The sequence below is a fragment of the Providencia sp. PROV201 genome (genome assembly GCF_028479545.1).
Classification (GTDB): Bacteria; Pseudomonadota; Gammaproteobacteria; order Enterobacterales; family Enterobacteriaceae; genus Providencia; species Providencia huaxiensis.
The window spans coordinates 115,344-173,014 of sequence record NZ_JAMPNW010000004.1; the positions used below are offsets into that span (position 1 = coordinate 115,344).

The window sequence follows — 57,671 nt, forward strand, 5'->3', positions numbered from 1 at the left end:
ATAACCAATTACTGTGATTACAAGTAGAAAAATGCGTATTTATCGCACTTTTTTGCACTAAATTTTTTGATACGTGAAATTTTGTAATGAATAAAGTGGGCTTTTATCGAGGCTATAGCGTAAATCTAGGTAAGAATGGCTGAAAATAAGGTGAGATTCGCGTAATATTCATAGGTAATAATATCAAGAGGATAAAATAATGCGCAAATTATTATTGGCAGCAGCGATGTCACCATTATTCGTAGGTACTGCACATGCAGTTTCAGTCAGTGCACAAGCAGGTGAACATTTTACTGAGCTGTCTGCGGGGTTAGGTAACCAAAATGCAGGGTTAGCATTTAATGGTTCTTGGGCTCGTAGTGACCATGATGGACAAACGGGAAGTATTGGTGCCACATTTGGCTTACCTGTAGGGCCTTTCTCTGCATTCGTTGGTGGTAAGGGGTTATATTTATCTCCCGATCATAATAGTAGCGGTGCTGCATTAGCTGTTGGTGGTGGGTTAAATTGGCAGGCACTGCCTTCACTGAATATTTACGGTGAAGCTTACGGTGCTCCAGAACAACTGACTTCTGGCAGCAAATCGTATGTCGAAGCTAAAGCTGGTGCGCGCTATACGGTATTCAAGCCTTTATCTATTGATGCAGGATATCGCTTGATTGAAATGAAAGGGACGCATGGTAATAGTAGCGATAAACTTGCCGATGGCTGGTATGTTGGTGCAGGGCTATCTTTCTAAGTTGTTGTGATATATCTACAGTTCCTAGTCGTTGCATGGCTAGGAGCTGGCTGTGATGCCTTTAGTCCAACAGAAAATAACTCAAAGAGGTATCCACCAGAAACTAACCTTGTTTAGTATTATTTAAAGACATGAGTATTTCGCGGCTTAGTCCAGTGCATTCAACGATAATATCCAAACTAATACCATTCTTAAGAAGGTGGCGTGCCATTGTTATTTGGGCTTCTTGGCGACCTTCCACTCTGCCTTCTTGGCGGCCTTTGTTCTGTAAACGCAGTGCGATATTCATAATAGCTCCCTTATGTTTTTCTGTTTTTTCGCTCAATGCCTGAATGATATGTTCGAAATTAGCAGAATCTAAAGCAATGAACAGATAATTGATAATAGTAATGATGTCATTATCGCTATTATAGTGTTTATTGAGTGCTTGCGCCAAGAGCGGGAGTACCTGTTGAAATTCATCCCGTAAGTGCTTATGTTTCATTGCTAATTCCATTACTGCAATCTTTCGATGATTAACTAATTCATTATCATCTATGATAGTTATATCGACTAAAGGAAATGGTTGAGTGTAAAGATTATTAGCGATATCAGGGAAAGGGAAACAGTCAGTCCAAAGTTGGGTATAAGGATAAGGCGAACGACCGCCATGGTAGAAAAGGATAGGGACGACAAGGGGCAATTTCTTATTTCCTTGTTGCATATGCTGATTCATGGCTAAAAAAGCATAATGCATCAGACGCCATGCCATCAGTCTATCGGGCGTTGATTGGTGTTCAACTAAAAGGTAGAGGTATCCTTTTCCTTGCGTTGTTTCTACTGAATATAGCACATCTGATAATCGCGAGCGGAGTTGCTCATCAATAAATGAGGAATTTGTAAGTGATAACGTATTGAAGTCACACAATGATTTTATTTGTGCAGGCAAATAGATATCAAAAAAATCTCGTGCATTTTCGATATTCGTCATGATGCCTTTAAAAGCCGCATCATGAATGTTGGATACTTGTTTTTTCTTCACCTAATTCACCTCATGAAGACCGCAATATGGCGAAGATACGGTAAAATGATTAGGTTGTCTGTTCAGAATTATTTTCTGACAAGTGTCGAAATAACAGAACGAAGTTTTTTAAATGTAATGAATAATAGATTAAATTTAGATAATTAATTTGGTTTTCAAGGGGGGAAGCCCCCAATCTTGATAAATCAATGCTTGGGGACTGGTCGTATACTTAATATGGCAGATATTTAGCCAACGTTTGGTAAAAAACCGGCAACAATCGAAAATTGGATAGCAATTACAGCGATACCACATACCAACACGAGGGCTAAAATAGGTGTACCGCCTTTAACTTGATACCCACCTTGAGTTTCTAATTTGCGAACACGGAATGTTAGTAGTGCAGGAATAATCAGCGCTAAGACCGAGAGTGCAACAGCGGCATACGTTAATGCTTGTACGAAACTACTGAAAAATAGGGCGGCCAATAATGGCGGAACAAAAGTCAGCAAGCTGGTTTGTACACGACCAATAAAATGATTGCTCCGTTTGAATAAATCAGCGAGGTAATCAAATAAACCCAATGCAACGCCTAAGAAGGATGTGGCTAACGCTAAATCCATAAACAAGCTAACGGCAATATTGACTCGAGGCGTAGCGACAACATCGCGAATGGCTGTGAGTAACCCATTAAGGCCTGATTCCTGAGCTAGGATCCCGATAAAAGTCTGTGATGGAATAGAACCTAATGTTGCGATTTGCCATAGAATATAAGCGACTAAAGGAATTGCACTTCCGGTAATGAAAATCATGCGTAACTTGCGCACATCCCCATTCATATAGTTAACTAAACTAGGCACGCTGCCATGGAAACCAAAAGAAGTAAAAATAACGGGAACGGCAGCAAGGATAAGGCCTTTTTCAATTGGCATAGTGCTTAAATTCACGGCTTCAGCATGCGGCATCATCACAACTAACATGATCACCAAAAAAATTGTTTTGGCCGTGAATAAAATTCGGTTAATAAAATCGACTGAATGCGTACCAATACAGACAATTGCACCACCAATAATGGTAAATGCAATAATGGCAGTATCGGTTGAAATTTTAATTCCCCACCATGAAGATAGGCTATCTGAAATTAATACGCCCGCTCCACCGATATAAGCAGTTGTTAGCGCGTACATTAATAGCAGCATACTCAGTCCGGTTACTATCTGTCCAACAGGCCCAAGATATTTTTTAGCAACAGAGCCTAAACCCATATTCGCAGGGTTATGTTGATACACCTCGACTAATAGTAATGAGGTATAACTCATTAACATCCATAATCCAACAAGCAAGCAGACGATGCTTGTGAAACCGACTCCCGCAGCGGCAAGTGGCATTGCCAACATCCCTGCACCTATTGTTGTCCCTGCAACGATTAACACACTGCCAAGCGTACGATTCTTCACAAGTTCCTCTAATTGAATTTGAATAATTAACAAGTGATGCAGATTATGCGATCGCAAGTTCGCTGTCAAATGTAAATTACAGAAGGTGTAATCTTTTATTTACACCTCTAATCAGGTAGGTAGGAAATGAAAGACAATAGCAGCGTTAATAAAGTAAAGAAAAAATGATGATTTAAAGTGGCTAAAGGTAAATTTATATGGGGTAAGTTGTTAAAAATGGTGTGGTAATTGATTGATTTTTATGAAAGTGGTAGGTAACTGGGTAGTATGTCAGTTACTTAATATAAATTATGTGATGAGGTCAAAATAAAAGCATAAAAAATAAAAGTAAATTGATTTTGAAGTTATCATAAATCAAATTAATGCTTGAAAATCATCCCGATAATATATGTAAACATATATATAAAGGATGGAACTATGGACTTTATGATTCAACTCGCCATTATCCTTGTTTGCTTATTCTATGGGGCAAAAAAAGGGGGAATGGCACTCGGGCTATTAGGTGGTGTTGGCCTAGTTATCTTAGTTTTTGGCTTTGGTTTACCGCCTGGAAAACCGCCTGTTGATGTTATGCTTGTTATCATTGCTGTTGTTGCCGCATCAGCAACGTTGCAAGCATCAGGCGGTTTGGATGTCATGCTACAAATTGCAGAACGACTACTGCGGAAAAACCCTAAGTACATTTCTATTGTGGCACCTTTTGTGACATGTATCTTAACCATTTTGTGTGGTACAGGGCATGTGGTGTATACAATTTTACCTATCATTTACGATGCAGCGATTAAAAATAATATTCGCCCTGAAAGGCCAATGGCTGCGAGTAGTATTGGCGCACAAATGGGGATTATCGCCAGTCCAGTTTCAGTGGCCGTTGTTTCATTAGTAGCAATGCTAAATGGTGTGACAATCAATGGCCAGTCACTTGAATTCCTTGATTTATTGGCAATTACTATCCCATCGACATTAATTGGTATTTTAGCGATTGGTATTTTTAGTTGGTTTAGAGGTAAAGATCTCGATAAAGACCCTGTATTCCAAGAGTTTATTTCAGTGCCTGAAAACCATGATTACGTCTATGGTGACAGTGTGACACTGTTGAATACAAAATTACCGAAAATTAACTGGGTCGCGATGTGGATTTTTTTAGCCTCTATCGCAGTTGTGGCATTACTTGGTGCATTCTCAGAGCTAAGACCTCTAGTTAATGGTAAGCCGTTATCTATGGTTTTAGTCATTCAGATGTTTATGTTATTAGCTGGTGCGCTAATAATCATTATCTGTAAGACCAACCCAGGGCAAATTTCAAAGAACGAAGTATTCCGTTCAGGGATGATAGCGATTGTCGCAGTGTATGGTATTGCGTGGATGGCAGAAACCATGTTCGGTGCTCACATGGATGAAATTAAAGGAACGTTAGGTTCTTTAGTAAAAGATTTCCCTTGGGCTTATGCCGTCATCTTATTATTAGTCTCTAAGTTTGTTAATTCACAGGCAGCCGCATTGGCCGCTGTCGTCCCCATTGCGTTAGGGATTGGTGTTGACCCGGCTTATATTATCGCTTCCGCACCTGCGTGCTATGGGTATTACATTTTACCAACTTACCCAAGTGACCTTGCGGCAATTCAGTTTGACCGTTCAGGTACTACACGAATTGGTAAGTTTGTTATTAACCACAGCTTCATTCTTCCTGGATTAATCGGGGTGGGTGTATCCTGTGTGTTTGGCTGGATATTTGCAGCGATGTACGGTTATTTATAAGGTTTAACCCTCGGTTTATCACAACGATTGTAAGACAGTTTTATCGGTAGTCTTACAATCGTTCATCATAAGACCTATTACCTTGTAATAGCGTTAGTGGCCACAATGATTGCCATGTTTTATCAATAAATGTCTTATAAAAGCATACTAAATAAGTACGCTAAATTCACAGTGAGTTCAGGGTTCAATATATCGCTTAAATAGCCTATACAATAAGAAAGTTATATTACGATTGGAACTACCATTGTGCTCGCTATTATTTCGTATCTGTTTGATTACTTGAATGATTGATTTTAACCAATACTCATTCATGACTATGAGCTAATCTCAGATTAAGACTAACTATTATTCGTTGTAATTAACTTAAACTATAAAAATAACGTAAGTAAACTTTTTGGGATAAACATGAAAAAATTTGCATATATGTTGCTGTTTACATCTGCTTGGGCATTTGCTAATACTGACGATTCAAGCACAATTAAAAGTAGCGTAAAATCAATAACATCTTCAATAACAAGCTCAAGTAAAGATGCGTTGTCAGGGTTAAAAGAAGGGATTGACGAGGGGAGGACATCTGGAAGTAGTGTTGATGGCGCAATTATAATTTACGATATAGAAAACCTAAATAAATATATTGATGTAAAGGTATTAACATCTGAAAAAGTGGCGGACAACGAGTATTTATTAACACTATCCGTTAAAAATAAGTCTGACTCAGCGGCTCGTTTAACAAACCTTGAAGATAAAAATAACCTTTATATCTTAGATAAAGATGGCTTTACATCCTATTTATCGGGCAAGCAAGAGGATATCAGTGTTCCCAAAAATGCAGCATCCAAGGTTAGGCTTAAATTTTTAGAGGTTGAAGATGAGCCTTCTATTTTAAGGCTTTATGATCTGGATATAAAAATACCAGCAATAAAATAATGTCTATGCATATTGTCGATTTTTCTATTATTAAAGTGACTTAGCCGCATTGTGGGGCTAAGTCAGATGCTTTGAAGTCAGGTTTTATACTTTTTGTTGCAGGGATTTGTTGCAGGGATCTTGAATTCCATCATTCATTAAGTTAATGATTAACCAATTTCAATATCAGAAAGCGGGTGGCAACAACAAGGCAGGATCTCTCCATCTTGCACAAATGCAATCGGCTTTTGCTTGTAGCCCACTTTCCCTTGCAATAATGTCACACGGCATGAACCACAGTAGCCTTCTCGGCATTGGTACTCTACAGGAATACGGCTGTCTTCTAAGGCTTCCAGCAAACACGAATGAACTTCGGTATGGTAGGGGACTTGAACACCCTGCGTTAACCGCAGGGTGATTTTATGGCTTGCCATGCTTATAGTTCAAAGCCGCTCAAATCGTCGGTATCGACTTGAGAGTCAATTTGCCCGACTAAATAAGAACTGACTTCAACCTCTTGAGGTGCAACTTGTACGTTATCAGACACCAACCATGCGTTGATCCATGGAATTGGGTTTGAACGTGCTTCAAATGGCAATTTTAGACCGACTGCTTGCATGCGGATATTCGTAATATATTCAACATATTGGCATAGAATATCTTTATTTAAACCAATCATCGAGCCTTCGCTGAATAGGTAGTCAGCCCACTCTTTTTCTTGCTCTGCTGCTTGAACGAACAAGTCATAACATTCTTGCTCGCACTCTGCTGCGATTTCGGCCATTTCTGGGTCATCTTGCCCTGAGCGTAACAGGTTCAACATGTGTTGCGTACCCGTTAAGTGCAACGCTTCATCACGTGCAATCAGTTTGATGATTTTTGCGTTTCCTTCCATCAGTTCGCGTTCAGCAAACGCAAACGAACAGGCAAAACTAACATAGAAACGAATGGCTTCAAGCGCATTAACGCTCATTAGGCACAGGTACAGTTGCTTCTTCAATTGACGTAGAGAAACAGTGACTTGTTTGCCATTGCAAGTATGTGTGCCTTCACCAAACATATGGTAGTAATTGGTCATTTCGATAAGATCATCGTAAAAACCCGAAATATCTTTAGCACGTTTTAAAATTTCTTCATTTTCAACAATATCGTCAAAAATAATAGCAGGGTCATTCACGATATTACGAATAATATGTGTATACGAACGTGAGTGGATAGTTTCAGAAAACGCCCACGTTTCAACCCAAGTTTCCAGTTCAGGAATCGAAATCAGTGGCAATAACGCCACGTTAGGGCTGCGGCCCTGAATAGAATCCAGCAGCGTTTGGTATTTCAGATTACTGATAAAAATATGTTTTTCGTGATCTGGCAGCGCATTGTAGTCAATACGGTCGCGCGACACGTCAACTTCTTCAGGGCGCCAGAAAAACGACAATTGTTTTTCAATCAGCTTTTCAAAAATAGGGTACTTTTGCTGATCATAGCGCGCCACGTTAACGGGTTGGCCGAAAAACATCGGCTCCAACATTTGGTCATTCTTTTTCTGTGAAAACGTTGTATATGTATGTGACATAACAATTCCTATTAAATTTTACACGCGCCGCCTTCGCAATCGGAATCCGCTGACTCAACAACTTCTTCCAGATCGCCTTGAACATCTTCCGCCCCATCGCGGGTGTTATGGTAGTAAAGTGTTTTCACACCAAACTTATAGGCGAGCAATAAATCTTTTAGCAATTGGTTCATTGGTACTTTGCCGTTCTCAAAACGAGTCGGGTCATAGTTTGTGTTAGCAGAAATCGACTGGTCGATAAATTTCTGCATGATACCAACGAGTTGTAAATAGCCACTATTTGAAGGCATTTGCCATAGCAGCTCATAAGCGCCTTTCAGACTTTCGTAATCAGGCACTACTTGGCGCAAGATACCATCTTTAGAGGCTTTAATACTGATATAACCACGTGGTGGTTCAATACCATTGGTTGCGTTAGAAATCTGTGATGATGTTTCTGAAGGCATCAATGCAGACAGCGTCGAGTTACGCAGACCGTGTTGTTTAATTTCTTGGCGTAATGCTTCCCAATCATAATGCAACGGCTCATTCGTTAACTTATCGAGCTCTTTTTTATAGGTATCGATAGGTAAAACGCCTTGTGCATAGGTTGTTTCGTTAAACCATGGGCACGCACCTTGCTCTTTCGCTAACTCATTCGAGGCTTTCAATAGATAATATTGAATAGCTTCAAATGTTTTGTGCGTTAAGTTATTCGCGCTACCATCTGAATAACGAACACCGTGCTTCGCGAGATAATAAGCGTAGTTAATCACGCCAATACCGAGTGTACGACGTCCCATTGAGCCTTGTTTAGCTGCAATGATTGGGTAATCTTGGTAATCAAGCAGCGCATCGAGTGCACGAACAGCTAATATTGCCAGCTCTTCTAATTCATCGAGGCTATCAATCGCACCTAAGTTAAACGCTGATAACGTACACAGTGCAATTTCACCGTTTTCGTCATTAATGTTATTTAATGGTTTGGTTGGCAGCGCAATTTCTAAACATAAATTAGACTGACGAACAGGGGCAACCTGTGGGTCAAATGGGCTATGTGTATTACAGTGGTCAACGTTTTGAATATAAATACGGCCTGTAGACGCACGCTCTTGCATCATTAATGAAAATAGCTCAACCGCTTTAACACTTGATTTGCGAATATTTTCATCTTTTTCGTATTTCACATATAAACGTTCAAATTCGTCTTGATCTGCGAAAAAGGCGTCATAAAGACCTGGAACGTCGGATGGGCTGAATAATGTAATGTCTTGGTTTTTAATCAAACGTTCGTACATTAACTTGTTTAGTTGCACACCATAATCCATATGGCGAACACGGTTACCTTCAACCCCACGGTTATTTTTCAGTACCAATAAGCTTTCAACTTCAAGGTGCCAAATCGGGTAGAACAAGGTTGCTGCACCACCACGAACACCACCTTGCGAACAAGACTTAACCGCAGTTTGGAAGTGCTTATAGAACGGAATACAGCCAGTATGGAACGCTTCACCGCCACGAATTGGGCTGCCTAATGCACGAATGCGACCCGCATTTACCCCAATCCCTGCACGTTGTGAGACATATTTCACAATTGCGCTTGAAGTTGCATTGATAGAATCTAAGCTGTCGCCACACTCAATCAGTACACAGGAACTGAATTGACGTGTAGGGGTACGTACCCCCGCCATAATAGGCGTAGGTAATGAAATTTTGAATGTTGAAACTGCGTCATAGAAACGGCGAATATAATCAAGACGCGTCTCTCTTGGGTAGTGTGAAAACAGGCAAGCAGCGACTAAAATGTATAAAAACTGTGCGCTTTCATAGATTTCACCGGTAACGCGGTTTTGAACTAAATATTTCCCTTCAAGCTGTTTTACCGCAGCATAGGAAAAATTCATATCACGCCAATGGTCTATAAAGCTATCCATTTGCTCGAACTCTGCTTCAGAGTAGTCTTCCAGCAAATGCTTGTCATATTTCCCCATTTCAACGAGGTGTTTAACATGCTTATATAATGTAGGCGGTTCAAACTGACCATAGGCTTTCTTGCGTAAGTTAAAAATAGCAAGACGAGCAGCGAGGTATTGGTAATCAGGTGTATCACCCGTAATTAAATCGGCTGCTGCTTTGATCATCGTTTCGTGAATGTCAGAAGTTCTGATCCCATCATAAAACTGAATCTGTGAACGTAACTCCACTTGAGAAACGGATACGTTACTTAGGCCTTCGGCAGCCCAGGTGATTACCTTGTGGATTTTATCGAGATCAATGCGTTCTTTATGTCCATCACGCTTTGTGACTAACAGACTCTGGTTCATGAGCAAGTACACCTTGGTTGAACTACAAATAGTTTAAAATAAACATAAAAAAGCTCATGGTGTAATGCCATGAGACTAGTTGTGTTATGTTTTGTTGTACCACTATATGTAGTAGTTTGTTTAGAATACCATAACAAGATAATGTTAATATGTGATTTTATCAAGTGAACAAATTAGCGAGTTCTTGTGGATAACTGGTTGGATAAGAAAAATGATCATGTCGGTAAGCTGCATGGTAAAAGGCATTAATAAAAAAAATGCTTCCGACATGAGGATTAAAATAAATTTTGTAAAATGCGATCGTTTGCTGCTTTCTTAAACGTACTGCTTGTGATTTATTCTTTTCACGACTAGGTGATTATTCACTGACTGTATGCAACATATAATTTACATCAACATTTGGCCCAAGCCAGAACTTATCCGTTAATGGGTTATAGTGTAACCCTATGATATGTTTATCTTTCAATGGTGTTCCATCAATCCAGCTAATCAATTCAGAAGGGCGAATAAATTTATTCGCATCATGGGTGCCTTTTGGAACCATTTTCATCACATATTCAGCAGCAACCACTGCCATCAACCATGCCTTTTTGTTGCGATTAATGGTAGAAAAAATAACATGCCCGCCAGGTTTCACTAATTTAGCGCAAGCTCTAACGACAGATTGAGGATCAGGAACATGTTCAAGCATCTCCATGCAGGTCACAACATCATAGGCTTGTGGGTGCTTGTCTGCGTGTTGTTCAACGGTTTCTTGTACATATTCAACCGGAATGCCGGACTCAAGAGAATGCAAGCGAGCAACCATTAATGGATCTGCCCCCATATCAAGGCCAGTCACTTCCGCGCCTTCGCGCGCCATACTTTCGGACAAAATGCCACCACCACAGCCAACATCAAGAATTTTTTTACCGAAAACGCCGTCTACACGCTGCATAATATAACCTAAGCGTAATGGGTTGATGCGGTGTAGTGGGGCGAACTCCCCTTCTAAGTCCCACCAACGTGAAGCAATGGACTCAAATTTTTCAATTTCTTGCTTATCGACGTTGAGGTAAGTTGGGGTTTGGGTGTCATTCATACAAAGAAGCTCCTATTTTTAACCTATAACCCGAAGGCCTATTAACGATAGTGATATTTAAACTATGTTAAGTCGGGGGGAAATAGTGGCCCGATAAGAATTGATGGCTAAAATATAAACAATAATGTAATTATTGCCGTGATTAATTGATAAACCGTCAAGTTTCGGACACATAAACTTAATTTTCCGCTATTATACATAGCTTGGAAGACAAATACCCGTCTCTTATTTTTATTAAATTGGCGAATTGTGGTATAGTTCTACTCTTTGAATCCGAAGTTATGAGGGACAGTGGTTCCATGAGCGAGATTGCCAGAGAAATCACACCAGTTAATATCGAAGAAGAGCTTAAAAGTTCGTATTTGGATTATGCAATGTCCGTTATTGTCGGCCGTGCACTTCCAGATGTTCGAGATGGACTGAAGCCAGTACACCGCAGAGTATTGTATGCGATGAATGTATTGGGAAATGATTGGAATAAACCCTATAAAAAATCTGCCCGTATTGTTGGGGACGTCATCGGTAAATACCATCCACATGGTGATATCGCTGTTTACGAGACAATCGTTCGTCTTGCTCAGCCTTTCTCAATGCGTTACATGCTGGTTGATGGTCAGGGAAACTTCGGTTCTGTTGACGGAGACTCCGCAGCGGCAATGCGTTATACGGAAATCCGTATGGCGAAAATTGCCCATGAACTACTTGCTGACCTTGAAAAAGAAACCGTTGATTTCGTTCCTAACTATGACGGAACAGAGCACATTCCTGAAGTTATGCCAACGAAAATCCCAAACCTTTTGGTTAATGGGTCGTCAGGTATTGCTGTTGGGATGGCAACCAATATCCCACCTCACAATTTAGGGGAGGTGATTAATGGTTGTCTTGCCTATATAGAAGACGAAGACATCAGCATTGATGGTTTAATGGAACACATTCCAGGGCCTGATTTCCCAACCGCAGCTATTATTAATGGCCGTCGTGGGATTATTGATGCGTATCGCACAGGGCGTGGCAAGGTCTATATCCGTGCAAGCGCTGAAGTGGAAGTCGATGAGAAAAATGGTCGCGAAACCATTATTGTCAGCGAAATCCCTTATCAAGTGAATAAAGCTCGCTTGATTGAAAAAATTGCTGAGTTAGTTAAAGACAAGCGTGTTGAAGGTATCAGTGCATTGCGTGACGAGTCTGATAAAGACGGTATGCGTATTGTTATTGAAATCAAACGCGATGCGGTGGGTGAAGTTGTACTGAACAACTTATATTCCTTGACCCAATTGCAAGTTTCTTTTGGTATCAATATGGTAGCTCTACACCAAGGGCAGCCGAAAATACTGAATTTAAAAGATATCATTGCTGCTTTTGTGCGTCACCGCCGTGAAGTCGTCACTCGTCGTACGATTTTCGAATTACGCAAAGCGCGTGATCGTGCTCATATCCTTGAAGCACTGGCAATTGCTCTTGCCAATATTGACCCAATTATTGAACTGATCCGTAAAGCACCAACGCCAGCAGAAGCGAAAGCAGGGTTGATTGCACGTTCTTGGGATCTGGGCAATGTCGCTGCAATGTTAGAGCGTGCGGGTGATGATGCCGCTCGTCCTGAGTGGTTAGAGCCCCAGTTTGGTGTTCATGAAGGGCAATATTTCCTGACTGAGCAACAAGCTCAAGCTATTTTGGATTTACGTCTCCAAAAATTAACGGGTCTTGAGCATGAAAAATTACTGGAAGAGTACCGTGAGCTTCTAGTACAAATTGAAGCATTACTGTTTATTTTGCGTAGTCCTGAACGTTTGATGGAAGTGATCCGCGAAGAATTAGAAATTATTCGTGATACTTATAACGACCCTCGTCGTACAGAAATTACTGAAAATACTGCAGATATCAATATTGAAGACTTGATCAACCAAGAAGATGTGGTGGTGACATTATCGCATCAAGGTTATGTGAAATATCAGCCTCTGTCTGATTACGAAGCACAGCGCCGTGGTGGTAAAGGTAAATCTGCAGCACGAACTAAAGACGAAGACTTTATTGACCGCCTTTTGGTGGCCAATACGCATGACACCATTTTGTGCTTCTCAAGCCGTGGCCGCTTGTATTGGATGAAAGTTTACCAATTACCAGAGGCTAGCCGTGGTGCTCGTGGTCGCCCAATCGTTAACTTATTGCCACTTGAACAAGATGAGCGAATTACAGCTATCTTGCCAGTGCGTGAGTACGAAGAGGGTTACAATGTCTTTATGGCAACTGCGAGTGGTACCGTTAAGAAAACACCTTTACAAGAATTCAGCCGTCCAAGAAGCGCAGGTATCATTGCGGTTAACTTGAATGACGGTGATGAGCTGATCGGTGTTGATTTAACTGATGGTTCAAACGAAGTTATGCTGTTTTCAGCTCAAGGTAAAGTTGTGCGCTTCGCTGAAGATGCCGTCCGTCCAATGGGACGTACCGCTACAGGGGTGCGTGGTATTAAATTAATGGATAACGACAAAGTCGTTTCTTTGATTATTCCACGTGGTGAAGGGCATATCTTAACGGTGACAGAAAACGGATACGGTAAACGTACTGAAGAAGCTGAGTACCCAACTAAGTCTCGTGCAACTCAAGGGGTTATCTCCATTAAAGTGAGTGAGCGAAACGGGCATGTAATTGGCGCGATTCAGGTTGATGAAACTGACCAAATCATGATGATCACAGACGCAGGGACATTAGTGCGTACACGCGTGTCTGAAGTGAGCGTCGTTGGCCGTAATACTCAAGGTGTTACCTTGATTAGAACTGCTGAAGATGAAAAAGTTGTTGGTTTGCAGCGCGTTGCTGAAACGGATGATGATGAAAACATTGATGATGAAAATGCAAATGAAAACACTGAAGAAAATGGTGTTGATGATGCAAGTATCGACGATCAAGAGTAATCACGACGTTTAATTTAATGAACGGGCAGCATAATTAGCTGCCCGTTTTAGTTTCTAGCCTAAATGTCTTTGTTTTATTACTTTTCATGTTTGTCGCTTTTTTATCATATAATCGAGTATAATTAGCAGTCATAGTATCGAATGTACAGGAAAGCGCTTGAGATATTTACCCTCGTTTAAAACATCACTTAGACTTTCTCGGGATTTATTTCGTATCCTCGGCTTGATGTTGTGGGGCATGGGCGTTTTTATCACTCTATTTTTCCTTTACTCGCAGTTTAATGAATACAAATCTGATATCCGTCAACAGTTCTATTCCGGGCATGAAAATATACAAGCGTATATTCAACAAACGGGAGCGACGCTGAATTCGATTCAATCGATGACTGAGCTATATAGAGTAAAGTTGCAAGAATCGACAGATGAAAATAATCTTCCAAGTAAGTTTCTGGAATTACCGAACGCATCTAATTACTCTTTCTATAAATTAACATCGAATACAGATTGTGATTATTTTAGGGATAGAGCGGAAAATTATTTGCAGGCTTTTGAGCAATTAAATTATTTTTGGAAAGATAGTATTGCTGCCCCTCAAGCTTTAAATCATGTCTTTTTAGTTGGTTCGAAAAGTTATTGTCTGGTGGATTACCCTATTCGATCTACTATATCGGATATCGAAATACTAAAAAAAGTCAGCTACGAAAGCGTACGGACTTACCAAGGTTTAAGGCTACAAGGCAAAGAGCGTAAATTATTTACCATTATGCATGGTGTACAGCCAGATTATGGGCAGCTTTACTTAATTCAGGCAATCAAGCACGACAATATGCTGCCTGCATTTATTGGGTTAGAGCGTACAATTAATTTGAATCAATTTAACATACGCCGAAATAAAGCTATCGAAATATTGATAATTAACGATTATAACCAACCTGTTTTATATTCTCCTATAGATATCAATCCTAAAGGCTCAGCGCTGCTCAATATTTCTGAGCCTTCATTTTTTGGTTTTAACTCAGATTATTCAAAATTAATTTTCAAAAAACGGTTAGCACCTTCTCAAATTACCGTCATTTTTTCAATTGCGACGTCTGAAATATTAGCGAGTTTAGAAAATGCTATCTTTTACGGTATTGTCCTAAATATTTTTACAGGGGGATTGATTTTCTTTTTAATTTGGTTACTTGAACGGAAAATGCTTGAACCTGCAGAAAACACCGCGATACGGCTCGAGGAACATGAGCAATTCAACCATAAAATTGTAGCATCAGCACCTGTTGGTATCATTATTTTAAGATTGACTGATGGCGGTAATATTCTCAGTAATGAATTAGCCCATGACTATTTTCGGTTATTAAATGATGATGATAAACAGCGAATATTGACAATCATCCGCCAGAAAACGAGCAATTATATCGATGTAGTGACAACCAACGGCACACACTTGCAAATTAGCTTTGTAAACTCACGATATCAAAATGAAGATGTCGCTATTTGTGTATTAATTGACATCAGCATTCGTGTGAAAATGGAAAAATCACTGCAGGATGTAGCCGATGCAGCTGAACAAGCTAACCATGCTAAATCAATGTTTTTGGCGACTGTTAGCCATGAATTAAGAACACCATTATATGGAATTATTGGTAATATAGAGTTACTACAACGTTATGAATTATCAGAGAAAGCAACACGCTTAGTTTCAACTATGGATAATTCATCATCGCTTTTATTACAGATTATTAGTGATATTTTAGACTTTTCAAAAATTGAATCTAAACAATTGAAAATAGAAAGCAAATTGTTTCATTGTCGAGAAGTTTTTGCGTTTGTATTAGCGAACTACTTGCCATTAGTGACTAAGAAAAAAATATCATTATATTCCTATATTGAACCCAGCATCCCAGATCTCATTTTGAATGATCCAGTTCGTTTACAACAAGTGATTTCTAATATTGTAAATAATAGTATTAAGTTTACGGAATCAGGTTTTGTGTTGCTTTATGTTTGGAAAGATGAAAACTATTTAAAGATAGAAATCCGTGATTCAGGGATTGGAATGACCCAGGCAGTGGTTATGCAGTTATTTGATCCATTTTTTCAAGTTTATGGGCAAAATAATTTGGGTCATAAAGGAACAGGCCTAGGTTTAGCTATTTGTGAAAAACTGGTTAACCTCATGGATGGTGATATTGAAGTAACTTCACAGATTGGACTTGGTAGCTCATTTACTATTCGTATTCCTTTATATGGGCAAGAATATACAAAGAAAAATATTCCAGAATATCGTGCACATTATCGCATTGCTATTTCGTGTCGAAATGAATTTTTAATGAATTTTCTTTTGCGTCTGTTAGGTCATGAGCAATTTTCAGTTGTTAGCCATAGCACAATAGATAAAACACAAAGATATGATTTGCTAATAACCGATTATGAGCATGTTGAGGAGATAGCCTACGAACATCATATCCAGCTATCAAGTGGTTATGCAGGCGAGCTCCATGAAGTAAAACAGAATCAATGGATTTATAATACATATCAATTAGATAAATTACCCATGTTAATTGATAAAGCCATCATGAAAACAAGTGAACAATCACAAAAAAATAGTATGGCAAATCAACCATTAGTCGTTGACCATTCGTTAGGTGAATGTCATGTATTGATTGTTGATGATCATCCAATTAACCGAGTATTATTGAGTGAGCAATTAGCGACAATCGGCTTTACTACTGGCACGGCGATAGACGGGCTAGATGCATTGAAATATTTAGATAATCATCATGTTGATATTATTTTAACAGATGTAAATATGCCAAATATGGATGGTTACCAGCTGGCCAAAGAACTGCGACGTTTAGCGTTCAACTTACCGATTATCGCATTAACCGCTAATGCAATGGCAGAAGAAAAGCAACGTTGTATTAATGCAGGGATGAATGATTGTTTATCAAAACCGACAACAATTGCAATTTTACGTGAGACCTTGACTCGCTATTGTTAAGTGTAGCTAAAAAATAGATACAAAAATAAAAACCCATAGTTGGGTTTTTATTGGTGTACTTTTGTAGTCGAAATGAAATTACTCTGAAGGCGAGTTATCAATGCTGACGGAAGAAAGGTAATTCAGTAGCGCTATATCATTTTCAACGCCTAATTTCAGCATGGCTGATTTTTTCTGGCTACTTATTGTTTTTATACTGCGGTTAAGTTTTTTTGCAATTTCAGTGACCAGAAAACCTTCAGCAAACAAACGTAGCACTTCACTTTCTTTTGGTGATAAACGTTTGTCGCCATAGCCGCTTGCATTGACTTTTTCCAGCAGCTTGCTCACGCTTTCGGGTGTGAATTTTTTACCTTTTTGTAAAGCCGCTAACGCTTTAGGTAAATCAGCAGGTGCGCCTTGTTTGAGCACAATCCCTTCAATATCCAGCTCTAAAATTGCGCTAAGAATGGCCGGGTTATTGTTCATTGTGAGAACAATGATTGATAGGTCAGGATAATGCCGTTTGATGTATTTGATTAAAGTAATACCATCACCATATTTATCACCTGGCATTGATAAATCAGTAACTAGCACATCCGCATTTAAACGCGCTAAGTTATTAATCAAAGAAGTTGAGTCCTCAAATTCCCCTACGATATTCACCCATTCAATTTGTTCAAGTGATTTCCTGATGCCGAAAAGAACGATAGGGTGATCATCGGCAACAATGACATTTAGGTTATTCATATTATTGGTTACCTTCTGGCATTAGTTTTTTGACTGAATTATCCAGCATGCTAATGCAATTTTTTATTTCCAATCCGTTTTCATCTGCTATGTAACGCTCCAAATCTTCACAAAGCTTATGAAGATAAGTAAATTCGAGCATAGCAAAAACTCCTTTTAAACGATGTGCAGTGTTTTTCAATTCGGTCAAATCCTCAACACTTTCACTATTATACAGTTTATTAATATCTATCGGTACTGTTGTGATGAACAAATCTCGATATCCACTATTTGCTAGCGCTAATTGATAACTTAAAATTGCATTTTCTATTGATTCATTCGAGGTCTGTGAAAGCACTTGAGTATCAACATGGTGTGAAATCAAATTATCAGAATGGCCATGTTCATCGTCTGCGTTTTCGATCAGTAATGAGATAGCATCAATTAATTCATCAGCAAAATTATAGTTAGCTTCGATGTAATGAGGTTGTAATTGATTGATTCCAGATAGGAAACCATTTACTTTAACAATGTTTTCAAAACATTCCTCGTTATTATCAGTTATTAAGAGATCCCAGTTGGTATGAGGGGAGCTCTCACTTAAATCCAAATATTCCGCGCCATAATTTGTTAATGTGCTCCTCACAATCCGTGAAATATCAGCATTATGTATATTTAAACGAATACAAATATCCTCCAATAATGCAGGGTACTCTTTGGCAAGCATCTCTTTGGCTGCTGGAAGCGTAACTTCATAATGAGTACCGATTGCATCACTTGAGCGAATAGAAAAAACACCATTCATTTTTTTTACCAGTAACTTACATAAATAAAACGTTATACCTGAACGTGTAAAGTTAGAGGCGTTCAAAATTTGCCCAGTAAAGGGGCTTTGCAAATTACTCAGTTCTTGGTTACTTACTCCAGTTCCACTGTCTTTAATATTTAATAAGATTGTATTTTTACTGGGGTTATAAGATAGCGTGAATGAAATTTTTCCAAAAGAGGTTGTTGCAATAGAATAATCCCAAATTAGTTGCATTAATTGCTTTAAATAATCAGGATTTGCCACGATAAGCGAATCTGGATTAACGTTATTATGAAAATAAAGCGCTAACCCTTTGTTATTACACTGGGATAGATTTTGCTTCAAAAATTGGCTAACCAGGTTACTGATAGAAACATTCTCAGTTTTTATAGGTTCAGCTTGGGATTCTAGCTGATTTAATAAGCTAATATTTTTAAACCAACGATTGATATAGAAAAGCTGACTTTCAATTTTTAAAATAAACTCACGGTTATTTATATTAGCCATTTCGGATAATTTAGTTAGTTGCTTATCCACTTTAATAAGTGAAGGTAATATTTCACTGTACATATTCTCAAATACGACTTTACGCATGTGAATATTTTTTTTGTATTCGCGATTGGCTAATTCTTGGCGTTTTTGGGTCAACGCCTCTTTATCTTTGTCCATAATAATAAAGAGGGCAGTGTTAGATTTTGACATGTTATCGACAAGTATAACTTCATATACAATATTCTCGATAGAAACTTGAATCACATCATGGTTTTCAATCGCCATTTCTTTAATGTGAACAAGGTCCATAGAAGGTAATAATTGGTTAGCAATGTCATTGCTCAGGATCTTTTTGTTGGTGTTAAAGTCATAAACTAAAATACCGTATGAAATATGACTGATAATATCGCTAGTCAGTGAGGCATTAAAACTCAGCTCTTGCAACATATTGGTATTTGGTGAAATAAGGCGCTTACGAATAAAGAGCATGATCAGTAAAGCGAATAAGATCATAATAAGCATGCCTGTCATTAGCCATAAGTTATAACTAACCACATTAAAAATAATACTTTTTAATGAAACATGGTAATAAAGCTGATATCCAGTCCCATCAATAGGATGGGAGAAAATGAGGTTGGTTCCAGACCAAGTTGAATGAGATTCATTGCTGCCCGTGCTTGAAGGGCGTGCATTAATTGTAAAAAAATTCCCATTTAAACTTGGTGGAATAAGTGAGTTGATAGAAATATCAAAGGATATGACGCTAGTTAACTGCCCCGGTGAATTGAACATTAACCGATAAGTATAGTAAAAAAGGTTATCGGGGGAGTATTTTTGGATATTTGAAATTATTTCCCGTCGATCTAACAATGTTGATTGAGTCAACATATCAGCACGCTTTTCTTCAGCCGTTAATGTGAGATAACTTTCTTTAAAACGGAGCTCAGGTTTAAGGATTGAATGGGTGGTCACTAAGACTAAGGTATTGTCTAAGCCATTGAGATAATACATGGAGTTATATTCATTACGGGCTCCCCACACAATCTCCATATAATTTGCAAGTTTAGACGCTAAAGCATTATTACTTTGCTTATTATTACCAAATACAATGGCATCAATGGATTGGTTTGCACTACTTAGCCAAAAAATATCATGGCGGATCCCAGTCACTGCGAGGTTATCGGTGGGTGGCACTGAAGATTTGTCATTGGCAATTTTGTAGATATGGCTTGCTTGATAACGATAATCTTCGATTTGATACGCTAACCGACTTGCCATGCTGTTCAAGCTAGTTTGACGGCTTTGAACCAATGCTTGATAGTAATTAAAGAGTGATAAAAAAAGCATCACAATTAGCAACAGAATAAATGCTGCGAAAATACGAAAAAGCGTGTTTGGTTTTAATAATGATTGTTTGTACATACTGTAGCAAGTCGTCCCATCGGCAATAGTATTATTAGGTTAAAAATCATACGCCTAGAGAAAGGATAGACACCGATTTTGCACAGATACTACCATTTTTATTGGAAAATAGAGAACAATTGAGTGAAGATTAGCCAAACGAAGTAAAAAAATCAATTTTTTTACTTTCAGGGGTAGACAAGTTGGTGGGATTCCTCCATAATCGCGCCCCATGGAGAGATGGCCGAGCGGTCGAAGGCAGCGGTCTTGAAAACCGCCGATGGGTAACCATCCTAGAGTTCGAATCTCTATCTCTCCGCCATATTAGCCGGCTTAGCTCAGTTGGTAGAGCAACTGACTTGTAATCAGTAGGTCACCAGTTCGACTCCGGTAGCCGGCACCAAATAAGAACCCGTTACATTTAATAGATGTAGCGGGCTTTTTCTTTGTATTTATGTACATAATGACAATGCCTTAAGCAGTGGTTGTGCCATATTGGTGTCATCGTGTGACATTAGCTCGTCGACCTTCATGGCATGTTCAGTGAGGCGATTCGCTGCTGCATGAACAAATACAAAGCGCTGGTGTTTTCCTATTTAGAGTTTCAATACCATGTATGTGGTATTATTTAGGGCAACACCTATCGCTTTTTCTCCTTTTGCATTTTCAGGGGCGATCCAGGCTACTTTCCTTCCTTAACTATTGGCGGTCACTTGAATTGACTGCTAATAAACATAGCTACTAAATTGACAAAACTAGCAAAATAATCCGTAAAATGACAAAAATACACATTAATAATGAGATTAATTAAGCCATATATGTGATAATTTTGACCATTCATAACTGTTTAGGTGATTACGTTTTTAGCTTAACTGGCATATAGTTCTGATTAAAGGTAAATAAAGTTACAGAGCTATTCATTCATTGGCTACACTGAAAATTAAATATTACTTAACTGCTTGGAAAAGGTTATCCGACTGTTATCTACTCAAATGGAAGATACATTGTAAGGGTATTCAGATAGTTGTGGGCGAAAGCCCATCTTGTTGTAGTAATCATGTTGAATTTAAAAGACTAAATATTGTCTAAAATAGCGTGCATTCTGCAAAGGCGAAGTATTGGGAGATATAATGTACGCCAAAAACCCATTTTCACTGAAATTGGTCCATCCGAAGTACTTAGTAACATGGGTGGGGGTTTTTATCTTATTTTTATTGGTTCAATTACCTTATAAATGGCAAATGTGGCTTGGTGCTTTTCTAGGCAGTAATTCACGGTATTTTATTAAGAGAAGAGTGTCGATAATTAAGCGAAATTTAGAGTTGTGTTTTCCGAATAAAAACAAAAATGAAATAGATACTCTGGTAAATGACAACCTAAAATCTTTAGGCATCGCATTATTTGAAACGGGGATCGCCTGGTTCTGGAGCGATAAAAACGTAAAAAAATTATTTCAAGTAAAAGGAATGTCTAATTATTTAGATGCTATTGGGAAAAATAAAGGCGTAATTATCGTTGGAGTCCATTTTATGTCACTTGAGCTAGGTGGTCGGATTATGGGCCTTTGTTTCCCTGTAAATGCCATGTATCGACCTCATAATAATAAAGCGATGGAATATATTCAGACAAAGGGGCGGTGCCGTTCTGGCAAAGGAATGATTGATCGTAAAAATTTAAAATTTATGGTTCAAGAATTGAAAAGTGGCAAGTCCATCTGGTTTGCACCTGACCAAGATTTTGGAAGAAAAGGCACGATATTTGCGCCATTTTTTTCTGTCAAAAATAGCTCTACATCAAAGGGGACATCAATACTTGCTCAATTATCTAAATCACCGACGCTCACAGTAACATTATTGAGAAATAAGAGTGGGGTTAACTATGATTTAGTATTGGGCAAAGAAATACTAGGATATCCAAGCTCTGATGAATTACAGGATGCAACAATGATTAACGCTGTTTTAGAGGCCGAAATAATGAAAGCCCCTGAGCAGTATCTTTGGGCTCATCGACGGTTTAAAACCCGGCCTGAAGGTGAAGTGTCACTTTATCGCTAGTTTTATCTTTAGTGTCAGATGCCATAGAGGGTTGAAAAGGAACTTGTAAGCTTTCTATTGATAACCATTTTTATCTTATAGTGTTTTCTAACTCATAATATAAAACGAGATAAACATATATTTATCTCGTTTTATCAAAGAATTATGTTGTTTTTAGTATAAGGCTTTTCGTTATAACCAGCTGTGTAGCATAAAATATGATAATGAAAATATAAAAATTACCATTAGGTGTTGGAGCACCTTTAAAAACAAAAGAAATCTTCTTATTTGATTCATTGTTTCCTGCTTGGCTAATAAAAACGGCTAATTAAACAGTCTTATATAGTGTAGTAACACTAACTATAAAATACCAAATTCCATTAAAAAAATTAAAAAAATGTGAAATAAATTACACTTAATAAGTAAAATTAACTAAGTTAATGAGTGGTTAATAAATAATAAAATATCTGGTCATTTATTAAGTAAAATACGTAAAAATAGAATAGCCTTCAATAACGATGTTAGTGGAAGGCTATTCTAATATAGAGTTACGTTAGAATAAACTAAAAGCTTTTTTCATATTCACGAGCTTTTTTATCGTCATAGTTATGTTCCCATTTGGCAATAACAAGAGCGGCTAGGGCGTTACCTACAACGTTAAGTGCGGTACGTGCCATATCTAGAATACGGTCTACACCTGCGATGAATGCAAGCCCTTCTAGTGGGATACCTACACTTCCTAGTGTGGCAAGAAGAACAACAAATGAAACGCCAGGGACACCCGCAATACCTTTAGACGTGATCATGAGCGTAAATACTAGGATAAGTTCTTGCCCAATAGAGAGTTCGATGCCATAGAGTTGGGCAATAAAAATAGCAGCAATACTTTGGTATAATGTTGAGCCATCTAAGTTAAATGAATAACCTATTGGAATAACAAAGCTTGTTACTGATTTAGGCGCTCCATATTTCTCCATTTTATCCATAATACGAGGAAGTACGGTTTCAGAACTGGCTGTTGAATAAGCGAGTAATAACTCATCTTTCAATATTTTTATTAAAGTAAAAATATTTATTCGGCAATAACGGGCGACTAATCCTAATACTACTACTGCAAAAAATAGAATTGCACAATGGACGAGTATAACAAGTTTCAACAGAGGCACTAAGGATGAGAAACCAAAGTTAGCGACGGTAACAGATATTAATGCGAAAACCCCGATTGGAGCATACATCATAATCATGTTCGTTACACGGAACATGGTTTCAGAGAAAGTCTGTAATACATTGAGTAGAGGTTGTTTTTTCTCAGAAGGTAAAGAAGAAAGCCCCAAACCAAATAACACAGCAAAAAAGATGACTGGCAGCATGTCACCACTTGCCATAGCAGCAAAAATATTACTTGGCACTAAAGTTAGGATCGTATTAATGATCCCTGAAGGGTGGCTTTCAACTTCTTGAGTGGTTTTTTCATATTGTGAAATATCGACTTGTGTTAATTGCGACATGTCGATACCAACACCTGGTTGGAATATATTGGCAAAAGAAATACCGACGATAATGGCAATTGTAGTAATAATTTCAAAATAAAGGATAGTTTTGAAACCAAGAGAACCGAGTTGTTTGGTATTACCAACCCCTGCTATCCCAACAATTAACGTTGATATAACGATAGGAACAACAATCATTTTGATTAACTGAATAAATATTTTACCCGCCGGGGAAAGAATATTTAAAATCAACCAATCTTTGTACTCTGAATTATCATGTAAAAGCGCTCCAGCAATAACACCTAAAATAAGAGCAAGTAATATTTGCCATCCTAGGCCAAATTTAAACGGTTTTTTTTTAGTCACTTGGTTTAATGTCATAATCAAATCTCATTTATATTAATAATTTTTATGTATGTGTTTTTATTATCATAAATTTTATATCGAATATTCGGTAAAACTACAACTAATAACTCGATTAATTTGAGTAATTTCAATGGGTGATCTATATAAATGTGTTTGTTTTGTTAATAAATAAGGCTATTATGGTTATTTATGTAAAATAAATGGTTGGAGTGTGAATGAATAAGTGATTTTTAATTGCAAGGTGTTTCTAAAAGTAAATCTGATAAATATTCCAAAATTGTTAATGGTATTGTTTTTGCACTGTTTGTTTTTTGCAAACAAAACTAGATTGAGCGAAAAATAGACTGCAACTCTTTATTTTTATCGAATATACGACTGAATGTGATTTTATATTTAAATTGTTAGATTTAATTAGTTAATTAAAGTTTAACTTAGATATAGCTAGATGAATGGATGATATTGAAATATTAAAGGATTTCTATAAATGGCTTCTCACTCAAATTTATATAATGAAATTAGTTAGAAGTGGGTGAGTTAAATAATGAAAAAGAAAACGTCAAGCAACTCAAACGGCAGATTGTTTCCGTTTAAATGCTGCGAGCAGTGTGCGTTCAGAGAGATCTAAGTAACCACGTAACATATTGGCTGCATCTATATTTTTGCCAGAATCTAATAAATTAAGAATAGAATGGTTTTTATCAATATAGGGGGCATATAAAATTTTAGGGTCATTGAGGTGACCAAAGGCCAGCCGTAATTCTGCAGATACATTACGGTATAATTTAATTAGGCGTTCGCTGTCAGATAGTTCGACAATGGCAGTGTGAAATTTCATATTTGCAGTGCCTACACCCACCCAGTTCTCTGTCTTTTCATGTTCTCTAGCTTCTTGAACTGCATCTTTCATTTTTTGAACTGATGGATGCATGGCATATGCATGAGTTAGTGCATCGCACTCAATAAGTCGGCGAACTTGATAAATATCGATAATGGCAGCCATATCTGGTACTGAGACAAATACGCCCTTATTTGGAGCATAAGTTAATAAACCTTCCTGCGTGAGTACACGAAATACTTCCCGTAATGTATTTCGAGAAATATCGAGTTCTTCACTTAATGCCGCTTCAGATAAGCGTTGACCTGGTGTGATCTCCCCAATTGTTATCTTATGACGTATAACTTCTGCAATAGAAACAGATAAAGTTTGGGCAACAGGTTGTTTTTTCATAATAAAGGCTAATTTTAGTCTCAGAGGCAATGAGCCGCTATATTCACATATTCAAATTATAGCAGCAAGTTTCATTTCTCTTTACCACATTCCCCCCTGTATTTGCACAAGAATAGTGAAATTAGAATTTATTGCACTAATTTGGTGCAATTTGCTTGGTAAGCGATATGGCTTGTGAGTCAAAATTGTTAAAAAAGTGATCTCGTCTTGATTTTTAAACGAACAATTACGATTTTTATTGATTGTTTATTCATCATTCAATACTAATTGTTCAACAATCTATTAAAAATGAATTAACAATACGGCTAACAAGTAGAACAATGGCACGATAATTGCCTTAGTGACTGTGACATCAACAACTAGATCAACAACCACATCAATAATTAAAACAATAACTATTAGAGGAGTATGCATATGGCAGCTCATGAAAGTGCACCAACTACTGCTGAATATGTGAAAAGTCGTCGTTCATCACTGATAAGCGCAATTTTTCTAATGGCAACTTCAGCCATTGGGCCTGGGTTTATCACACAAACTGCGACTTTTACCGTGACATTAGGGGCTGCTTTTGCCTTCGGAATTTTAGCGTCTATTGTGATTGACTTCATTGTTCAGCAAAACATATGGCGAGTTGTTACCCTGACTAAAATGCACTCATCAGAAATTGCGAATGCCACAATTCCTGGGAGTGGTTATTTATTAGCGGTATTAGTTATTTTCGGCGGACTAATTTTTAATATTGGTAATATTGCAGGCGCAGGGTTAGGGCTCAATGCCTTAGTCGGCTTAGACCCCAAATGGGGGGGCTTGATTAGCGCATTATTAGCAATTTATATATTTTCCTCCCGTAAGGCCAGTACGTTTATTGACCGATTGATTATTGGATTAGGCGTAGTGATGATCGGCTTAACTTTATTTGTCGCTATCGCATCAAACCCACCTGTTGGGGAAGCATTACGTCAAAGCGTATTACCTGACACAGTTGATTTTGCCATGATAACCACCATTGTTGGGGGCACTGTCGGGGGATATATCTGTTATGCAGGTGCTCACCGTTTATTGGATAAAGGCGCTGTTGGTATTGAAAACATTAAAGTTGTCTCTAGCGCAGCCACAAAAGGTATCCTAGTTGTTGGGCTGATGCGTTATATTTTGTTTTTGGCTATCTTAGGTGTAGTCGCAAGTGGTGTGACTATTGATATTTCTGGTCATGCGGCCAACCCAGCATCTCAAGCATTTCAGGCTGCCGCAGGTAACTTTGGTTTACGTATCTTTGGTTTAATTCTATGGGCTGCGGCACTCACCAGTGTAATTGGTGCGGCTTATACCTCTATGAGCTTCTTAACGGCATTTAAGTCTTCTATCACAGAAAGGCAACGTAATGTCGCAACTATCATATTTATCGCAGTTTCTCTGGTTGTCTATTTATTCATGGGAACAGCCCCTGCGGCATTATTGGTTTTTGCTGGTGGTTTCAATGGGCTAATTTTACCTATTGGTTTAACTTTATTTGTTTATATCGGTTGGAAACGCTCAGATTTAATGTCGGGCTATCATTATCCGCGTTGGCTATTATGGTCTGGTGTCGTGACGTGTGCACTCACTTGGTATATGGGCGCAATGTCTGTCGGTACAATTTTTAATTATCTGAAATAACTCAAGGAGTGATCATGAAAAAGCAGGTTGATTTAAACAGTGACCTTGGGGAAAGTTTTGGACAATGGGAAATGGGCAATGATACCGACATTCTGCCTGTTGTTAGCAGTGCGAATATTGCTTGTGGTTTCCATGCGGGTTCACCAGAAGGGATATTAAAAACCCTTAAAGCCGCAAAAGAAAATGGGGTTGCTGTTGGTGCTCATGTGGGCTATCCCGATTTAGTGGGTTTTGGTCGACGTAATATGGATATTGCATCGAATGAATTAACCGCAGACGTGATTTACCAAATTGGTGCATTACAAGGGCTAGCAACCGCAGCAGGGACACAAGTTTTATATGTTAAACCTCATGGCGCATTGTATAACACGATTGCTCATGATAAACGCCAAGCAATGGCTGTGATTGATGCGATATTAGCGATTGATAAGCGATTGATATTAGTGGCGTTAGCAGGGGCACCATTAATTGGGTGGGCTAGAGAATGTGGCTTAAATGTGGTCGCAGAAGCTTTTGCTGATAGAGCTTATAACAGCGATGGCACATTAGTGTCCCGAAAATTAGCCGGTTCAGTATTACATGACCCACAGATAGTTGCAGACCGTATGTTGCAGTTGGTCATGGAAGGCGGTGTGATGTCGATTGATGGAAAATTTACACCTGTTGACGCTGGGTCGATTTGTGTTCATGGGGATAGCCCTGGCGCCCTTGAAATGGCGAAACAGGTGCGAGCCGTATTAGAAAAACAAGGTATTGAAATTTATGGTTTTTCCCACAAAGGAGGCCGTGAATGACACAGCTAATGAAAGCATCACTGCAGGCTATCGAAGCTGCTCGCCTTGCACGGCAAGCTATCCGCGAAGGATATGACAAACCAACAGCAGGCCTTGCCCCGGGTATGACTCAAGCCAACATGATTGCGTTGCCACGTGACTGGGCATTTGACTTCTTATTATATGCTCAGCGTAACCCAAAGAGCTGCCCTGTTTTAGACGTATGTGAAGCAGGGAGCTGGCAAACTGTCCTAGCTGAAGGTGCCGATTTACGCACGGATATCCCACGTTACCGTGTGTGGGAAAAAGGACAATTAATTGATGAAATTACGGATGCGACAACAATCTATCAACAACATCCTGATTTAGTCACTTTTTTAATTGGTTGCAGCTTTACATTCGAAACGCCAATGATTGAAGCAGGTATTGATATACGGCATATCACGGATAAATCGAATGTTCCGATGTATAAGACTAATCGTCTTTGTCGCCCAGCAGGGCGTTTACAAGGCGAATTAGTGGTTTCAATGCGACCAATACCTGCAAATCGCGTGGCTGATGCAGTGAGTATTACGGGTAGGTTCCCTGCCGTGCATGGCACACCTGTTCATATTGGCGCACCAGAACAATTAGGTATTACGGATATTATGCAACCTGACTTCGGTGATGCGGTTCGCATTGAAGAGGGCGAAATTCCCGTTTTTTGGGCTTGTGGTGTCACACCTCAAGCTGCAGTAATGAAATCAGGGGTTCCATTCGCATTAAGCCATGCACCCGGTTACATGTTTATTACAGATGTACCTGATGCCGCATATCACATATAGAGGTGCCAATTGAGATTTTTACCCGTCAATTTAAGTGCCTTTATGGTGGAGTTGGAAAGTCTTGAACAAACAATGGCATTGACTGATTCCTTAACAGAAATGCCAATTTATGGGATTGACGAAATAACGCCAGCAGCGAGGACGATTTTAATTCGCTATAACCCGATCAAGACTGATGTGAATGATTTGGTTGAAAAGATATCGCTTAGAGATGTGTCGGCGGTCGTCGGCAAGGCTAGTAAATTGGTTACTATCCCTGTTCACTACAATGGCGAGGATTTACCAGATGTTGCAGCGCATTTAGGGATATCCACTGCGGAAGTAATACGTCGTCATACAGAAAATGAATTTCAGGTTGCATTTAGCGGTTTTGCCCCAGGTTTTGGTTACATGGTTTCGAAAGAAGCTAAGCTGAACGTCCCAAGGCGTCAATCGCCAAGAGTACGCATCCCCGCGGGGTCGGTTGCCTTAGCTGGAGAGTTTAGCAGCGTTTACCCACAAGCTAGCCCAGGGGGATGGCAGTTAATTGGTGTGACTGAACTATTAATGTGGGATATCAATCGACCTGAACCTGCGCTCGTTCAAGCAGGCATGCGGGTCAACTTTGTCGATGCCGCGAAAAGCCAAATTAGCTATAGCTTGCCAGCGAAAGTAAGTATTGAAAAAAATGCTAAGAATGTCAGTGCTGATTTAACAGTTTTAGCGACGGGGTTACAGGTTTTATTTCAAGATTTAGGGCGTATAGGCCAATCGGCATTGGGGATCTCTGAATCAGGCGGTATGGATAAATCGGCATTACGTAGTGCAAACCGTATTGTGGGGAATAAATCAGATTCTGCCGTTTTAGAGATAACGCAAGGTGGGTTTAAGGCTCAAGTTCACAAAGACCTCATTGTTGCAGTGACTGGAGCGCCTTGTACTATTGACGTTATCACCGCAGAAGACCAGCAATATCAAGTTGACACTTATCAACCGATTCATTTAGCAAAGGGCGACACCATCAAACTGAGCCGCCCGAGCAAAGGAGTTCGTAGTTATTTCGCTGTCCGAGGTGGTTTCAATATAGAGCCTATTTTATCGAGCTGCTCGTTTGATACATTAGCGCAAGTTGGTCCAGCCCCAATCACGGCGGGCCAAACACTCACGGTTAACAGTAATTCATCTCCATTAGCCGTTTCATTATATGAGGCGCCTGCTTTTGATTACCCAACAGAAAACGATGTGGTGGTTTTGGATGTTGTATTAGGACCCCGAGCGGATTGGTTTACAAAACAAGCAGTTGAACAACTAACGAGCCAATTATGGCAAGTAACAGCGTCATCAAACCGAATAGGTTTGCGGCTATTTAGTGAAAAACCGTTAGAGCGCGAACAATTACAGGAGCTACCGAGCGAAGGAACTTGCATTGGCGCTATTCAAGTCCCCGCAAATGGCCAGCCGGTTTTGTTTCTCAATGATCACCCTTTAACAGGCGGTTATCCCGTTATTGGCGCGGTATGTGAATATCATTTGGATTTAGCAGGGCAAATTCCTGTGAATGCCAAAATACGTTTTAATCCACTCGGTGAATTTAAAGTACTACAAGGGAGCCATTGTGCTTATGAAAATGAATAACAACAAAAAACATAAAGTATTGATTGCTAATCGAGGCGAAATTGCAGTTCGTATTATCCGTGCATGTCGTGATTATGGTTTCCAGTCTGTTGCGGTTTATGCGGACAGCGATATTGACGCTCTCCACGTCACAATGGCTGATGAAGCCTACGGGCTTGGGGGAAACTCGCCAGCAGAAAGTTATTTAAATATTGAAAAGTTGATTAGTATCGCTCAGCAGTCAGGTTCAACCATGGTGCATCCAGGGTATGGTTTTTTATCTGAACGGGCTGAATTTGCGCGTGCAGTTGAAGCCGCAGGGTTAATCTGGATTGGGCCGAGCGCAAACAGCATTGATATACTAGGCGATAAGGTTCAAGCTCGCCATATTGCAATGCAAGTCGGTGCACCGCTAGTGGTTGGCACAAAAGACCCTGTGAATAGTGCACAGGAAGTCCTTGAATTTGCTCATCAACACGGCTTACCTATTGCTATTAAAGCGGCATTTGGTGGTGGTGGCCGAGGGCTAAAAGTAGCTTGGCAACTCCATGAAGTTGAAGAACTTTATCACTCAGCAGTACGCGAAGCGACCGCTGCATTTGGCCGGGGTGAATGTTTTATTGAACAATTTTTACATAACCCTCGGCACATTGAAGCCCAAGTTATTGCGGATACGCATGGTAACGTGCTGGTGGTGGGGACTCGTGACTGCTCACTACAACGGCGTAATCAAAAACTGGTTGAAGAGTCGCCAGCCCCTTTTTTATCTCAGAGTCAACAGCAGCAAATCATTCAAGCTTCAACGGATATTTGCCGCAAAGCGGGCTATGTGGGAGCCGGAACCGTTGAATTTTTGTTAAGCCAAGATGGCACGTTGTCATTTCTAGAAGTGAATACGCGCTTACAAGTTGAGCACCCAGTCACAGAGGAAACCGCAGGTATTGACTTAGTGATTGAGCAATTGCGAATTGCAGAAGGTTTACCTTTAAGTATTAATGAGATGCCGACTCCTCGGGGGCATGCATTTGAATTTCGTATTAATGCAGAAGATGCTGGAAACGGTTTTTTACCGACACCAGGCACTATTACGGTTTTTGATGCACCAACGGGGCCGGGGGTTCGTGTCGATAGTGGTGTAACAGCGGGAACAACAATACCGGGTACCTTTGATTCGTTAATGGCGAAATTAATTGTTGTGGGTAGTACACGAGAGCAAGCCATTTTGCGTGCACGTCGTGCTTTGGCTGAATTTAATATTGAAGGCGTTGCATCCGTATTACCATTCCACAGAGCGGTAATGGAACAAACTGATTTTTGTGATAATTTTAGCGTTCATACGCGTTGGATAGAGACCGAATTTAATGTGGAAATTCCACCCGCAAAACGGCAAATTCCACTATCGCCTGCTGAAATGACACGCACTTTCATTGAAATCGATGGAAAGCGTTGCGAATTGGGTTTACCTACACAACTGTTTTCTGGCTTTTCAGTCAATAGTTCAGCTGCAACCCATTCAGCTCCTCAAATAATTCATAACCCAGATGCGGTCAATGCACCTATCTCTGGGCTATTATTTAACTGGCTGATCCCTCACGGAAATAATGTTTCTGAAGGGGATATAATCGGTGTCATGGAGGCGATGAAAATGGAAGTTCAAATTGTTGCACACCGAGCAGGAACGTTGAAACACTGTGCGATTAAAGGGGATTTTGTTGAAGCAGAGAGCCCAATAGCTGAAATTGTTTAGTTTGGTTGGCTTAAGTTTGAGCTAAAGGAATTAGCTCAAACTAACGAGAAAGTCGTTCAGGCAATGTTCTTAGAGGAAGATGAGGCGCAGGAATGGCATGTTTTTCTTCAGCGGTCATTTCATTGCTATCGCGGTAGACTTCACCACATAGAAAATAGAGATTTGGCCGTTTTGATTCTAGGTAGTCTTTTCGGCTAATACATTGTTCTTGTGTGAAAATAGTTTCAGTCACAGGTAACGCATCACATGAATCTGAGCCACAAGGACTCACCCATAATGCCCACCCAATGAGTACCATATGTCCTGCCATTTACATTGCCTTCCTTAATAAGAACCAATATGAACCGCTGAAAAGTGATGACTGTAAGTAGCTCTCTAATTCACACACATTATAAGTTAAATTCTAACATTGAGTTAACCAAATGTATGTATTTAGACATAATGAATTCTCTTATTCACACTAAAAAGCAAATCTTTATGAATTAAAAAGTTGCGAATTATTATAAGTAGAAATTAAATGATTTAATAATAAATAACGCTGTATATTATTAAAATAACCCTGTCGATATCGAGTGTTTTTTGGTGTCAGATCGCAAAAAAATAAAATAATTATCTACAAATAACCGATGTTAGAGCTCAAGCCTGTCAATTAAGACTATTTTTAACTAGGATTATGACAACCTCTAATAAGAAAACTGATAGGAATAAATCATGACTTCCATGGAAGAAGTACTTTCATTTTGGTTTGAGGAATCGACACCAAAACAATGGTTTGAAAAAAATGCTAAATTTGATTTGACGATAGCACAACGATTTGCTCATGTTTGTGAACGCGCAGCTAAGGGTGAATTAGCGTATTGGCGGGCATCTATTCGAGGCCGTTTAGCGGAAATTATTGTTCTAGACCAGTTTTCACGTAACCTATGGCGTGATACGCCAAAGTCTTTTGCTCAAGATGGGATGGCTTTAGCACTAGCGCAAGAGGCGATTAAGCAACATGATTATAACCTCCTGACGTTATCACAGCGCAAGTTTGTTTTAATGCCATTTATGCATTCTGAATCCAGTTTTATTCATTTACAGGCCGTTGAACTCTTTCGCATGCTGGGTGATGACGGTACTTTAGATTATGAAATGCGACATAAAGCGATTATTGACAAATTTGGTCGCTATCCGCACCGTAATGAAATTTTAGGTCGGCCATCTACACAAGAAGAAATTGCATTTTTACAAGAGCCAAATTCTTCTTTTTAGGTTAAAACCAAATGAGCCCATATCTTGTTTAATAAGCCCATTTGGTTTCGCTTTTCATTTAACGAAATAACTCAGCATGGATTGGCGATAATGCTAATTCTAACTGTAGTGATTTGAGGTAAATTTCAGTGATCTGTGCAAGGTTAGGGTAAAAGTCTGTCTCAGTTTTACTTTCCTGCACCAGTTCTAAATAGCGATATGCCCAAGGTAATAAATGTTGTTCAAATAGCGTTATAATGGCGCTGTCGTCCTCTTGTTCCGCTAAAGCAGAAACAGCCATCATCATTAAGCCAAATTGGTCTTCAGGCTCACGAAGTCCGGTGTCAGTCACTAACCCTTTGGTTTGCAAAAAATGGCGATAAGCCGCTGTTGATTCTCCCATAACAGAATTGTCATGTTCCAGATATACAGACCCCCATGGAGGCGCTGGCATACTACCTTGTCCTTCGAATAAGATAGAATAATCATACGAGATATCATCAGGTTGTGTTTGTGACAACGAAGTACAAATCGCCTGAATTTGCTCTGGATTTTCCCATGAGTGTAACTGTGGGATTTCACCCAAAACAGGGTAGACGTTTCGTAACGTGTCCGATTGCGGAGGGTAGTAGAAAAACGCACCAAGGATGCGGATCATTGTCGTATCAATCATATTATTTTATCCGTCTTATTTCGCGTTAAAGTATGACATCATTATCTGATTTCCTGTCACTGTATCGATGCAGGATGATGTGGGATTACTAAACAAAGAACCCCAAACGGGGTTCTTTAATAATAAATTATAACATAGTAAAAACAATGCCTTACATGGTTATCTGCCACAAGTTATAGAATGCGATACGGCCTGCAAGTTCAGCTAATAAAACAGCTGCCGCACACGTTGCTAATGTTGCTCTTGGTACGCGTTGCTTTAACGTCATACCAACAAATGCAGCTAAAGCAATGGCTAAGACGACAACTTGGAAGCCCCAGAAGCCTGTTTGCTCACCGCTAAGAGCGGGGCCGGTTTCGGCTAAAAACGCTTGGTAACCAGCACGGCTTGCAAAAATAGCGAAAGTACCAATTAAGAACGAAGCAATACCTAAGCCACGCGCACCAATTGCAATAGCGAGCGCACCACCACCGACTAACATCGTCATCCACATTTGCAGTGTGGTATAACCGGTGTCCCAGTTAGCAATAGTGGCGATGTTGTACACTTGAGGTATTGACCAAACAAATGCGAGCCCTGACACTACTGCGGCAATATTTGCCAGTTCACGCAATAACGTATGCTTGAAAAACAGAGTGAAAAATAACGTTGCCGCAGCGCATCCAACAAATACGCCACTTAAGAACGCTTCATTACTCATTGGCGAACGGCCTACACCCAGTAGCATATTGAAGAAGCGTAGTGGTTGACCAACGTGTAACCCACCGATACCCAAACCAATTATCATAATAATAAAGGCAACGATATTGGCAGTTTTTAGCTGTTTATCGTCAATAGACCCCATTTTACGGCTGATATAAGCGAGTAAAAAAAGCCCAGCAGCTGACTGTCCTAAGACGGTGAAAAAAACGAGTGGTAATTCATGCATCTTACACCTCCGCAGGGTTTTTTAATTCGCCACTTTTATCGCCAAATGGCTTCGCATCTTTATGTGGCTTGATGACAATATTTGGGTTTGTCAGGCTTGGGTCTGGCATTGGCGCAATACCACACTCTGTCCCGTGTAACTCACGAAGAACATTAATATCATCAAAATCTAAAGCACGCTGCGGGCAAGATTCAACACAAACTGGTTTCATTCCTTTTGCGACGCGTTCATAACAGCCGTCACATTTAGTCATGAGTTTTTTCTTCTCATCAAACTGTGGTGCGCCATATGGGCAACGTAGTTCACAGTAACGGCAACCCACACAAATAGATTGGTCAACTACGACTAAACCATCCTCTTCACGTTTGTGCATTGCACCGGTTGGGCAACCTGCGACACAAGTCGGGTTTGAGCAATGGTTACATGAAATCGAAAGATAGTAATTAAAGACGTTTTGCTGCCATATACCATCTTGCTTCTGCCAACTTCCGCCACCAAACTCGTAGACACGACGGAATTTTGGACCTAAATCTAAATCTTTTTCATCCTTACAACTGACTTGACACGTTTTACAGCCAGTGCATTTTGTGGAGTCAAAGTAAAAGCCATATTGTTTCATCATTTAACTCCTTAAGCGCGTTTAACTTCAACAAGGTTAGTATGTTGTGGGGTACCTTTAGCCAATGGCGAAGGAACATGAGAGGTCAGTGTGTTGATACAACCACCAATATCCAGCCCATCTTCATTGAGAGTACGCCATGCACCTTGTGGAACAGCGATAACACCAGGTAATACACGCTCTGTCACTTTCACTTTAATTTGAATACGGCCACGATCATTAAATATTTCAGCCATGTCACCATTGTTCAAGCCGCGTTGCTGGGCATCAATTGGGTTGAGCCAAAATTGATGCGGAATGGCTTCACGGAGCATGGCAACATTGTAATAAGATGAATGCACATGGCCTTTATCATGAAAGCCCGTCATTAATAGCGGATGCTTCTGTTGGCTTGCTTGGGCTTCAACGCCTTCTTTATTGACGCAATATTCAGGAAGGGCAGGGATACGTTGGCCTTCTGGTAACTCCCAATTTTTAACACGCTCAGCCAGTTGTTCCGAATAGATTTCCACTTTACCTGACGGCGTTTTCAATGGGTTATTGATTGGGTCATCACGGAATTTCTTCAATGCAATATTTTCTGAACTGTTCAAGAACTTACGGTCGATAATACCCGCACCGTCAGTTTCGCTGAATTCAGGTAAATGAGGCATTTTTTCACGTGTTTTGTTATAACAGAACTCAATCCATTCGGCGTAGGTACGGCCTTCTGTGAATTGTTCTTTTACCCCCATTTTCTCAGCAACTTCTGCTAATACATCATAGTTAGGGCGGTTTTCCCACAGTGGCTCAATGGCATTTTGTAGGCGAACTAAATAGTGGTATGCACCACTTGCATAGGAGTTATTGATTAAATCATTGGTTTCAACGGTAGTGACATCCGGTAACAATAAATCTGCATATTTTGCGGATGGAGTATCATGGTTATCCCACACCAAAATGAACTCACATTTTGACTCATCAGCAAGTATTTCATGGGTTTTGTTTAAATCACCATGTTGGTTACCAATGACATTACTGGAGTAACACCACATAAATTTGATGTCGTTATTGAGTTTATCGACACCTTTAATACCACCGTTCTCTGCGGTTAATTCTTTCCCACGAACAATAGCTTCTGACCACATATAAGTTGGGATCAGGGCTTTGACTGGGTTAGGTAAAGCAAATCCCGCAACAGGATAAGCATAGCTATTACCCCACAGGCCGGTGTTCGTTCCTGCACGACCAATGTTCCCAGACATTAACGGTAGCATCATGATTGAACGACAAGCTTGCTCACCATTTTCGGTACGTTGCAAGCCCCAGCCTTGTGAGATCCATGCTCTATTGGCATTACCAATTTCACGTGCAAGTTGCTTAATGCGTGCGACGGAGATCCCCGTTAATTTACTCGCCCACTCTGGGGTTTTTGCGATGCCATCAGGCCCATTACCTAAAATATAATCTTTATATGATGCATTGCGTGGTGCAGAAGCAGGTAAGGTAGACTCATCCCAACCAACACAATAGTTGTTCAGGAATTCTTCGTCAGTCAGGCCTTCTTCGATCATGACATAACCGAGAGCAGCAACTAATGCAGCGTCAGTACCGGGGTAAATTGGTATCCATTCAGCGCCAAGCGTTGTGACGCTATCAGTGCGACGCGGGTCAATGATAATCACTTTTGCCTTGCTTTTATCTAACGCATTGAGGGTCTCGTAGAATTGACCGCCGCCAGACATGCGCGTTTCTGCAAGGTTGTGGCCAAACATGACAACTAAGTCAGAGTTTTGGATTTCAGATAAATAGGATTCTTCTACGCTACCATAGACATAAGGTGTGATTTCCATTAATTGAGCATATGAATATGTACCATAGTCACCCAAGAAACCACCAGTTAAGCTTATAAACGTTTACAAGCTGCACGGCCGTGTAAGTTAGCACCCGTTGACCCAGAGCCATACTGATAATAAATGGCATCACTTCCATATTTATCAATCGTATACTTTAATTTTTCAGCGATAATGGTTGTTGCTTCATCCCATGAAATCTTTTTAAACTTACCTTCACCACGTTTACCAACACGAACCATTGGGTATTTTAAACGGTCTGGATTGTAGGTTTTCCAACGCACTGAACGGCCACGTAAACATGGACGAATTTGGTGTTCGCCTAACGTTGAGTCGTCATACATCGTTTCATTGGAAATACGGCTGATAACACCATCTTTCACATGAACTTTTAATGGGCAGCGGCTGCCACAGTTTACTAAGCATGCGCTATAGCTAATTTTTTCGCTGACTTCGTCAGGCATGATTGCTGGTGTTTTTGCTTGTACAGCAAAAGGTAGAGTGATTGAGCCAGCAACAGCAGCGACACCCGCAACGGTTGCAGAGGTTTGTATAAACTCCCTCCTGCTCAGTTTTCCAAATTGAGTATTTATTTTATTTTTATGCATTGACATTGCCTATATGTAAATAACAACATTACTATCTTGTTTTATATGTTAAAAAAAGATCCTGTAGAGTTACATGACTTACATCAATGTTATCCACGATAAAGGAAATGTATTTATTTAATTTATAAGGGTTTTTTGTTTGTTAGAGCATCGATCAGTTTTGTTTTTGTTAACTATCGAAATGTTATTCTTTATATAACGCTGGATGGAAAAGTAAGCGTAAAGAGGGATATCTCCCTCTTTCGATACTACTTTAGATGTAGATGGATAAGGAAATTTAACTAATCACTTAGTATTAGTTATTTTTCTGGGAAATGGCCTATCATTCTAACATCATTTCCGGTAGGTGATTGATGTACCATCAGATTAAATTGCGGAAGGATGGAAAAGATATGGTCAAAAATGTCAGATTGTATTCTTTCATACTCCACCCACACGGTTGTATTCGTAAATGCATATATTTCGATTGGAATACCATTTGAGTCAGATTCTAGCTGTCTGACCATAATCGTCATATTTTTGTGAATATTAGGGTGTGATTTTAAATAAGCTTCAATATAAGCTCGGAAGGTCCCTATATTTGTCAAACGACGCTGATTCAAAGGAACCGCTTTGTCATCCGGTAGGCTAGAATTAAAGACTTGGATCTCAGATATTTTCTGTTCGATGTAGGGCTCAAGTAAATTTGCCTTAATACATTGTGCGATTTCTTCAGAAGTTAAAAAATGCACACTGCTGGCATCTAAGCGGACACTACGCTTTATTCTGCGTCCACCTGATTCTGTCATTCCTTTCCAGTTTTTGAATGAATCAGAAATAAGCGCATAAGTCGGAATGGTCGTAACGGTGTTGTCCCAGTTACGCACTTTTACCGTAGTTAAACCAATATCAACCACAGCGCCATCAGCACCGTATTTAGGCATTTCTAACCAATCGCCAATGTTAACCATGTTGTTGGCTGAAAGTTGTATCCCAGCAACTAACCCCATAATAGGGTCTTTGAACACTAGCATCATGACCGCTGTCATTGCACCAAGACCGCTGAGAATAATCAGAGGCGATTTACCTATTAATAGTGCAATAATCATGATGCCAATTAGAATTGTGGCAATCAGTTTAAGACTTTGAAATATTCCTCTAAGAGGTAAATGCGCGGTTTTGGCCGCACGTTGAAGTACACCAAGTATAATATCAAGAACGGAATAAAGGGTGAGTAAGCCAAATAATAGGCACCATGCCTGTGAGCCAACCTTTAAAACGGCTTGGGCAGTCGAGCCTGAATGTAACCATAGCGTTGCTTGGATATTGACTACAACACCTTGGATCACGAATGCGAAGCGATTAAAAAGATTATGTTGAGTGATTAAATGTACCCAAGTTCCTGCATTTTTTTGCCCACGTTTTTCGAGTTGTGGAAGAAATATTTTATGTAGAATTAAGTGTAATACGCAGGCGACGATAAGGATTAAACCGAGCACCATAAGTAAAGAGGCAAGGTCAGCGTAATCTTGGTTGAATTGACGTACCCAGTCTAGCAGTTGCTGCTGCATGGTTTCTCCTTCTTTAGAGTGTTAGGAACAATTGTTTATAAAAATATCATAGGCTGAATGACCTTATCATATTTACAACGAAAATTCATGGGGAGCAACATTAAATTCCGTCTTAATTCTTATTACTAGTTCTAAGTATTGTCTAATATATGGAAATAATATTAATGGCAATAAGAGCTATTATAAAGGAGCGCGCTCACTAATTTGAGTGATTAAGTAACATTTACATAACATTACGTGTGATAAGTATTTTCTGATTGTGAGTCTTTATAACTAAGCATAATGTTCTACAAAATGTCCTAATGTTATATTAACTTTGCAGGAATTTATTATGAACCGATTTAAAAGGCCGATTTGTTCTGTTCTTTTGCAGTATATCTTATTGCCCATTATTGCTTTTACCTCATTGCTTGCTAATTCATCCCCCAATGGCAATCAAGGCCAAGGAAACGACAAAGGACATCAACAAGTTCATGGAAATAAAGGGAAGCAGAACAAAGATAACTCAAATAAAGGAAATAATAATCAAGAGGCAAAGCATGTCAAATCAAGTAAGTATTACGATAAGCATCGGGAAGCAAATGTTAGTTTTAATGTGAGCTTTGGCAATGTAAGGCCTTTGGCCATTGAATATGGATTGACAGGATATCGTGGCTTGCCTCCAGGTATTGCAAAACAAGTTAGCAGGGGAAAACCACTTCCTCCAGGTATTGCAAAAAAAACGTTACCCTCAGCATTTTTAGCACAATTACCTGTTTATGTCGGTTATGAATGGAAAATGAGTGGCCGAGACCTTATCTTGGTTGCGTTAGGTACAGCTATTGTCGCTGAAATTATTGAGAATGTTTTTGAATAAAAAAAACGACCTTGATTTCAAGGTCGTTGTGCAAAATAAATGCAATTAACGCTAATGATGAGGTAACTAAAGGTTTGATTAACTAAAAGATAATTAACTTGCTTACATAAAACGTTTAGATAGTAATTCAACAACTTCTTGCACACTGCTGATAAATTCTTTGATGCTGTTCATCGAGAACTCCAAATTAAAATGTGATCCAGATCACGTGAGAGCATTCTAGCTATTCACATGTTAATGTCAAGTTAATATTAAAAATAATTTTAAATTTTAAACTATATTTTAGTCGCTGTGCTACAGCTTGTTTTCTTGTTAGTCGCGGTTCTTACAAGAGGGCCTGAATCTGCAAATAGAGATAAAAAATGTGAAGAATTGAAAGGTAATTTTTGTAATATGGTGTATGGTTAATAAGAGATTAGGTAATGATTTGATTGATAAAGGAATATAGCTCATGATTGCTTATGTAAACGGCCAGTTTTTACCTGAAGAAGAAGCGTCAGTATCTGTTTTTGACCGTGGGTTTTTATTTGCGGATGCTGTGTATGAAGTGACTGCAATAATTAACGGTAAGTTAGTTGACTTTGAACATCATATGGCTCGTTTGCAGCGTTCTTGTGCTGAATTACAGTTATCATTTCCCTACGATTTAGCAGAATTAAAACAAATTCATCTTCAATTAGTTCAGCAGAATAATATAGAAGAAGGGCTTGTATATCTACAATTGACACGTGGCAATGCGAAACAACGCAGTTTTTTATATCCTGATAATCAAACGAAGCCAACATTAGTCTTATTTGCACAAAAGACGAAGATTGTTGAAAATGAGAAATCAAAATATGGAATAAAAGTCGTAACTGTAGATGATATTCGTTGGCAGCGTTGTGATATTAAAACAGTTGCTTTATTAGCAGCTTCCATGGCAAAAGAATACGCTAAACAGCAAGGTGCAGACGACGCTATATTTGTTAAAAATGGCTATGTCACTGAGGGAAGTTCCAGTAATTGTTTTATTATTAACCATCAGAACCAAATACAAACACGAGGGTTAAATAATGAAATATTACCAGGCATTACTCGTCAAGCAATTTTACAACTTGCTCGGGAACAAGAAATAGACATTGTTGAAAAGCCATTTAGTATTGATGAAATGTTAGAAGCAAAAGAAGTCTTTATTACTTCTGCAACAACATTAGTTTGGCCAGTTATTATGGTGAATAACCAATTAATTGGGGAAGGTAAGCCGGGGAAACTAGCTATCCGGCTACGGGAGATATACTTGCAAAAATTGAAATAATCACATGAGAAATATAAATGTTATTTTAATTGCATAAATTCTGTAACTGAAGAAATCGTTACCATGCCTTCTAGTGCCTGAAGACTTTGCTGATGGAGTTCTAGCGTTGGGGCCGCACATAAATCCTCGAGTACTGTGACAGTATATCCTAAATCATGGGCTTGTCGTGCAGTACTTTGAATTGCTTTTACGGTACTAACTCCGCCAATAAATAACTCGGTAATATCATTATCGGTAAGCCATTTATGGAAATGGTTTCCTGCAAATGCAGAAACCCCTTTTTTAATCATTACCGGATCACGAAATGCTACCTCAAGGTCATGGGCCCAATTACACCCAGTGCCACTTAGTTTTAAGGCTCCAAGTTTTTTAGCTTGCTGAAACATAGGGGAGCCAGCAGGAACATCGTGATAATTATCTGAAAAGCCAACCTTAACCCAAATCACTGGAATATGATGGTTTCTTGCATATTGTGCTGCTTGATTAGCTTTCTCAACGATTTTACGTGAGCAAGTTTGCTGGTAACTCGAATTAGATAAGCCATTTTTACCAATTATCTCTTCAATGAGATCAATAATTACTAATGCCTTGGACATTATTGCCTCTTTTAGGTGTAAGTATATTAACGTATAAAAGGCGTATTCTATCTAGAAAAAATAGCAAATGCTGTTAACTCAATAACATAATTAGATTTAGGGTAAGTCAATAATAAAGCCGATACCTTGATTGTCTAATCCATCAGTAACTCTAATTACAGCACCAATTTTATGGGCTAAATTTTGAGCGATAGATAAACCTAAACCACTTCCGGTTTCCATCGTTCCTGGAACGCGATAAAAACGAGAAAATATAAGTTGGCGGCTCTCTTCTGGAATTCCTCGGCCATTATCTTGAACAGAAATAGTCCCACCAAATGGGGTAAGATCTTTTAAAACGACTTTTATTTTCCCTTCTTCTGGGCAGTATTTAATCGCATTTTCAATCAAATTAGTAAAAATATTACTCAATGCGAGTTTATCGGTGAGGATATAAAAAGATTTTGGGCTTTGTAGTTCAACATCAATATTTTTATTAATAGCGTAAGGTATGTGTGAGGATATTAAATGGCTGATTAATACGGGCAGGTCAATTAGCTCTTTATTTAATAAAAAGTCTTCAGTTTCTAAGCGTGCTAGGTCAATTAATTGATGCGATAAAGAGGCTGCGCGATTTAACGTCTCTTGCATATCATTAATAATTTCTTCTTTCTCTTTCGGATTATCAATTTGCATCAATAAATGTAATTGAGCAATAACAGCCGCTATGGGGGTCCTTAATTCATGTGCGGCATCTGCCATAAAGCGCTTTTCACGTTGATTTGCAGCATCAACACGAGACATGAGGCTATTTATTGCATCAATAATAGGGCGAATTTCTTTATATTGTTCCTTCGTTTCTATTGGAGTTAAATTACCTGGCTGACGGCTAGAGATGAGTTTTGCAGATTGTCTTAAAGGCCGCAGACTAAAATAAGCGGTAATTAATATTGCTAACAACATAATACCCAAAATAAACGCGAGAGGAATGGCTGTGCCTTCGGCAGGGTTACCTAATAAGGATTTACGGTCACTATAAGACTCTGCAATAACAACTTCGAAAGTTTCTTGATCATTCCATGCAGAAGTAAAATGCCAGTCTTTATGTAATGCTGCGAGCTCAGAGACAGATTTAAGCGATGGAATATGTAATTTGTCACTGTTTCGGTAATAGACATTCCCTTGTTTATCTCTAACAACCATAAAAGGCCGATAACTAATGTCATCGCCACTTTCCATCGCAGCAGAATAAAGTTCTTGTAGGTTATCAGCTATTTTATTGAAATATTCTGGCTTATCAGCAACCACATCAAGTGTCTTAGCAAACCCTTGGGTGATGACACTTTGTTGTTCATTTAGCTCATCATGAATTGAGGGCCAATAAAAAAACTGTAGCCAGCCAACTAATAATAACCAAAGGAAAATAACTGAGCTAATTTGTAGCCCAAAGGTATAAATAAAAAATGATTTAACTTTCACTTATCGGCACTTCTTTTTTTAATAAATAACCAATACCGCGGATAGTAATTATGCGGTCTTTACCTATCTTTCGGCGTAAATTATGAATGTGAACCTCTAAAGAGTTACTTTCCACATCATCTAATCCGAATAGGCGCTGCTCTAAATCCGTTTTTCTGACAACATTATCTGCATTTTTTATTAGTTCGTAGAGCAATAGATATTCTTTCCCAGAGAGCAGCAACAATTGCTCATTAAGGGTGACTTGGTGATTAAGAGGATTTAATTGTAGGTTACCCAATTGCCATATTTCAGATGAGAAACCTGCCATACGGCGACTAACGGCTTTTACTCGAGAAATAAGCTCAGGCATAGCAAATGGTTTTGTTAAAAAGTCATCAGCACCTGAATCTAAGCTAGAAACTAAGTTATCCATTTGATTTCTTGCCGTGAGAATTATTATTGGGATCGTTTCTCCCATATTACGCCAAGTAATCAGTTCATCATGACCATCGCCATCAGGTAAGCCTAAATCTAAAAGCATTAAATCAAAATTGCGAGATGCGAGTTGTAATTTTGCATCAGCAAGTAGCCTGACCCAACAAGGGTTAAAACCTGCAAGTTCTAACCCACGGCATAGCGCTTTTCCCAATTGAAGATCATCTTCGACTAATAGGATATTCATATCATCACCTCTACTAACAAGTATAAGCAGGCAATGAGCGTCAGACAATACGAACAATTCAAGTTTGAAGCGGATTTAAGCATATCTTAAGGTTGGTTTAACCCTTTTTTAAGGTACAAAAAAATAGACTGTTTATTATGAGTCCATCACTCAAACAATAAGAGCATTGATAATGAAACAAGCATTCTATGAGGTGCCATTATTTATAGTAGCAATCGCACTTGCTTTGATTTTTATTGGAAAAGATTTCAATAATAGGCCGATAGTTAGTTTATCAACAATAACGTTGAATGAAATCCCTACTTGTGTGGATGTTAATAACTGTATTTCTCAGGTTAGAGCAACTAATGCAAAAAATAAAAAGTTGAATCCAGTGAAAGAGATTAAAGCCTTTCTTCGACATAAAATTGGCTGATTAACAGGGAGTAAAATTTAGATATGAGGTGGTGAGTCAAGTGTCTGTTTTAATTTCTAATTTTAGGTGCAGAAAAAGGAATGTTACACTATAAGGAAACATTCCTTTAAGTATTTGGTTAATCCACTGTTGTTTCTTCTGGGATCCAACCATCATCCATCCATATTTCTTCCAGTATTTCTTCAATACGAGTTTTATCCTCCGCTATTTTTGTTCCTGAGATATTAACGCGTTGTTGTGAGCTAAACCCAACCCGCGTTACCATATCTGGATATTGGTTTTGAAGTTTGCGTAAAATCTCAGTTTCAAGTGCTTGCAAAACAACTGAACTCGGTTTTTGTGGAGCGTTCTTATCAAATAAAACTTCGATACGTAACATGATAGCCTCTAACAAAGACTGTATTAATATACAGTATTTTTAGAACTATTAGGCAAAAAAGTCAATATAGAGGCATAAATATTTTTAGCAGTGAATAGAGTGAAAAAATAATATCAAGTTAAAACAGTAGGTTAATATTATAGATGCTTGATAAAATAATTGTCAGAAAAATTAAAATAGGTATCCTAGAAAGTATATTCTATGAAGGTGAGTTACGATTAAATGTTATATGCTTTAAGAGTTTCAAGTGAAGATAGCCAAGCGATAGCAATGATTAACCAGTTGTATGATACTGCTTTTCCATTGTATGAACAAAGAAGCTATCAAGGAAGAGATGCAATATTAAATCATGGTGACTATTATTTACTCAATTTCAAAGAAAATGATATTTTCATTGGTTTTATTGGGTGTTGGAAAATCGAAGATTATTATTACATTGAACACTTTGCTATTTCCCCTGTATTAAGAGGGCAAGGTTATGGGCAAAGGGTATTAAAGCAGTTTTGTCATGACGTAGGCAAAGTGATCCTAGAAATCGATCCTATTATTGATGATGTGAGTCAAAAACGTTGGTCTTTTTATCAACATTGCGGTTTTCAGCAAAACGAATATGCTCACGCACACCCAAGTTATTACCCAAAAAATAAGCCACATAAGCTTAGCGTATTAAGCTATCCAGAAGTGATAGCTCAAGAAGTGTATCAGCAATTTAATCATATATTACAAACGGTTGTGATGAATAAAACGCTATTATAGTTCATTATGTAGATGGTTTTACTCAGGTATATAGCAATAGATAAGTTCGGGATCATTATCATCTAAATTTTCAATGTAGCCACTAGGAATAAAGCCAGCTTTTATTAAGAGGTGTTGAGTGGCTGTATTCGATTGATTTGTAGAAGTAAAAATCTTTTGGGATTTACTCTGCATTTTTAGTTTATTAATTAAAGTGAGGCCAAGGCCTTGCCGACGATACTGGCGATTTACCATAAGCAGTTCAATGAAGCTATGAGCAAAATTTACAAATAGCCATTTTGCGAGTTGTCGATTTGTTGAAAGTACACTCACAAAATGTAATTTAAGCTTAATTAACATACCTAACTCCCGTTTTTCGAATTGTGAGTTTATAGGATGTAAATTAGTTGGAATCGATTGGACAAAAGGGTATTGGCCACGTTTTGATTTTTATTCTTAGTTGAGTTTTAAAAGTTGTATATTAAATAGCAGTAATTTTTTTGCACTTAAACTCCATGAAACATACATTGATGATTGTCGTTTACACGATGTTGATTTTAGAAATGCGGAATTAAATAAATCAGTAATAACGGATTCTGATTTATCTAACAGTTTATTTATGCAGACAAACTTAACATCAGTCGATTTCACCGGGACACACTCTTTTACGATTGATGTTCGACAAAATAAATTAACTCAAGCGAAGTTTTCCCGCCTCGATGCTCTAGATTTATTGCGTAGCTTAGATATTAAACTTGTGGACTAGAACTGAAATAATCAGTACAAATTGAATAAAATATAGGCCAGCAATTGAGTTCATTTCTATCCTTTGGGTATTGATAACTCGATATGTATTAATATACATAAGTTAAATCATCATAGCCATCAGTTCATCACTGGTGGCTTTATTCTTTACGGTGAAGTTATGCAGCATGCATCAAAAGATAGAAATCCAATAAGTTTTGATGTTGTCAAAAGAGTCGCTTAAGTTTTAATCGATGTAACAAAAAGTGCATCGGTAAAAGAAACTTTAATTCAATGAAACAAATTAATTTTGTGGATAATTCAAAAGATACTCCCAAGGGAAGCCCTGTGATACTTCTACGGGGCGCTGGGTTGATGTTCGTGTAAACATGCCATCCAACTCACTCTACAATCAAAAATAAGCGGGAGCAGAGGGACTCGCTAAGCTAGAAGCAGAGCGATTAGCGCAAGAAGAAGCTAAACGTGCAGCAGAGGAAGCGGAAAGGGTGGAGCAGGAAGCTGCGGAAAGTCAGTCACTGGATGATAAATCCTAAGAAAAAGAGGGGGAAGTCAGTGTAACCATGTCGGACTTTTACCCGACTTTTACCCACCCCCAACCCCATCAATAAAAAACCAACCCTAACAGGTTGGTTTCTCTAAGGAATTTTGGTCGGCATGATAGGATTTGAACCTACGACCCCCGACACCCCATGACCCCGATAGCAAACTATAAACACCATTGATTTGAAAGGAAAATAAACCCATCGACTGTTCATGCAAACAGTGCTTAATATGCAAAACTTGCATTATATACATCAATTAGTTAAGTCGACTTTTACCCGGCTATTTAAGCTATTTCACAGTGTGGCACTTCAATCCAATCAACATGATTTTCGGTATAAATTTTTGTTGATTCAGCATCACTGTGGGCCATACGTGCCTGAGGATCAAACCCGCGTTGCTTAAACATAAATGCAGCCAATGCCCTAATTTCATGAAACGTCGGTCTTTCATCTTGTGGTAAATTAGCAGCAACACCAACACGATCCCTGAGTGATGAAAAAGCACGACTAAGATAATCAGGGGCCACTTGGGTAGGGTGATTAACTTCTTTGCTAATTTTATTCGGCAATCGAATTGGTAGTCTATGCACGATGTAAGGACTGGCTACACTGTCACGACTGTTATCAATTATTTCTTTTAGTTTTTTTCCAATAGGTATTGCTACATGTGATGCTTCTTTGTGCTGAACTTTTTGGCGATGTATGTAGATCATGCCATAAATGCCGTCTTTTTCTTCATCAAACCAAACGCAGCCGCAGGTATTAGCTTTTGGGGCTTTGATGTTGTATTTAATACGAGAAACTTCAAGTCTAGCTTGTGTTGTCTGTAAAGCTAAATCCATAGCTGTTCGTAACCAAGGTTCAGCTGATGCACGGATTTTAAGAAAGTCATCATAAGATAGGCGGCGGCGTTTTTTCCCATCGACACGTTTCATTTTCTTACGTTCTGCAGGATTATCTAGCATTAATGATTCATCCATTGCATAACTGAATATTTTCTTTAGAAAGCCAACTTTTCTATTTTGAACGTTCGCGGAAGCTTCAGCATGAAATTCATTAATGAACCCGTTCACATGCTCAAGTGTTACCTCAATTGGTGTGATATCATTGAAATAAGCCTTAACCCTTTCTAGATCTTTAGTCCAATCGCTAAGGGTGCTTTCCGATGGCTGTTCATCATTCACCATTCGAGCAAACAATTTATTCAGATGCTCGGAAAATGGCAGAGATTCGCCGTTTGTGCCGCCAGAATCAACAATTAATGATTTGACTGAAACAGCACTCTCAGGACGCATTATATTGTTATATTCTCTGGCTATCGCAATTGCCCTAGCTTTATCAGCGCCTATTCTTCTTCTGACGCCATTAACTAGTGTAAAGCGATATTGTTTCTCAGCTTTATCATAGTAAAGAAAGTCAGGCAAATGCCTGAACTCTCTTTTACGCGGTCTGCCTTTCATTTTATGAAGCCCTTATTAAATCACTTACGCATGATGCAATATCAGACTCAACACCCCACTTTTCTGAAGAATAAACCCAAGCCGCGCCATCAACGATCTTTCCTCGCACTTCACCAATCGTTACCCAGCGTTTTATGGTTCTATTATCGGGTATTGAACCATCCTCGAATTCTCTTTTGGCCCATGCGCTAGCTTTCATAAGTTTTCCACTAGACATAATTATCTCCACATCTGCCGCATACAGATTTAAATATTAAATATCGTCGTTAACTGGTTTAATTAAATGCTGGTGGATAATGCTCACCATTAAGTGTTTATATTTCATTGCTAGTCCTTATCTATGGGGTGTATATTAAAATTACAGTTATTTAATTTAGTAACTTGTGCCAAGGAGGCTAAAATGAGACGTAATAGAAAAAATACAATCTGGGTTGATGTGGCATCTTGTCTATTTAGAGGCATTAGCTGTCTCATTGGTGCTTTGGCTATAATCATGCTTTCAGTTCTGATACTTTTAGCATTGTTTTACGGATTGAAATAAAAAATCCGCCCGAACATATAAGGTGTCAGTTGGGAACTCCCTGCTCGAACTCCAAGTTACATCGCCGCTATATAAATTAACTGGATATACAGGTTTATTTATCTCCTCTGGTTCAGGGGCAACCTGTAGCCATATTAATTCTGGTGCGGTAGGGCAATTAATGCTTTCTGGTAAGCTATTAATTAAACTCTCTCGTGATGCTTGCCAACTAATCCACATTAAATCTACATATTGGTCAGCGTAATTTGATCCGTTATTTGCACGTTTAAGTTTTAATTCAAATTCTGACGGGTCGCTAAGTGACTTTATTTCCGCTTCAAATTGCTGTCTTGATTTATCCATCACTCCACCTTTAATCTTCAGGTTGTACCCAGTAATCAATAAGCGACTCTATTGCATCGCTAATAATTACACCTTGCTCAGATTCAGTTAATTGGTTCCATTCAGCCTCGGTCATTCCTAAACCAGTTTCAGAATCAGAGCCAACCTTATTTGTCCTTGCAACTAAAACCATCTGCTTACTCATATTCATTCCTCTTCATTGCATCCATTTAATCGCTAGGATTAAAACTTTTCATGGCAAATATTTAATCATCACCTACACTTAAGCCCGAAAGATTAATAACAAGCTGTGCAACTTTCGCCGATTCTCCCTGTGTCGGCTTTTTTTTATCTACTTCCTTGCTAAATTCCATGGCTTAACTATTCTTAAATTGCTTACACAGAGAAACTATAAACATATCTAGACAATCCCTTGCCGTCCGCTCCGTGGCGGCATTTTTTTTGCGAATTATCCAAATAAAAGTATCTATTTGTTTGTATTAGTGTAATTTGGTTATCGAAGCCACGTGTAAGCTTCATTTAATGATTAATTCCCTTGTAGTAATTATACCGTCTAAGTCGGCGGTTTTTTTCATTGCATCCCTGCGAGCTAGTGGCGATTCTTTAATCCATAGTAATAACCACGCTTTAACCAGCGGTATATTTTCTTAACTGCGCCGGGCTTGGCTCTAATTTCCTCGTTAATATATAGGCGTCCAATTTTGTTGAATGGCAAACCTGTACAGCCATGGTTAGCGCCATCATTGATAAACAACCAGCGATAATTTTTTAACCATGCATCTGAGTTACATTTAGGGCATGGAATAGTTTCCATTGGTTCGTATAAATTTCCACTACCATCACAAGCATCCAAATCCCACAGATAACCATCAATACATTGACTATCAATATAGTGAGCGCCGAAGTCATAACCTTGATAATCACAAGCAACTTGTATTTTTTTCTTCATGTCAGCCACCTATGCGTGTAGCAGTTCTAATGCGCTCATAAACCTCACTAGCTTGGACCCGTTCATCACCAACATCACAGGCGCAGAAATATTCAAATGCAGCTTTTTCAGCTTCCTTATGCGCTTTGATGAATTTCGCCTTTAGTTTTGCTACATCTGGTCTTAGCCATGAACAAACAGGGCCATCTTCTGATTCAAAAATACCACCGATAAACCAACCATCACCTTGCGGTTTGCTCGGTACCCACCCTGAGATATCGCAATCACCATCTATAAAATAGCGTTTGAATGTTGGGTGACTTTCATCAATATCTCCATCCATACAGACACCGCAAATTTCAAGACAGTTGTTATCAAACCACTGTTTTAAAAATTCAATATCTTCACTTACAGGAATTTGAGAATGAGCCCAGTAGCCATTTTCGTCGCGTTCTACTAATTCAGGTTTAATAGACATATGCACCCCCTACACAATAATTCTGTAAACTGAATTAACTGTTTGTATATAACCATCAGCAAGATAAGTATCGATATTAACTACTGGTGATGTATGTATTTGAGCGCCATTAAAGAAGCGTTTTTTGTATCATTGTAAACATGGCCATCAGCACCATGGGCGTTAACTGATTCGAGCAATATATCTGCATCAAATTTAATTTCATTGGACATAATCAGCCTCTCATTAATCCCAGCCATTGCTATAACAAATACCTTCTGGTGACTCATCCCACACCAAGAGACTCCCACCGTAATAAAGCGCTAAGACTAATTTGTCGAAACGGGAATATGCTTTAACTATTTTCTTACCTAAAATCCTGTCATTTACCTTACCCCCAATTAACTCATAAACATTATTACCATCCTGCAGTAGAGGTTCGCTGCGGTAACCCCCTGTGCGTTGAATACTTAAATGGAAGCTATAATCACAGCTATATGCGCTAACTGAATTAGATGAGTATCTTGATGTTGACCTTTCTTCTGGATGTATGCCGACTTGAATAAACCCATCATACTCATCATTAATAAAGACTTGCGGTGACTCCCATTGGTTTTCCATTGCTGACTCGCTTTTATCCTCTATAAATGCCTCCCACAAATCAGATGCTTTTATGTATTTAGGGCACTCATCGTCACTTGTGAAATCTTTTACTAAAGCGATAACTTTTTCTTGTAAATCAGCCTCAATACCTGAATCCTCCCAAGAGTTACGCATTTTTTCAGCAACCAGCGTGTTGTATTTTTTCAAATCAACTACATCCTCTATATTCGCTGGTAAGGCACTTTCCATTGCCTTATTAAAAGCCTTACCGAAATCACCATAGGAACGAAAGGCATCATCAACAACACTGGTAAATAATTTAGTGATACCTTTATCAATAATTTCTACGGCCTGTTCGCTATTTGCAAACTCAACGCAACGTTGAGTTAATAATTCACTTAATGTTAGTTCTTTCGACATAATTAATACTCCACGCAATATTTAGGTAATAAGAGTCCGTCTCTTAATAAAGAGAATTAAATTCCTTGGTGTTGGTTAAATAGTTACTCTGATTCTTCTTTGTATTTTAATAATTCAATCAATAGCTCAATTGTATTAACCATGTGAAACATAAATACTGCGTTTGTGTGTCGATAGCGAAAAACTCTATCTCCGTCACAGTCAATTTCTACTAATGGTTTGATATTTTTAAAGTCAAAATCATTTGTGAGCTTAAAGCTAATATCAAAGGTACTTAATTCAATTAAACAAACTTTAAAATGACTATCAATTGAATCCTTAACTTGCTCACGAATTAAATTAAGTTCAGCATCATATTTTAGGGTTTCTAGCTTTTTATCAAGCTTACGTTGCAGCAAAAGGAAATTGCCAGGATAAAGGTCATGACCAAAGCACTCTGCTGGTGGTTGGTTATCAATGTGGTTAGATAACCGTGTTGTAATGCCATTCTTTGCATCATCAATGTGAAAAGTTTCAGTTTTTACAGTACCGCAAGCTTTCACTAAACTACCTAATAGTGCTTGGTGGTCTGGCTTTCGCGTTGTGGACACAAACAGGAAACCCTTTTTAACATGGTACAGGGCAGTGATGATTTTTGTTTTAGTTAAAGCAACCTTTAACATTTCTTCTATTGCAATATGCTTTAGTTCGGCTTCAAGAAAATCATCGATACCTTGTTCTTTCAATTTCTCAATGCGTCTATTTACTTCAAATGCGATAGCTGCTTTCGGAAGTATCTTTTCATCAATACGAAAAGTAATAATATAGCCACCTTCAATTGGCGTAACTAATTCACCTGTGATTTTATTCGGAATAAAACCATAGCTAATAGAATGTGACTCTAAAATATCAACAAAGAGTAATTCTTTTAAATGATTTTCTAAAACGTCAGCGCTGGGTAATTCAGCTTTAAAAATAACACAGCTAGTAATTGGAAAACGTTTCATTTGTTTTTTCCTCAAATATAATTAACTCCACACACAATAAATAAGACCACTGACAATATATAAAGACATATTACCTAGTATGGACTGACATAAAGTCAGTGGCCTTATGTATTATGAAAAAGGGCGGCACAACACCGCCAAAAACTACAAGGGTCAATCACTAGCAGTGGCAATACTATTTTCAGCTAAGATTCGCTGATAAATTTCTTCACGATGTACAGCAACATCTTTTGGGGCTTCAATACCAATCCGCACTTGGTTACCATTCAGACCCAAAACAGTGACTTTAATATCATCACCAATCATTAAAGTTTCACCGACTCGACGGGTTAAAATAAGCATTCCCATACTAAACACTCCACACAGTTAATAAGGTTGCCTGATTATTTAGCCACATCAGGCGGCTGTGGTTTTGCTGTACCCATACAACAAAATTTAGGTTAATATCAATGTACCCATACAACAAATAAGGTGAACATTAATGTCAACTTACGAAGAAAAGCAGCTACCTAGAAGACCCGCTCCGGCTCATAAACCGGATGGTCAAGTGCCTAGGAAGCCAGCACCGGCACCAAAGCCACCCCAAAAATAAAGAGGTATTACCATGAACTACCAAGACCCAATCTTTACAATTACTAGCTCTTACTACCTAAACGAAATGCAAAGTGTTATCTCAGGTAGGATTGATAAACTTATATCAATCGCACTATTTATCCTTGGTGGTTCTGTTATGGCCTCTTTCTCTAACATGTTCATCATAGGTGCGTTTATTTCTGCGCTATCTGCAATTCAAATTTTTTGCCAGTTTGGCAAGCAATCTGATGCATCAAACGACAGGGCTAAGCAGTACCTAGCGTTAATGCATGATGCGCCAAAACTCACCGAAGAAGAAATTCACCAAAAATTAGGCAATCTACTACAAAGTGACGTATTTGCTTTTGGTGCCTTGTACAATCCCGCGCATAAACGAGCCGCTATTCACTTGGGATTAACCGACGATACTAAGCTTACAAAGTTTGAGTCTGTAATGGCTTGGCTCGCTGGTGATCTTCCTCGGGATACTCCTTCCGACGATACCCCACACATTTAAAATTCAGTATCTGTATTGCTGATGTGAATAACACTAGGCACAGCCTAATCATAAGTCAATAGGCTATGCCTAATATTTTTGATGTGATTAGACTATGATTATTTTTTTAGTTAATAATCAAATGGATGAGATTTTAGGTATTACCTAGCCTAACCAACGGCCATCAGACCAAATTAATTTAAGCCGGGCGTTTTTTGGGTTTGTCGTTATTCTCTTTGTTGCTTAACCATTCAGAGACTTGTCGCTCTAAAGTTGTAATATACGCTCTGGTATCACTGTTAACCCAAGATGGTTCGCTAGTGCTATTTAGCAGCAAAAGGAAGTTTATAATTTCTTTTCTTTCCGCAGAGGCAGAAGTGTAGGCATGAATGAGGTCATCAAATTGCTGCTCATTTTGTGTGCCGTTTGGCTCCGCATTCTTTAACGGGGTGTGTAATTCTTTTAAGCCCCAATGCTCAGGCCCCACTACATCGGAAAAGTAACTCCATAATTCAGGGAGTTTATCCTTTGAAATTGAACCCTTTTTTATCCAATCATAAATAGAAGGGAGCTTAACATTAAAGTGTCGAGCTATCTCAGTCTTTGATTTGACCGATCTAGATGCCAGTTTCTTATTGATTGCCTGCTCTATCGCTCGGCCTAAATCTTTACCATTAAGCATAGCCTAATTATCTTATCTTTATATTGTGTAGGCAATTCCTATTGATTTAATGTTAGGCTTAGCCTAACATTTATATTTCAACATAGGTCAGAGGTAACTAAATAATGAACCAAGCAAGAGCTATAACCGCAATAAAAACAGCATGTAGCCACGTTGGTGGACAAGCCGAAATGGCTAAACGTCTGGGTATTTCGCCTCCAACGGTAAACCAGTGGATCAATGGATCTCGCCAAATACCTGCAAGACGATGCCCTGAAATAGAAAAGGCAACCTTAGGCGCTGTTCGTTGCGAGGATCTTCGCCCGGATATCGACTGGTCATATTTGCGAGGTACGCAATCAGTAGTCGCTAGTTAATTTACGGAAAGATTAAACCAGAACTGTAATTTTCATGTAACCACAGCAAATTTATAGGAGATGTGGGATGAAACAAAATTGGCAAGCAGAAAAACAACCGGCATGGCTGGTGGCTGCAATCAGAAAAACAATCTCATCATTACCCGGTGGCTATGATGAAGCACCTGAATGGTTAGGTAAAAAAGATACTGATAACCCATCAGGGGTAACAACCCAATCACTATTTAATCGGCTGCGTACTGATGGTGATCAGTTATTCCCGTTTGGGTGGGCAATGGTGCTACAGCAGGCAAGCGGTAATCACTTTATAGCTAATGCAGTTGCTAAAGCATCAGGCGGTATTTTTGTTCCACAACCGGATATTGGTGATATCGATAACGATGATATTAACAACCGCTTAATGGAAGCATTGTCCGCTATCGGCGAGTACTGCGAATGCATCAAGGAATCTATCGCTGATGGCGAGGTTGATGAGTCAGAACGGGAGAAAATTGAAGAAAGGTTATATCTGGCTAGTGCAAAACTACAAGAACATGCGTCATTGGTTTACCGCGTATTCTGTCGCCCTGAAAAGGTTGACGCCTCAGATATGCGGTCCGAGGCGTCGGTTGCTAACAACTTTTGTGTGGAGTAATTAGCATGAGTAGCTTATCAAATAATTCCATTCCAGTGCAACTACGAAGTTCAGCGAGTTCAGATGGAAGTTCTCATTTGCAGTATGAGCTTATGGTACAGAACCAGTGGATCCCCGTAAACCGCAGATATGTTGAATGGGCTGTGGGTAATTTAAATGTCATCGTTGATTTCAATTCCAAGGGTAAAGGTGATGCCAAATGACAAACATAAAAACCTTAACCGTTACTTCCGAGATAGGCGCGGCATCGTCGTTAAAGTCATTGAGTGGGATCCGTACCAAAAACGGGTCATCTTCATGTGGGGCAATTATCCACATCGGTGCTTTGTTCCGCTCTGGTTATTTCAACGTGATTACACAGAAGTTAAGTAGGTAGCAGCATGAGCGTAAAACTATCAAGTTATGTATGGGATGGCTGCGCAAGTGCAGGTTTAAAAATAACCTCTGTTGCGATAATGGCCCGTCTCGCTGACTTTTCAAATGATGATGGTGTTTGTTGGCCATCGGTACCGACAATTGCCCGGCAAATAGGTGCGGGTGAAAGCACGGTACGTACCGCTATTAAAAACTTAGAAAAAGCCGGTTGGTTATCAAGCGAAAAGCGCCGTAAAGGTAACCGAAACGCGAGCAATATCTATCAATTAAATGTTGATAAATTAGCTTCAGCGGCAATGGCTGCACTTTCTCAACCGCCAGTTTCTGACACGTCAAATCCTGACGCATCAAATTCTGTTGCATCAAAATCTGTCCCGTCAGAATCAAGCAAAAATAACCGTTTTGACCCGTCAGAATCTGGGGGCGATCCGTCAGTAACTTCAAAACAAGATCCATCAGTAACAAACTCTTCGTCGCAGAATTCTAACGAATCCAGCGACCAGTCAAAAATTGATTTTTTAAATCGTTACCCAGAGGCGGTGATTTACAGCGCTAACTTCAAAAAATGGGGAACGGAAAAAGACCTAGAGTGCGCCCAATGGCTATTTGAGCGGAAGCAATGGCTATTCAAAGAGCGTGGTATTGGTGAGCCTGACAAGCCTAACTTCACTGAATGGGCGAATACAGTTCGACTGATGCGTGAAATTGACGGGCGCAGCCACAAGGAAATTTGCCAACTCTACAAGCGCATTACCCTCGATGATTTCTGGCATTCAGTCATTCTGTGCCCCTCCAAGCTCCGCGAGCAATGGGAAAAGGTCATTGTTAAATTTGCCAGTGGACAAAAAGTGAGTGTAGACCCCGTAGAACGTGACAACGCTTACACACGGATCATTGGTTCAAGGCTAACCCCAAAAAACCGCATTGAGGAAATCGCAGCTGAATTAGCGGGCAAACAGGGTGTTCGTAACATGTCGGATTTTGTAGGCCGCAAGGCGTGGGTAGGCATTTGGCAACAAGCAGCAGAGCTAGCAGCTAGAGAGGTGACAGCATGATGCGTAGTGAAACTAAAACAATCTATGACGTTGACGTGCTAGGCATGATTGCCATGTTCAAACAGCTACGTAAATGGCGCACTATTCGCAAGCTCCGCAACAGATGGAATCAATCCCGCCGTGATTTAGTTACCTGCAGGAAGTTTCGCCACTTAAATCATCATACTGACCATTTTCAAGTTCAGCAGCGTTATAAGCATATGCGCGAGTATGTTAAATCCCACCAGCAGCGAGGTGCTATCTGATGAATAAATACATTCAAAGCCTCGAGGCGCTTAAAGCTAAACCACGACATAAGCTTAATGAAATTGGAGATCAGTGGTGTACACCCGATGAATTGTACTGGGGTATCAGCTCTATATATGGGCTATTCAAACTCGATTTATTTACTGACGGTAAAAACACTAAGGCACCTAACTTCTACACTGCAGAAGATAATGCTTTAACTCAAGACTGGTCGGAAAAGCTAAAAGAAGTTGGCGGTGCTGCATTTGGTAATCCACCATATTCACGCAGTTCATATCACGAAAAACAGGCTATAACGGGTGTTGGCCACATAATGAACCGCGCCTTTGCAATGAGAGAGAAAGGCGGTCGCTATGTTTTTCTTCTGAAGGCGGCAACAAGTGAAAGCTGGTGGCCAGAAAATGCAGATCATGTTTGCTTCATTCGCGGTCGTATTGGGTTTGAGCTCCCTGCGTGGTTTAACCCATCAGATGATAAACAGAAGCCAACGGGGGCATTCTTTGCTGGCGCTATTGTCG

Annotated in this window: 57 protein-coding genes, 2 tRNA genes and 2 pseudogenes (1 of these 61 only partly in view); 28 read left to right on the plus strand and 33 right to left on the minus strand. The window is 39.1% G+C overall.

The window, feature by feature from the left end; all coding sequences use genetic code 11:
• The first annotated feature begins 199 nt into the window (after positions 1 to 199).
• Positions 200 to 739, plus strand: coding sequence for a YfaZ family outer membrane protein (locus PR809_RS04935; protein ID WP_206276257.1), 540 nt, complete (start codon positions 200 to 202; stop codon positions 737 to 739).
• Positions 740 to 842: 103 nt separating this feature from the next.
• Here the strand turns inward: PR809_RS04935 and PR809_RS04940 are convergent, their stop codons facing one another.
• Both PR809_RS04940 and tyrP read right to left on the minus strand, forming a co-directional pair.
• Positions 843 to 1,760, minus strand: coding sequence for an Rpn family recombination-promoting nuclease/putative transposase (locus PR809_RS04940; RefSeq protein WP_166264584.1), 918 nt, complete (start codon positions 1,758 to 1,760; stop codon positions 843 to 845).
• Between the two features lie 227 nt (positions 1,761 to 1,987).
• Positions 1,988 to 3,136, minus strand: coding sequence for a tyrosine transporter TyrP (tyrP, locus tag PR809_RS04945; protein ID WP_231068718.1), 1,149 nt, complete (start codon positions 3,134 to 3,136; stop codon positions 1,988 to 1,990).
• A gap of 477 nt (positions 3,137 to 3,613) precedes the next feature.
• On the opposite strand from tyrP, the gene PR809_RS04950 reads away from it, so the two are divergent.
• Complete coding sequence (locus tag PR809_RS04950; RefSeq protein ID WP_102137656.1) at positions 3,614 to 4,954, plus strand: anaerobic C4-dicarboxylate transporter; 1,341 nt, start codon at positions 3,614 to 3,616, stop codon at positions 4,952 to 4,954.
• 405 nt (positions 4,955 to 5,359) lie between these two features.
• Positions 5,360 to 5,881, plus strand: coding sequence for a hypothetical protein (locus PR809_RS04955; protein ID WP_206276256.1), 522 nt, complete (start codon positions 5,360 to 5,362; stop codon positions 5,879 to 5,881).
• Positions 5,882 to 6,030: 149 nt separating this feature from the next.
• On the opposite strand, the gene yfaE is transcribed toward PR809_RS04955, so the two are convergent.
• From yfaE to ubiG, 4 genes are all read right to left on the minus strand, one after another.
• Positions 6,031 to 6,294 carry a class I ribonucleotide reductase maintenance protein YfaE gene (gene yfaE / locus PR809_RS04960; RefSeq protein ID WP_102137658.1) on the minus strand — a complete coding sequence of 88 codons (264 nt, stop codon included), beginning with the start codon at positions 6,292 to 6,294 and terminating at the stop codon, positions 6,031 to 6,033.
• A 2-nt stretch (positions 6,295 to 6,296) separates the two neighbouring features.
• A complete protein-coding gene (gene nrdB, locus PR809_RS04965) occupies positions 6,297 to 7,433 on the minus strand; it encodes a class Ia ribonucleoside-diphosphate reductase subunit beta (protein WP_102137659.1) in 1,137 nt (378 codons plus the stop codon).
• Positions 7,434 to 7,444: 11 nt separating this feature from the next.
• Positions 7,445 to 9,736 (minus strand): class 1a ribonucleoside-diphosphate reductase subunit alpha, encoded by a 2,292-nt coding sequence (gene nrdA / locus PR809_RS04970; protein ID WP_166264591.1) that lies wholly within the window; start codon positions 9,734 to 9,736, stop codon positions 7,445 to 7,447.
• A 358-nt stretch (positions 9,737 to 10,094) separates the two neighbouring features.
• Positions 10,095 to 10,817, minus strand: coding sequence for a bifunctional 2-polyprenyl-6-hydroxyphenol methylase/3-demethylubiquinol 3-O-methyltransferase UbiG (ubiG, locus tag PR809_RS04975; protein ID WP_102137661.1), 723 nt, complete (start codon positions 10,815 to 10,817; stop codon positions 10,095 to 10,097).
• Between the two features lie 299 nt (positions 10,818 to 11,116).
• Here ubiG and gyrA point away from each other — a divergent pair, with 299 nt between their 5' ends.
• Together gyrA and rcsC are read left to right on the plus strand one after the other, a co-directional pair.
• The gene (gene gyrA, locus PR809_RS04980) at positions 11,117 to 13,732 is read left to right on the plus strand and encodes a DNA topoisomerase (ATP-hydrolyzing) subunit A (protein WP_102137662.1); all 2,616 of its coding nucleotides are present in this window, start codon (positions 11,117 to 11,119) and stop codon (positions 13,730 to 13,732) included.
• A gap of 157 nt (positions 13,733 to 13,889) precedes the next feature.
• Positions 13,890 to 16,733: a two-component system sensor histidine kinase RcsC gene (gene rcsC / locus PR809_RS04985; RefSeq protein WP_272524457.1), complete on the plus strand. Its 2,844-nt coding sequence runs from the start codon at positions 13,890 to 13,892 to the stop codon at positions 16,731 to 16,733.
• A 78-nt stretch (positions 16,734 to 16,811) separates the two neighbouring features.
• Here rcsC and rcsB read toward each other — a convergent pair whose 3' ends face one another.
• Together rcsB and rcsD are read right to left on the minus strand one after the other, a co-directional pair.
• Positions 16,812 to 17,462, minus strand: coding sequence for a response regulator transcription factor RcsB (rcsB, locus tag PR809_RS04990; RefSeq protein WP_004259923.1), 651 nt, complete (start codon positions 17,460 to 17,462; stop codon positions 16,812 to 16,814).
• A 1-nt stretch (position 17,463) separates the two neighbouring features.
• The gene (gene rcsD / locus PR809_RS04995) at positions 17,464 to 20,163 is read right to left on the minus strand and encodes a phosphotransferase RcsD (protein ID WP_206277030.1); all 2,700 of its coding nucleotides are present in this window, start codon (positions 20,161 to 20,163) and stop codon (positions 17,464 to 17,466) included.
• A gap of 213 nt (positions 20,164 to 20,376) precedes the next feature.
• On the opposite strand from rcsD, the gene PR809_RS05000 reads away from it, so the two are divergent.
• The 3 genes from PR809_RS05000 to lpxL all read left to right on the plus strand — a co-directional run bounded on the left by PR809_RS05000 (position 20,377) and on the right by lpxL (position 22,196).
• A tRNA-Ser gene (locus PR809_RS05000) sits at positions 20,377 to 20,464 on the plus strand.
• A gap of 5 nt (positions 20,465 to 20,469) precedes the next feature.
• Positions 20,470 to 20,545 (plus strand) — tRNA-Thr (locus tag PR809_RS05005).
• 727 nt (positions 20,546 to 21,272) lie between these two features.
• Positions 21,273 to 22,196 (plus strand): LpxL/LpxP family Kdo(2)-lipid IV(A) lauroyl/palmitoleoyl acyltransferase, encoded by a 924-nt coding sequence (lpxL, locus tag PR809_RS05015; protein ID WP_206277031.1) that lies wholly within the window; start codon positions 21,273 to 21,275, stop codon positions 22,194 to 22,196.
• Positions 22,197 to 22,738: 542 nt separating this feature from the next.
• Here the strand turns inward: lpxL and gltP are convergent.
• From gltP to PR809_RS05030, 3 genes are all read right to left on the minus strand, one after another.
• Entirely contained in the window at positions 22,739 to 24,046 is a 1,308-nt protein-coding gene (gene gltP / locus PR809_RS05020) for a glutamate/aspartate:proton symporter GltP (protein WP_206277032.1), read from the minus strand.
• A gap of 550 nt (positions 24,047 to 24,596) precedes the next feature.
• Entirely contained in the window at positions 24,597 to 25,259 is a 663-nt protein-coding gene (locus tag PR809_RS05025) for a GntR family transcriptional regulator (RefSeq protein WP_102137667.1), read from the minus strand.
• Between the two features lie 282 nt (positions 25,260 to 25,541).
• A complete protein-coding gene (locus PR809_RS05030) occupies positions 25,542 to 25,673 on the minus strand; it encodes a hypothetical protein (protein ID WP_256372923.1) in 132 nt (43 codons plus the stop codon).
• On the opposite strand from PR809_RS05030, the gene PR809_RS05035 reads away from it, so the two are divergent.
• Genes PR809_RS05035 through PR809_RS05055 form a run of 5 tightly spaced genes read left to right on the plus strand, consistent with a single transcriptional unit; the run spans position 25,674 to position 31,852 of the window.
• Positions 25,674 to 26,915, plus strand: a complete 1,242-nt coding sequence (locus PR809_RS05035; protein ID WP_102137668.1) for an NRAMP family divalent metal transporter — start codon at positions 25,674 to 25,676, stop codon at positions 26,913 to 26,915.
• A 14-nt stretch (positions 26,916 to 26,929) separates the two neighbouring features.
• Entirely contained in the window at positions 26,930 to 27,709 is a 780-nt protein-coding gene (locus PR809_RS05040; RefSeq protein ID WP_206276718.1) for a LamB/YcsF family protein, read from the plus strand.
• A complete protein-coding gene (locus tag PR809_RS05045; protein ID WP_206276717.1) occupies positions 27,706 to 28,512 on the plus strand; it encodes a putative hydro-lyase in 807 nt (268 codons plus the stop codon). The genes PR809_RS05040 and PR809_RS05045 overlap by 4 nt, the downstream gene beginning before the upstream one ends.
• Before the next feature lie 9 nt (positions 28,513 to 28,521).
• Complete coding sequence (locus PR809_RS05050) at positions 28,522 to 30,126, plus strand: 5-oxoprolinase/urea amidolyase family protein (RefSeq protein WP_206276716.1); 1,605 nt, start codon at positions 28,522 to 28,524, stop codon at positions 30,124 to 30,126.
• Positions 30,113 to 31,852 carry an acetyl/propionyl/methylcrotonyl-CoA carboxylase subunit alpha gene (locus PR809_RS05055; protein WP_202981457.1) on the plus strand — a complete coding sequence of 580 codons (1,740 nt, stop codon included), beginning with the start codon at positions 30,113 to 30,115 and terminating at the stop codon, positions 31,850 to 31,852. Before PR809_RS05050 ends, PR809_RS05055 begins: the two co-directional genes overlap by 14 nt.
• A gap of 40 nt (positions 31,853 to 31,892) precedes the next feature.
• Here PR809_RS05055 and PR809_RS05060 read toward each other — a convergent pair whose 3' ends face one another.
• Positions 31,893 to 32,162 carry a hypothetical protein gene (locus tag PR809_RS05060; RefSeq protein ID WP_102137672.1) on the minus strand — a complete coding sequence of 90 codons (270 nt, stop codon included), beginning with the start codon at positions 32,160 to 32,162 and terminating at the stop codon, positions 31,893 to 31,895.
• A 401-nt stretch (positions 32,163 to 32,563) separates the two neighbouring features.
• Here PR809_RS05060 and PR809_RS05065 point away from each other — a divergent pair, with 401 nt between their 5' ends.
• Positions 32,564 to 33,106, plus strand: coding sequence for a DUF924 family protein (locus tag PR809_RS05065; RefSeq protein WP_102137673.1), 543 nt, complete (start codon positions 32,564 to 32,566; stop codon positions 33,104 to 33,106).
• Between the two features lie 58 nt (positions 33,107 to 33,164).
• Here the strand turns inward: PR809_RS05065 and PR809_RS05070 are convergent, their stop codons facing one another.
• From PR809_RS05070 to PR809_RS05090, 5 genes and pseudogenes are all read right to left on the minus strand, one after another.
• Positions 33,165 to 33,758 carry a TorD/DmsD family molecular chaperone gene (locus PR809_RS05070; protein WP_206276715.1) on the minus strand — a complete coding sequence of 198 codons (594 nt, stop codon included), beginning with the start codon at positions 33,756 to 33,758 and terminating at the stop codon, positions 33,165 to 33,167.
• Between the two features lie 151 nt (positions 33,759 to 33,909).
• Positions 33,910 to 34,686, minus strand: a complete 777-nt coding sequence (locus PR809_RS05075; protein ID WP_102137675.1) for a dimethyl sulfoxide reductase anchor subunit family protein — start codon at positions 34,684 to 34,686, stop codon at positions 33,910 to 33,912.
• Position 34,687: 1 nt separating this feature from the next.
• On the minus strand, positions 34,688 to 35,305 hold the full coding sequence (locus PR809_RS05080) for a DMSO/selenate family reductase complex B subunit (protein WP_125891252.1): 618 nt from the start codon (positions 35,303 to 35,305) through the stop codon (positions 34,688 to 34,690).
• Between the two features lie 11 nt (positions 35,306 to 35,316).
• Positions 35,317 to 37,745, minus strand: a pseudogene (locus PR809_RS05085) (DMSO/selenate family reductase complex A subunit).
• Positions 37,746 to 38,044: 299 nt separating this feature from the next.
• Positions 38,045 to 39,295: a mechanosensitive ion channel family protein gene (locus PR809_RS05090; protein ID WP_102137678.1), complete on the minus strand. Its 1,251-nt coding sequence runs from the start codon at positions 39,293 to 39,295 to the stop codon at positions 38,045 to 38,047.
• A gap of 331 nt (positions 39,296 to 39,626) precedes the next feature.
• Here PR809_RS05090 and PR809_RS05095 point away from each other — a divergent pair, with 331 nt between their 5' ends.
• Both PR809_RS05095 and PR809_RS05100 read left to right on the plus strand, forming a co-directional pair.
• Positions 39,627 to 40,151, plus strand: a complete 525-nt coding sequence (locus PR809_RS05095; RefSeq protein WP_206276714.1) for an anti-virulence regulator CigR family protein — start codon at positions 39,627 to 39,629, stop codon at positions 40,149 to 40,151.
• 451 nt (positions 40,152 to 40,602) lie between these two features.
• Positions 40,603 to 41,445: a D-amino-acid transaminase gene (locus tag PR809_RS05100; protein ID WP_206276713.1), complete on the plus strand. Its 843-nt coding sequence runs from the start codon at positions 40,603 to 40,605 to the stop codon at positions 41,443 to 41,445.
• Between the two features lie 20 nt (positions 41,446 to 41,465).
• Here PR809_RS05100 and PR809_RS05105 read toward each other — a convergent pair whose 3' ends face one another.
• The 3 genes from PR809_RS05105 to PR809_RS05115 all read right to left on the minus strand — a co-directional run bounded on the left by PR809_RS05105 (position 41,466) and on the right by PR809_RS05115 (position 44,163).
• On the minus strand, positions 41,466 to 42,041 hold the full coding sequence (locus PR809_RS05105; RefSeq protein WP_206276712.1) for a cysteine hydrolase family protein: 576 nt from the start codon (positions 42,039 to 42,041) through the stop codon (positions 41,466 to 41,468).
• Between the two features lie 96 nt (positions 42,042 to 42,137).
• Entirely contained in the window at positions 42,138 to 43,499 is a 1,362-nt protein-coding gene (locus tag PR809_RS05110) for a sensor histidine kinase (RefSeq protein WP_206276711.1), read from the minus strand.
• Positions 43,489 to 44,163, minus strand: coding sequence for a response regulator (locus PR809_RS05115; protein WP_102137683.1), 675 nt, complete (start codon positions 44,161 to 44,163; stop codon positions 43,489 to 43,491). The genes PR809_RS05110 and PR809_RS05115 overlap by 11 nt, the downstream gene beginning before the upstream one ends.
• A 172-nt stretch (positions 44,164 to 44,335) precedes the next feature.
• Here PR809_RS05115 and PR809_RS05120 point away from each other — a divergent pair, with 172 nt between their 5' ends.
• Positions 44,336 to 44,578, plus strand: a complete 243-nt coding sequence (locus PR809_RS05120) for a hypothetical protein (protein ID WP_166264617.1) — start codon at positions 44,336 to 44,338, stop codon at positions 44,576 to 44,578.
• 118 nt (positions 44,579 to 44,696) lie between these two features.
• Here PR809_RS05120 and PR809_RS05125 read toward each other — a convergent pair whose 3' ends face one another.
• The gene (locus PR809_RS05125) at positions 44,697 to 44,957 is read right to left on the minus strand and encodes a DinI-like family protein (RefSeq protein WP_102137685.1); all 261 of its coding nucleotides are present in this window, start codon (positions 44,955 to 44,957) and stop codon (positions 44,697 to 44,699) included.
• Between the two features lie 222 nt (positions 44,958 to 45,179).
• Here PR809_RS05125 and PR809_RS05130 point away from each other — a divergent pair, with 222 nt between their 5' ends.
• Positions 45,180 to 45,713: a GNAT family N-acetyltransferase gene (locus tag PR809_RS05130; protein ID WP_102137686.1), complete on the plus strand. Its 534-nt coding sequence runs from the start codon at positions 45,180 to 45,182 to the stop codon at positions 45,711 to 45,713.
• 18 nt (positions 45,714 to 45,731) lie between these two features.
• Here PR809_RS05130 and PR809_RS05135 read toward each other — a convergent pair whose 3' ends face one another.
• Entirely contained in the window at positions 45,732 to 46,052 is a 321-nt protein-coding gene (locus tag PR809_RS05135) for a GNAT family N-acetyltransferase (RefSeq protein ID WP_166264619.1), read from the minus strand.
• Between PR809_RS05135 and PR809_RS20110 the strand changes: the two are divergent.
• Positions 46,018 to 46,152, plus strand: a pseudogene (locus PR809_RS20110) (pentapeptide repeat-containing protein); the annotation flags it as partial. The gene PR809_RS05135 and the pseudogene PR809_RS20110 overlap by 35 nt on opposite strands.
• Positions 46,153 to 46,458 carry a pentapeptide repeat-containing protein gene (locus tag PR809_RS20115; RefSeq protein WP_206276710.1) on the plus strand — a complete coding sequence of 102 codons (306 nt, stop codon included), beginning with the start codon at positions 46,153 to 46,155 and terminating at the stop codon, positions 46,456 to 46,458. It abuts the pseudogene before it with no gap.
• A gap of 825 nt (positions 46,459 to 47,283) precedes the next feature.
• Here PR809_RS20115 and PR809_RS05140 read toward each other — a convergent pair.
• From PR809_RS05140 to csrA, 10 genes are all read right to left on the minus strand, one after another.
• Positions 47,284 to 48,459, minus strand: coding sequence for a tyrosine-type recombinase/integrase (locus PR809_RS05140; protein ID WP_195697377.1), 1,176 nt, complete (start codon positions 48,457 to 48,459; stop codon positions 47,284 to 47,286).
• A gap of 1 nt (position 48,460) precedes the next feature.
• Entirely contained in the window at positions 48,461 to 48,676 is a 216-nt protein-coding gene (locus PR809_RS05145) for a hypothetical protein (protein ID WP_123382603.1), read from the minus strand.
• Positions 48,677 to 48,973: 297 nt separating this feature from the next.
• Positions 48,974 to 49,342, minus strand: a complete 369-nt coding sequence (locus PR809_RS05150) for a hypothetical protein (RefSeq protein ID WP_206276709.1) — start codon at positions 49,340 to 49,342, stop codon at positions 48,974 to 48,976.
• 10 nt (positions 49,343 to 49,352) lie between these two features.
• Positions 49,353 to 49,526, minus strand: coding sequence for a DUF7167 family protein (locus PR809_RS05155; protein ID WP_181489727.1), 174 nt, complete (start codon positions 49,524 to 49,526; stop codon positions 49,353 to 49,355).
• A gap of 405 nt (positions 49,527 to 49,931) precedes the next feature.
• Positions 49,932 to 50,291, minus strand: coding sequence for a hypothetical protein (locus PR809_RS05160; RefSeq protein WP_112308307.1), 360 nt, complete (start codon positions 50,289 to 50,291; stop codon positions 49,932 to 49,934).
• 1 nt (position 50,292) lies between these two features.
• Positions 50,293 to 50,748 (minus strand): hypothetical protein, encoded by a 456-nt coding sequence (locus PR809_RS05165; RefSeq protein WP_112308308.1) that lies wholly within the window; start codon positions 50,746 to 50,748, stop codon positions 50,293 to 50,295.
• A gap of 80 nt (positions 50,749 to 50,828) precedes the next feature.
• Complete coding sequence (locus PR809_RS05170) at positions 50,829 to 50,960, minus strand: hypothetical protein (protein ID WP_272524458.1); 132 nt, start codon at positions 50,958 to 50,960, stop codon at positions 50,829 to 50,831.
• Positions 50,961 to 50,973: 13 nt separating this feature from the next.
• Positions 50,974 to 51,750, minus strand: a complete 777-nt coding sequence (locus PR809_RS05175) for a hypothetical protein (protein ID WP_211888365.1) — start codon at positions 51,748 to 51,750, stop codon at positions 50,974 to 50,976.
• Positions 51,751 to 51,833: 83 nt separating this feature from the next.
• Complete coding sequence (gene rdgC / locus PR809_RS05180; RefSeq protein ID WP_272524459.1) at positions 51,834 to 52,736, minus strand: recombination-associated protein RdgC; 903 nt, start codon at positions 52,734 to 52,736, stop codon at positions 51,834 to 51,836.
• Positions 52,737 to 52,889: 153 nt separating this feature from the next.
• Positions 52,890 to 53,078: a carbon storage regulator CsrA gene (gene csrA / locus PR809_RS05185; RefSeq protein ID WP_071548870.1), complete on the minus strand. Its 189-nt coding sequence runs from the start codon at positions 53,076 to 53,078 to the stop codon at positions 52,890 to 52,892.
• Between the two features lie 262 nt (positions 53,079 to 53,340).
• Here csrA and PR809_RS05190 point away from each other — a divergent pair, with 262 nt between their 5' ends.
• A complete protein-coding gene (locus PR809_RS05190) occupies positions 53,341 to 53,826 on the plus strand; it encodes a hypothetical protein (RefSeq protein ID WP_272524460.1) in 486 nt (161 codons plus the stop codon).
• A gap of 178 nt (positions 53,827 to 54,004) precedes the next feature.
• Here PR809_RS05190 and racR read toward each other — a convergent pair whose 3' ends face one another.
• Entirely contained in the window at positions 54,005 to 54,487 is a 483-nt protein-coding gene (racR, locus tag PR809_RS05195) for a DNA-binding transcriptional repressor RacR (protein WP_272515959.1), read from the minus strand.
• 104 nt (positions 54,488 to 54,591) lie between these two features.
• Between racR and PR809_RS05200 the strand changes: the two genes are divergently transcribed.
• From PR809_RS05200 to PR809_RS05230, 7 genes are all read left to right on the plus strand, one after another.
• Positions 54,592 to 54,843 (plus strand): transcriptional regulator, encoded by a 252-nt coding sequence (locus PR809_RS05200; RefSeq protein WP_272524461.1) that lies wholly within the window; start codon positions 54,592 to 54,594, stop codon positions 54,841 to 54,843.
• A gap of 67 nt (positions 54,844 to 54,910) precedes the next feature.
• Complete coding sequence (locus PR809_RS05205) at positions 54,911 to 55,477, plus strand: YmfL family putative regulatory protein (protein ID WP_112308311.1); 567 nt, start codon at positions 54,911 to 54,913, stop codon at positions 55,475 to 55,477.
• Between the two features lie 5 nt (positions 55,478 to 55,482).
• A complete protein-coding gene (locus PR809_RS05210; protein ID WP_272515963.1) occupies positions 55,483 to 55,680 on the plus strand; it encodes a hypothetical protein in 198 nt (65 codons plus the stop codon).
• Positions 55,670 to 55,849, plus strand: a complete 180-nt coding sequence (locus tag PR809_RS05215; protein WP_272524462.1) for a DUF4222 domain-containing protein — start codon at positions 55,670 to 55,672, stop codon at positions 55,847 to 55,849. The genes PR809_RS05210 and PR809_RS05215 overlap by 11 nt, the downstream gene beginning before the upstream one ends.
• An 8-nt stretch (positions 55,850 to 55,857) precedes the next feature.
• Positions 55,858 to 56,907: a helix-turn-helix domain-containing protein gene (locus tag PR809_RS05220; protein WP_272524463.1), complete on the plus strand. Its 1,050-nt coding sequence runs from the start codon at positions 55,858 to 55,860 to the stop codon at positions 56,905 to 56,907.
• A complete protein-coding gene (locus tag PR809_RS05225) occupies positions 56,904 to 57,152 on the plus strand; it encodes a hypothetical protein (RefSeq protein WP_272524464.1) in 249 nt (82 codons plus the stop codon). The genes PR809_RS05220 and PR809_RS05225 overlap by 4 nt, the downstream gene beginning before the upstream one ends.
• Positions 57,152 to 57,671: the 5' portion of a phage N-6-adenine-methyltransferase gene (locus PR809_RS05230; RefSeq protein WP_272524465.1), read on the plus strand. 119 nt of this gene lie beyond the right edge of the window; only the first 520 of its 639 coding nucleotides appear in the window; its start codon is at positions 57,152 to 57,154; its stop codon lies beyond the right edge, outside the window. Before PR809_RS05225 ends, PR809_RS05230 begins: the two co-directional genes overlap by 1 nt.

Excerpts from the sequence above, each read along its gene's own strand:
- PR809_RS04935 (WP_206276257.1), top strand. The coding sequence starts at position 200 with ATGCGCAAATTATTATTGGCAGCAGCGATGTCACCATTATTCGTAGGT.
- tyrP (WP_231068718.1), bottom strand. The coding sequence starts at position 3,136 with ATGTTGGCAATGCCACTTGCCGCTGCGGGAGTCGGTTTCACAAGCATC.
- PR809_RS04950 (WP_102137656.1), top strand. The coding sequence starts at position 3,614 with ATGGACTTTATGATTCAACTCGCCATTATCCTTGTTTGCTTATTCTAT.
- PR809_RS04955 (WP_206276256.1), top strand. The coding sequence starts at position 5,360 with ATGAAAAAATTTGCATATATGTTGCTGTTTACATCTGCTTGGGCATTT.
- yfaE (WP_102137658.1), bottom strand. The coding sequence starts at position 6,294 with ATGGCAAGCCATAAAATCACCCTGCGGTTAACGCAGGGTGTTCAAGTC.
- nrdB (WP_102137659.1), bottom strand. The coding sequence starts at position 7,433 with ATGTCACATACATATACAACGTTTTCACAGAAAAAGAATGACCAAATG.
- nrdA (WP_166264591.1), bottom strand. The coding sequence starts at position 9,736 with ATGAACCAGAGTCTGTTAGTCACAAAGCGTGATGGACATAAAGAACGC.
- ubiG (WP_102137661.1), bottom strand. The coding sequence starts at position 10,817 with ATGAATGACACCCAAACCCCAACTTACCTCAACGTCGATAAGCAAGAA.
- gyrA (WP_102137662.1), top strand. The coding sequence starts at position 11,117 with ATGAGCGAGATTGCCAGAGAAATCACACCAGTTAATATCGAAGAAGAG.
- rcsB (WP_004259923.1), bottom strand. The coding sequence starts at position 17,462 with ATGAATAACCTAAATGTCATTGTTGCCGATGATCACCCTATCGTTCTT.
- rcsD (WP_206277030.1), bottom strand. The coding sequence starts at position 20,163 with ATGTACAAACAATCATTATTAAAACCAAACACGCTTTTTCGTATTTTC.
- lpxL (WP_206277031.1), top strand. The coding sequence starts at position 21,273 with ATGTACGCCAAAAACCCATTTTCACTGAAATTGGTCCATCCGAAGTAC.
- gltP (WP_206277032.1), bottom strand. The coding sequence starts at position 24,046 with ATGACATTAAACCAAGTGACTAAAAAAAAACCGTTTAAATTTGGCCTA.
- PR809_RS05025 (WP_102137667.1), bottom strand. The coding sequence starts at position 25,259 with ATGAAAAAACAACCTGTTGCCCAAACTTTATCTGTTTCTATTGCAGAA.
- PR809_RS05030 (WP_256372923.1), bottom strand. The coding sequence starts at position 25,673 with ATGCATACTCCTCTAATAGTTATTGTTTTAATTATTGATGTGGTTGTT.
- PR809_RS05035 (WP_102137668.1), top strand. The coding sequence starts at position 25,674 with ATGGCAGCTCATGAAAGTGCACCAACTACTGCTGAATATGTGAAAAGT.
- PR809_RS05040 (WP_206276718.1), top strand. The coding sequence starts at position 26,930 with ATGAAAAAGCAGGTTGATTTAAACAGTGACCTTGGGGAAAGTTTTGGA.
- PR809_RS05045 (WP_206276717.1), top strand. The coding sequence starts at position 27,706 with ATGACACAGCTAATGAAAGCATCACTGCAGGCTATCGAAGCTGCTCGC.
- PR809_RS05055 (WP_202981457.1), top strand. The coding sequence starts at position 30,113 with ATGAAAATGAATAACAACAAAAAACATAAAGTATTGATTGCTAATCGA.
- PR809_RS05060 (WP_102137672.1), bottom strand. The coding sequence starts at position 32,162 with ATGGCAGGACATATGGTACTCATTGGGTGGGCATTATGGGTGAGTCCT.
- PR809_RS05065 (WP_102137673.1), top strand. The coding sequence starts at position 32,564 with ATGACTTCCATGGAAGAAGTACTTTCATTTTGGTTTGAGGAATCGACA.
- PR809_RS05070 (WP_206276715.1), bottom strand. The coding sequence starts at position 33,758 with ATGATTGATACGACAATGATCCGCATCCTTGGTGCGTTTTTCTACTAC.
- PR809_RS05075 (WP_102137675.1), bottom strand. The coding sequence starts at position 34,686 with ATGCATGAATTACCACTCGTTTTTTTCACCGTCTTAGGACAGTCAGCT.
- PR809_RS05080 (WP_125891252.1), bottom strand. The coding sequence starts at position 35,305 with ATGAAACAATATGGCTTTTACTTTGACTCCACAAAATGCACTGGCTGT.
- PR809_RS05090 (WP_102137678.1), bottom strand. The coding sequence starts at position 39,295 with ATGCAGCAGCAACTGCTAGACTGGGTACGTCAATTCAACCAAGATTAC.
- PR809_RS05095 (WP_206276714.1), top strand. The coding sequence starts at position 39,627 with ATGAACCGATTTAAAAGGCCGATTTGTTCTGTTCTTTTGCAGTATATC.
- PR809_RS05100 (WP_206276713.1), top strand. The coding sequence starts at position 40,603 with ATGATTGCTTATGTAAACGGCCAGTTTTTACCTGAAGAAGAAGCGTCA.
- PR809_RS05105 (WP_206276712.1), bottom strand. The coding sequence starts at position 42,041 with ATGTCCAAGGCATTAGTAATTATTGATCTCATTGAAGAGATAATTGGT.
- PR809_RS05115 (WP_102137683.1), bottom strand. The coding sequence starts at position 44,163 with ATGAATATCCTATTAGTCGAAGATGATCTTCAATTGGGAAAAGCGCTA.
- PR809_RS05120 (WP_166264617.1), top strand. The coding sequence starts at position 44,336 with ATGAAACAAGCATTCTATGAGGTGCCATTATTTATAGTAGCAATCGCA.
- PR809_RS05125 (WP_102137685.1), bottom strand. The coding sequence starts at position 44,957 with ATGTTACGTATCGAAGTTTTATTTGATAAGAACGCTCCACAAAAACCG.
- PR809_RS05130 (WP_102137686.1), top strand. The coding sequence starts at position 45,180 with ATGTTATATGCTTTAAGAGTTTCAAGTGAAGATAGCCAAGCGATAGCA.
- PR809_RS05135 (WP_166264619.1), bottom strand. The coding sequence starts at position 46,052 with ATGTTAATTAAGCTTAAATTACATTTTGTGAGTGTACTTTCAACAAAT.
- PR809_RS05140 (WP_195697377.1), bottom strand. The coding sequence starts at position 48,459 with ATGAAAGGCAGACCGCGTAAAAGAGAGTTCAGGCATTTGCCTGACTTT.
- PR809_RS05145 (WP_123382603.1), bottom strand. The coding sequence starts at position 48,676 with ATGTCTAGTGGAAAACTTATGAAAGCTAGCGCATGGGCCAAAAGAGAA.
- PR809_RS05150 (WP_206276709.1), bottom strand. The coding sequence starts at position 49,342 with ATGGATAAATCAAGACAGCAATTTGAAGCGGAAATAAAGTCACTTAGC.
- PR809_RS05155 (WP_181489727.1), bottom strand. The coding sequence starts at position 49,526 with ATGAGTAAGCAGATGGTTTTAGTTGCAAGGACAAATAAGGTTGGCTCT.
- PR809_RS05160 (WP_112308307.1), bottom strand. The coding sequence starts at position 50,291 with ATGAAGAAAAAAATACAAGTTGCTTGTGATTATCAAGGTTATGACTTC.
- PR809_RS05165 (WP_112308308.1), bottom strand. The coding sequence starts at position 50,748 with ATGTCTATTAAACCTGAATTAGTAGAACGCGACGAAAATGGCTACTGG.
- PR809_RS05170 (WP_272524458.1), bottom strand. The coding sequence starts at position 50,960 with ATGTCCAATGAAATTAAATTTGATGCAGATATATTGCTCGAATCAGTT.
- PR809_RS05175 (WP_211888365.1), bottom strand. The coding sequence starts at position 51,750 with ATGTCGAAAGAACTAACATTAAGTGAATTATTAACTCAACGTTGCGTT.
- rdgC (WP_272524459.1), bottom strand. The coding sequence starts at position 52,736 with ATGAAACGTTTTCCAATTACTAGCTGTGTTATTTTTAAAGCTGAATTA.
- csrA (WP_071548870.1), bottom strand. The coding sequence starts at position 53,078 with ATGCTTATTTTAACCCGTCGAGTCGGTGAAACTTTAATGATTGGTGAT.
- PR809_RS05190 (WP_272524460.1), top strand. The coding sequence starts at position 53,341 with ATGAACTACCAAGACCCAATCTTTACAATTACTAGCTCTTACTACCTA.
- racR (WP_272515959.1), bottom strand. The coding sequence starts at position 54,487 with ATGCTTAATGGTAAAGATTTAGGCCGAGCGATAGAGCAGGCAATCAAT.
- PR809_RS05200 (WP_272524461.1), top strand. The coding sequence starts at position 54,592 with ATGAACCAAGCAAGAGCTATAACCGCAATAAAAACAGCATGTAGCCAC.
- PR809_RS05205 (WP_112308311.1), top strand. The coding sequence starts at position 54,911 with ATGAAACAAAATTGGCAAGCAGAAAAACAACCGGCATGGCTGGTGGCT.
- PR809_RS05210 (WP_272515963.1), top strand. The coding sequence starts at position 55,483 with ATGAGTAGCTTATCAAATAATTCCATTCCAGTGCAACTACGAAGTTCA.
- PR809_RS05215 (WP_272524462.1), top strand. The coding sequence starts at position 55,670 with ATGCCAAATGACAAACATAAAAACCTTAACCGTTACTTCCGAGATAGG.
- PR809_RS05220 (WP_272524463.1), top strand. The coding sequence starts at position 55,858 with ATGAGCGTAAAACTATCAAGTTATGTATGGGATGGCTGCGCAAGTGCA.
- PR809_RS05225 (WP_272524464.1), top strand. The coding sequence starts at position 56,904 with ATGATGCGTAGTGAAACTAAAACAATCTATGACGTTGACGTGCTAGGC.